Annotated in this window: 54 protein-coding genes and 10 pseudogenes (1 of these 64 only partly in view); 38 read left to right on the plus strand and 26 right to left on the minus strand. The window is 58.8% G+C overall.

Going from position 1 to position 56850, the window contains the following annotated elements:
• The 4 genes from E7T06_RS11095 to E7T06_RS11110 all read left to right on the plus strand — a co-directional run.
• A partial coding sequence (locus tag E7T06_RS11095) for a transposase (RefSeq protein ID WP_205750893.1) occupies positions 1-297 on the plus strand: 297 nt, incomplete at its 5' end.
• Positions 298-356: 59 nt separating this feature from the next.
• Positions 357-656, plus strand: a complete 300-nt coding sequence (locus E7T06_RS11100; RefSeq protein ID WP_240741004.1) for a hypothetical protein — start codon at positions 357-359, stop codon at positions 654-656.
• 408 nt (positions 657-1064) lie between these two features.
• Complete coding sequence (locus tag E7T06_RS11105) at positions 1065-1424, plus strand: HU family DNA-binding protein (protein WP_136365863.1); 360 nt, start codon at positions 1065-1067, stop codon at positions 1422-1424.
• Between the two features lie 358 nt (positions 1425-1782).
• A complete protein-coding gene (locus E7T06_RS11110; protein WP_205750895.1) occupies positions 1783-2484 on the plus strand; it encodes an SDR family NAD(P)-dependent oxidoreductase in 702 nt (233 codons plus the stop codon).
• Between the two features lie 808 nt (positions 2485-3292).
• Here E7T06_RS11110 and E7T06_RS11115 read toward each other — a convergent pair.
• Positions 3293-3709 (minus strand): helix-turn-helix domain-containing protein, encoded by a 417-nt coding sequence (locus E7T06_RS11115; RefSeq protein ID WP_205750897.1) that lies wholly within the window; start codon positions 3707-3709, stop codon positions 3293-3295.
• Positions 3710-3787: 78 nt separating this feature from the next.
• Here E7T06_RS11115 and E7T06_RS11120 point away from each other — a divergent pair, with 78 nt between their 5' ends.
• The gene (locus E7T06_RS11120; protein ID WP_136365865.1) at positions 3788-4408 is read left to right on the plus strand and encodes an NAD(P)H-dependent oxidoreductase; all 621 of its coding nucleotides are present in this window, start codon (positions 3788-3790) and stop codon (positions 4406-4408) included.
• 99 nt (positions 4409-4507) lie between these two features.
• Positions 4508-5300, plus strand: a pseudogene (locus E7T06_RS11125) (IS982 family transposase).
• A 93-nt stretch (positions 5301-5393) separates the two neighbouring features.
• Here the strand turns inward: E7T06_RS11125 and E7T06_RS11130 are convergent.
• Both E7T06_RS11130 and E7T06_RS11135 read right to left on the minus strand, forming a co-directional pair.
• Positions 5394-5594, minus strand: coding sequence for a hypothetical protein (locus E7T06_RS11130; RefSeq protein ID WP_136365866.1), 201 nt, complete (start codon positions 5592-5594; stop codon positions 5394-5396).
• A gap of 174 nt (positions 5595-5768) precedes the next feature.
• Positions 5769-5874, minus strand: a pseudogene (locus E7T06_RS11135) (IS6 family transposase); the annotation flags it as partial.
• 396 nt (positions 5875-6270) lie between these two features.
• Here E7T06_RS11135 and E7T06_RS11140 point away from each other — a divergent pair.
• The 7 genes and pseudogenes from E7T06_RS11140 (at position 6271) to E7T06_RS11165 (ending at position 11852) form a co-directional block, all read left to right on the plus strand.
• On the plus strand, positions 6271-7149 hold the full coding sequence (locus tag E7T06_RS11140) for an AraC family transcriptional regulator (protein ID WP_136365867.1): 879 nt from the start codon (positions 6271-6273) through the stop codon (positions 7147-7149).
• 209 nt (positions 7150-7358) lie between these two features.
• Positions 7359-7778: pseudogene (locus E7T06_RS22070) on the plus strand (SDR family NAD(P)-dependent oxidoreductase); the annotation flags it as partial.
• Between the two features lie 70 nt (positions 7779-7848).
• Positions 7849-8101: pseudogene (locus E7T06_RS22075) on the plus strand (SDR family oxidoreductase).
• A gap of 149 nt (positions 8102-8250) precedes the next feature.
• Positions 8251-8988: an SDR family NAD(P)-dependent oxidoreductase gene (locus E7T06_RS11150; protein WP_136365868.1), complete on the plus strand. Its 738-nt coding sequence runs from the start codon at positions 8251-8253 to the stop codon at positions 8986-8988.
• Between the two features lie 355 nt (positions 8989-9343).
• Positions 9344-10447 carry an XdhC/CoxI family protein gene (locus E7T06_RS11155; RefSeq protein WP_136365869.1) on the plus strand — a complete coding sequence of 368 codons (1104 nt, stop codon included), beginning with the start codon at positions 9344-9346 and terminating at the stop codon, positions 10445-10447.
• On the plus strand, positions 10434-11027 hold the full coding sequence (locus E7T06_RS11160) for a nucleotidyltransferase family protein (protein WP_136365870.1): 594 nt from the start codon (positions 10434-10436) through the stop codon (positions 11025-11027). The genes E7T06_RS11155 and E7T06_RS11160 overlap by 14 nt, the downstream gene beginning before the upstream one ends.
• A 133-nt stretch (positions 11028-11160) precedes the next feature.
• Positions 11161-11852, plus strand: a pseudogene (locus tag E7T06_RS11165) (IS6 family transposase).
• A 273-nt stretch (positions 11853-12125) separates the two neighbouring features.
• Here E7T06_RS11165 and E7T06_RS11170 read toward each other — a convergent pair.
• From E7T06_RS11170 to E7T06_RS11215, 11 genes are all read right to left on the minus strand, one after another.
• Positions 12126-12956, minus strand: a complete 831-nt coding sequence (locus tag E7T06_RS11170; RefSeq protein WP_136365871.1) for an SDR family oxidoreductase — start codon at positions 12954-12956, stop codon at positions 12126-12128.
• An 84-nt stretch (positions 12957-13040) separates the two neighbouring features.
• Positions 13041-13586, minus strand: a complete 546-nt coding sequence (locus E7T06_RS11175) for an ester cyclase (RefSeq protein ID WP_136365872.1) — start codon at positions 13584-13586, stop codon at positions 13041-13043.
• Positions 13587-14673: 1087 nt separating this feature from the next.
• On the minus strand, positions 14674-14847 hold the full coding sequence (locus E7T06_RS21230; protein ID WP_168733489.1) for a hypothetical protein: 174 nt from the start codon (positions 14845-14847) through the stop codon (positions 14674-14676).
• Between the two features lie 107 nt (positions 14848-14954).
• Entirely contained in the window at positions 14955-15383 is a 429-nt protein-coding gene (locus E7T06_RS11180; RefSeq protein WP_168733490.1) for an ester cyclase, read from the minus strand.
• Between the two features lie 292 nt (positions 15384-15675).
• On the minus strand, positions 15676-17883 hold the full coding sequence (locus E7T06_RS11185; protein WP_136365874.1) for a xanthine dehydrogenase family protein molybdopterin-binding subunit: 2208 nt from the start codon (positions 17881-17883) through the stop codon (positions 15676-15678).
• Positions 17880-18869: a xanthine dehydrogenase family protein subunit M gene (locus E7T06_RS11190; RefSeq protein WP_136365875.1), complete on the minus strand. Its 990-nt coding sequence runs from the start codon at positions 18867-18869 to the stop codon at positions 17880-17882. The genes E7T06_RS11185 and E7T06_RS11190 overlap by 4 nt, the downstream gene beginning before the upstream one ends.
• Positions 18856-19548: a 2Fe-2S iron-sulfur cluster-binding protein gene (locus tag E7T06_RS11195; protein ID WP_136365876.1), complete on the minus strand. Its 693-nt coding sequence runs from the start codon at positions 19546-19548 to the stop codon at positions 18856-18858. Before E7T06_RS11195 ends, E7T06_RS11190 begins: the two co-directional genes overlap by 14 nt.
• Before the next feature lie 97 nt (positions 19549-19645).
• Positions 19646-20578: an SDR family oxidoreductase gene (locus E7T06_RS11200; protein ID WP_136365877.1), complete on the minus strand. Its 933-nt coding sequence runs from the start codon at positions 20576-20578 to the stop codon at positions 19646-19648.
• A gap of 162 nt (positions 20579-20740) precedes the next feature.
• Positions 20741-21481, minus strand: a complete 741-nt coding sequence (locus tag E7T06_RS11205) for an SDR family oxidoreductase (RefSeq protein ID WP_136365878.1) — start codon at positions 21479-21481, stop codon at positions 20741-20743.
• A 522-nt stretch (positions 21482-22003) separates the two neighbouring features.
• Positions 22004-22690, minus strand: coding sequence for a TetR/AcrR family transcriptional regulator (locus E7T06_RS11210; protein WP_136365879.1), 687 nt, complete (start codon positions 22688-22690; stop codon positions 22004-22006).
• A gap of 73 nt (positions 22691-22763) precedes the next feature.
• Positions 22764-22991 (minus strand): hypothetical protein, encoded by a 228-nt coding sequence (locus tag E7T06_RS11215; RefSeq protein WP_136365880.1) that lies wholly within the window; start codon positions 22989-22991, stop codon positions 22764-22766.
• A 159-nt stretch (positions 22992-23150) separates the two neighbouring features.
• Here E7T06_RS11215 and E7T06_RS11220 point away from each other — a divergent pair, with 159 nt between their 5' ends.
• The 5 genes and pseudogenes from E7T06_RS11220 (at position 23151) to E7T06_RS11240 (ending at position 28446) form a co-directional block, all read left to right on the plus strand.
• Positions 23151-23885, plus strand: coding sequence for a pirin family protein (locus E7T06_RS11220; protein ID WP_136365881.1), 735 nt, complete (start codon positions 23151-23153; stop codon positions 23883-23885).
• A 6-nt stretch (positions 23886-23891) separates the two neighbouring features.
• On the plus strand, positions 23892-24803 hold the full coding sequence (locus E7T06_RS11225) for an alpha/beta hydrolase (protein ID WP_136365882.1): 912 nt from the start codon (positions 23892-23894) through the stop codon (positions 24801-24803).
• Between the two features lie 58 nt (positions 24804-24861).
• Positions 24862-25392 carry a cupin domain-containing protein gene (locus E7T06_RS11230; RefSeq protein WP_136365883.1) on the plus strand — a complete coding sequence of 177 codons (531 nt, stop codon included), beginning with the start codon at positions 24862-24864 and terminating at the stop codon, positions 25390-25392.
• A gap of 13 nt (positions 25393-25405) precedes the next feature.
• On the plus strand, positions 25406-26251 hold the full coding sequence (locus E7T06_RS11235) for an NmrA family NAD(P)-binding protein (protein ID WP_136365884.1): 846 nt from the start codon (positions 25406-25408) through the stop codon (positions 26249-26251).
• A 539-nt stretch (positions 26252-26790) separates the two neighbouring features.
• Positions 26791-28446, plus strand: a pseudogene (locus E7T06_RS11240) (IS1182 family transposase).
• A 440-nt stretch (positions 28447-28886) separates the two neighbouring features.
• On the opposite strand, the pseudogene E7T06_RS21770 reads toward E7T06_RS11240, so the two are convergent.
• Positions 28887-29527 (minus strand): annotated as a pseudogene (locus E7T06_RS21770) (IS630 family transposase); the annotation flags it as partial.
• Positions 29528-29869: 342 nt separating this feature from the next.
• A complete protein-coding gene (locus tag E7T06_RS11255; RefSeq protein ID WP_168733491.1) occupies positions 29870-30736 on the minus strand; it encodes an AraC family transcriptional regulator in 867 nt (288 codons plus the stop codon).
• Positions 30737-30972: 236 nt separating this feature from the next.
• On the opposite strand from E7T06_RS11255, the gene E7T06_RS11260 reads away from it, so the two are divergent.
• Both E7T06_RS11260 and E7T06_RS11265 read left to right on the plus strand, forming a co-directional pair.
• A complete protein-coding gene (locus E7T06_RS11260) occupies positions 30973-31506 on the plus strand; it encodes an SDR family oxidoreductase (RefSeq protein ID WP_136365888.1) in 534 nt (177 codons plus the stop codon).
• Between the two features lie 112 nt (positions 31507-31618).
• Positions 31619-31903, plus strand: a complete 285-nt coding sequence (locus E7T06_RS11265) for an Atu4866 domain-containing protein (RefSeq protein ID WP_136365889.1) — start codon at positions 31619-31621, stop codon at positions 31901-31903.
• 37 nt (positions 31904-31940) lie between these two features.
• Here the strand turns inward: E7T06_RS11265 and E7T06_RS11270 are convergent.
• A pseudogene (locus tag E7T06_RS11270) lies at positions 31941-33139 on the minus strand (IS3 family transposase).
• 141 nt (positions 33140-33280) lie between these two features.
• On the opposite strand from E7T06_RS11270, the gene E7T06_RS11275 reads away from it, so the two are divergent.
• The 9 genes from E7T06_RS11275 (at position 33281) to E7T06_RS11315 (ending at position 42478) form a co-directional block, all read left to right on the plus strand.
• The gene (locus tag E7T06_RS11275) at positions 33281-33865 is read left to right on the plus strand and encodes a PadR family transcriptional regulator (RefSeq protein ID WP_136365890.1); all 585 of its coding nucleotides are present in this window, start codon (positions 33281-33283) and stop codon (positions 33863-33865) included.
• Positions 33866-33988: 123 nt separating this feature from the next.
• Complete coding sequence (locus tag E7T06_RS11280) at positions 33989-34876, plus strand: 3-methyladenine DNA glycosylase (protein ID WP_168733493.1); 888 nt, start codon at positions 33989-33991, stop codon at positions 34874-34876.
• Positions 34877-35131: 255 nt separating this feature from the next.
• A complete protein-coding gene (locus E7T06_RS11285; RefSeq protein ID WP_136365892.1) occupies positions 35132-35461 on the plus strand; it encodes a hypothetical protein in 330 nt (109 codons plus the stop codon).
• 167 nt (positions 35462-35628) lie between these two features.
• Positions 35629-36381 carry a phage Gp37/Gp68 family protein gene (locus tag E7T06_RS11290; RefSeq protein WP_136365893.1) on the plus strand — a complete coding sequence of 251 codons (753 nt, stop codon included), beginning with the start codon at positions 35629-35631 and terminating at the stop codon, positions 36379-36381.
• Between the two features lie 215 nt (positions 36382-36596).
• The gene (locus E7T06_RS11295) at positions 36597-37985 is read left to right on the plus strand and encodes a hypothetical protein (protein ID WP_168733494.1); all 1389 of its coding nucleotides are present in this window, start codon (positions 36597-36599) and stop codon (positions 37983-37985) included.
• 295 nt (positions 37986-38280) lie between these two features.
• Positions 38281-39573: an ABC transporter substrate-binding protein gene (locus tag E7T06_RS11300; protein WP_240741005.1), complete on the plus strand. Its 1293-nt coding sequence runs from the start codon at positions 38281-38283 to the stop codon at positions 39571-39573.
• A 311-nt stretch (positions 39574-39884) separates the two neighbouring features.
• Positions 39885-40853 (plus strand): sugar ABC transporter permease, encoded by a 969-nt coding sequence (locus E7T06_RS11305; RefSeq protein ID WP_205750905.1) that lies wholly within the window; start codon positions 39885-39887, stop codon positions 40851-40853.
• Complete coding sequence (locus tag E7T06_RS11310; protein WP_136365895.1) at positions 40843-41676, plus strand: carbohydrate ABC transporter permease; 834 nt, start codon at positions 40843-40845, stop codon at positions 41674-41676. Before E7T06_RS11305 ends, E7T06_RS11310 begins: the two co-directional genes overlap by 11 nt.
• Positions 41677-42196: 520 nt before the next feature.
• Positions 42197-42478, plus strand: a complete 282-nt coding sequence (locus E7T06_RS11315; RefSeq protein WP_136365896.1) for a hypothetical protein — start codon at positions 42197-42199, stop codon at positions 42476-42478.
• Positions 42479-43053: 575 nt separating this feature from the next.
• Here E7T06_RS11315 and E7T06_RS11320 read toward each other — a convergent pair.
• The 4 genes from E7T06_RS11320 to E7T06_RS11335 form a co-directional block, all read right to left on the minus strand.
• Positions 43054-43305, minus strand: a complete 252-nt coding sequence (locus tag E7T06_RS11320; protein WP_136365897.1) for a hypothetical protein — start codon at positions 43303-43305, stop codon at positions 43054-43056.
• A 21-nt stretch (positions 43306-43326) separates the two neighbouring features.
• Positions 43327-43575, minus strand: a complete 249-nt coding sequence (locus tag E7T06_RS11325; protein ID WP_136365898.1) for a terminase small subunit — start codon at positions 43573-43575, stop codon at positions 43327-43329.
• A 575-nt stretch (positions 43576-44150) separates the two neighbouring features.
• The gene (locus E7T06_RS11330; RefSeq protein ID WP_136365899.1) at positions 44151-44462 is read right to left on the minus strand and encodes a hypothetical protein; all 312 of its coding nucleotides are present in this window, start codon (positions 44460-44462) and stop codon (positions 44151-44153) included.
• A 381-nt stretch (positions 44463-44843) separates the two neighbouring features.
• Positions 44844-45050, minus strand: a complete 207-nt coding sequence (locus E7T06_RS11335) for a hypothetical protein (RefSeq protein WP_136365900.1) — start codon at positions 45048-45050, stop codon at positions 44844-44846.
• Positions 45051-45178: 128 nt separating this feature from the next.
• Here E7T06_RS11335 and E7T06_RS11340 point away from each other — a divergent pair, with 128 nt between their 5' ends.
• The gene (locus E7T06_RS11340; RefSeq protein ID WP_136365901.1) at positions 45179-45505 is read left to right on the plus strand and encodes a hypothetical protein; all 327 of its coding nucleotides are present in this window, start codon (positions 45179-45181) and stop codon (positions 45503-45505) included.
• Between the two features lie 109 nt (positions 45506-45614).
• Here the strand turns inward: E7T06_RS11340 and E7T06_RS21775 are convergent.
• A pseudogene (locus E7T06_RS21775) lies at positions 45615-46025 on the minus strand (DDE-type integrase/transposase/recombinase); the annotation flags it as partial.
• An 844-nt stretch (positions 46026-46869) separates the two neighbouring features.
• Here E7T06_RS21775 and E7T06_RS11345 point away from each other — a divergent pair.
• The 5 genes and pseudogenes from E7T06_RS11345 to E7T06_RS11365 all read left to right on the plus strand — a co-directional run bounded on the left by E7T06_RS11345 (position 46870) and on the right by E7T06_RS11365 (position 50296).
• Complete coding sequence (locus E7T06_RS11345; protein WP_136365902.1) at positions 46870-47418, plus strand: replication initiator protein A; 549 nt, start codon at positions 46870-46872, stop codon at positions 47416-47418.
• Complete coding sequence (locus E7T06_RS11350; RefSeq protein ID WP_136365903.1) at positions 47412-48224, plus strand: hypothetical protein; 813 nt, start codon at positions 47412-47414, stop codon at positions 48222-48224. Before E7T06_RS11345 ends, E7T06_RS11350 begins: the two co-directional genes overlap by 7 nt.
• A 235-nt stretch (positions 48225-48459) precedes the next feature.
• Positions 48460-49104, plus strand: a pseudogene (locus E7T06_RS11355) (IS6 family transposase).
• Entirely contained in the window at positions 49101-49364 is a 264-nt protein-coding gene (locus E7T06_RS11360) for a helix-turn-helix transcriptional regulator (RefSeq protein ID WP_136365904.1), read from the plus strand. The pseudogene E7T06_RS11355 and the gene E7T06_RS11360 overlap by 4 nt, the downstream one beginning before the upstream one ends.
• 440 nt (positions 49365-49804) lie before the next feature.
• Complete coding sequence (locus E7T06_RS11365; RefSeq protein ID WP_136365905.1) at positions 49805-50296, plus strand: hypothetical protein; 492 nt, start codon at positions 49805-49807, stop codon at positions 50294-50296.
• 456 nt (positions 50297-50752) lie between these two features.
• On the opposite strand, the gene E7T06_RS11370 is transcribed toward E7T06_RS11365, so the two are convergent.
• The gene (locus E7T06_RS11370; RefSeq protein WP_136365906.1) at positions 50753-51568 is read right to left on the minus strand and encodes a tyrosine-type recombinase/integrase; all 816 of its coding nucleotides are present in this window, start codon (positions 51566-51568) and stop codon (positions 50753-50755) included.
• Positions 51569-51679: 111 nt separating this feature from the next.
• On the opposite strand from E7T06_RS11370, the gene E7T06_RS11375 reads away from it, so the two are divergent.
• The 3 genes from E7T06_RS11375 (at position 51680) to E7T06_RS11380 (ending at position 54431) form a co-directional block, all read left to right on the plus strand.
• Positions 51680-53506, plus strand: coding sequence for a recombinase family protein (locus E7T06_RS11375; protein WP_136365907.1), 1827 nt, complete (start codon positions 51680-51682; stop codon positions 53504-53506).
• A 242-nt stretch (positions 53507-53748) separates the two neighbouring features.
• Positions 53749-53880 carry a hypothetical protein gene (locus E7T06_RS22080; RefSeq protein ID WP_276605569.1) on the plus strand — a complete coding sequence of 44 codons (132 nt, stop codon included), beginning with the start codon at positions 53749-53751 and terminating at the stop codon, positions 53878-53880.
• A 371-nt stretch (positions 53881-54251) separates the two neighbouring features.
• The gene (locus E7T06_RS11380; RefSeq protein WP_136365908.1) at positions 54252-54431 is read left to right on the plus strand and encodes a hypothetical protein; all 180 of its coding nucleotides are present in this window, start codon (positions 54252-54254) and stop codon (positions 54429-54431) included.
• 69 nt (positions 54432-54500) lie between these two features.
• On the opposite strand, the gene E7T06_RS11385 is transcribed toward E7T06_RS11380, so the two are convergent.
• The 3 genes from E7T06_RS11385 to E7T06_RS11395 form a co-directional block, all read right to left on the minus strand.
• Positions 54501-55073, minus strand: coding sequence for a cysteine hydrolase family protein (locus tag E7T06_RS11385; protein WP_136365909.1), 573 nt, complete (start codon positions 55071-55073; stop codon positions 54501-54503).
• Between the two features lie 722 nt (positions 55074-55795).
• A complete protein-coding gene (locus tag E7T06_RS11390; RefSeq protein ID WP_240741006.1) occupies positions 55796-56074 on the minus strand; it encodes a hypothetical protein in 279 nt (92 codons plus the stop codon).
• Between the two features lie 199 nt (positions 56075-56273).
• Positions 56274-56850: the 3' end of a hypothetical protein gene (locus E7T06_RS11395; protein ID WP_240741007.1), read on the minus strand. It continues 671 nt past the right edge of the window; only the last 577 of its 1248 coding nucleotides appear in the window; its start codon lies off the right edge, out of view; it ends in the stop codon at positions 56274-56276.

Here is a 56850-nt window from a genome sequence, read left to right on the forward strand (position 1 = left end):
AGCATTGAGGATCGCTTGTACCTCACCAGCCTCAACGGTGAGGCGAGTGAAGCGTGCAACGCTTCACGACTGCACTGGGGCATCGAAAATGGCTTGCACTGGCTGCTGGACGTCGTGTTCCGTGATGATGCCTCCAAGGTCAAACTCAGAACGGCACGGCAAAACTGGCTCACCATTCGACAACTGGCCTTGACACTCCTCCGACGGCAGGGCACGGGATCAGGCAGTATCGCCTCCAAACGCTTCCGTGCCGCCCTCGACACCACCTATCTCATGAGCCTCCTGACTTTGCGGTAGCCCTGACCTGTATCGCAACGACGTTGCAGGTGTTGGCGGCGGTGGAATATGCTCCAGCGTTGCATCACACCCAACCGACCCGTGAAACCCTCTTGGCGTTTAGCACGGAACTCGACCGGCATGCGGCAGATGTGGCAGCGCTGGCCGGGGAACGGCAGTTAGACTTACCTGCTTTGGGGCAGGGGTGGTACGAGCGCTTGGCGGCGGAACGGGATGAACCGCTGCACGCGGCGTATCAAGCGCTGCATTCGGCGGCGTATTTGGGCCTGGCCGGTGGGTCGACGACTGCCTTGTTGCTCTCCGCTGTGGCCTATGCACTGCGGGTGCTGGCGCAGCGGGAAGGCCACCTCTGCCACTGAACAATCTTTCTTGTCTTGTGCCGGGTGAGTACGGGCAGCCCAGGCAAAGTCCACCGCCGAGCTGAACTCGGTAGCACCGCCGCAACCTGTCCACTTGCTGGCTTGACCCGTTCCGTGTGCCCCGGCTACACGTTCAATTCGTCCAGGTTAGCGCCGGACGCCTTGTGGACAGCAGTGAAAATACCGCCAGCAGTGGGGTGGGTGAGGCAGTCTAATGACTCCCTGAGCGCCACCTTTTGGCGACCTACCACCCGTCGGGCCTCTGCTCGCTTCAGTGCGTCGCACCCCAACGGCGGTTCTGAACAGCTGACCCCCTTGGGCAACAAGCACCGAATCCCCGGCCCGAGAGGGTCACCTCCTCATCTGGGACATCTTGCATGTTGGCGGCCCAGCCGTCACACTCGCGCCATGACCAAGAAAACGGCCAAAGCCCCAGCGAAAAAAACCACTCCCAAAGCGGCTCCTGCACCTCAGGCGGCGCCTGCCGAGAGCAACAAGATCGGCAAAGCCCAACTGGTCGACCTCATGGCCGATCAAACCACGCTGACGAAGAAGCAGAGTGATGAAGTGTTCAACAGCATGCTGGATCTTTTGGTGGAAGCCCTCAAGAGCGGCAAGAGCGTGGGCCTCCCTGGTCTGGGCACCCTGAGCGTTAAGGACACTGCCGCCCGGACTGGGGTGCGCCCCGGCACCAGTGACAAAATTCAGATCCCCGCCGGTAAGAAAGTGGCCTTCAAAGTCGCCACCACCCTCAAAAGTAGCCTTTAAACCAAGGGTGAAGGATCAAGGCTGTGCTTCGGCACAGCCTTTTTCATAAACCCCGACCGGAAAGCCGTGCTGTGGGCGCAACCTCGCCTCTGCTTTACGAGCCTTGGCTTTGGCTAGGGCTAGGTTGATCTGATTTCTGTATGGGGCGAAGAAACCACCTCTCCCCTCCCCCACGACTTCGCTCCGGTGTTCTTGATCGGGACACAACGATTCGTTCAACAAAGGTCAGAGGTTTCTGGATTGCCCTTTGCGAACGGATGTCAGCTGGAGTCTCTGCACCGCGCCTGGATCCGGGCCTGCAATGTGGGATCGGCCTGCAACTCCAGCACCAAGGATTCCAGCAGTTCCTCAATTCTGGTTGGCTGAGGCAGGCCTGAACCTGGTACTGGTGGCCCGCCGGGGGGACGTGCTGAACGCGCTGGCCGCTCAATTGCAGACACACGGCATACAAACGTTAGTGGTGGCCGCCGACCTAACACACCCAGAGGGTGTGAAGCAGGTCACTCAAGTTGCGCACGACCTGGATCTCGGCCTGCTGGTCGCGGCGGCGGGCTTCGGCAGCTCCGGCCCGTTTCTCCAGACCGACTTGATGCAGGAACTGGAGATGCTGGACGTCAACTGTAAGGCGGTGTTGTCCCTGACGCACCACTTCGCTCACAGCTTCGCAGCCCAGCAGCGCGGCGGCCTGGTGCTGATGAGTTCATTGGTGGGCTTTCAGGGCGTGCCCGGTACCGCCAACTACGCGGCCACCAAGGGGTACATCCAGACGCTGGCCGAGGGCCTGCACGCTGAGCTGGCCCCATACGGGGTAGACGTGCTGGCCTCCGCACCAGGGCCGGTTCACAGCGGGTTTGCCGAGCGCGCCAACATGCGGATGGGCTTTGCGTTGACTTCGCAGGAAGTCGCCCGCACCACCCTCTTGGCCCTGGGCCGCCGGGGCACGGTGCGGCCCGGACGGCTTTCGGTGCTGCTCGAAGCCTCTCTCGCCCTGCTGCCGCGCTGGGCGCGCACCCGCATCATGGCCTGGGTGATGGGCAACATGACCCGTCATCAAACCTAACGTTGATCTCGCTCCTCGCGCTCGCCCTGGCACTCAGCTGAAATTGCAACACTTCGGTAGTTTTTGCCCGCTGTTGATGCACCAGCTCACGGATGTTTCAGGCGTTCAGTGCCGTTTGTCCACACGCCAATCACAAGCGGCTAAAACACCTTCCCTCAATCAATTGGGGGAGGAAATGGAGGCCTAGATCACGGCAGGCCATCTCCAGATCAGAGGGTGCCCAAACGCAAGTATGAACCACTACACCGCGGCGACTTGGCCGCCCACGAGGCCGGGTACTGTTTAGCAAGCCACTACCTGATCTGGGGGTTCTCTCGCCCTGATCTCAGCCCTTACTTCGACACTCCGTTTAAGGGTTTTGCTCAAACCTATGCGCTGGCTTGCGAGGAGTCGCTGGCCTCACTCGGCTGGGTGAACCCCCGGCCTGCCCAGTGCACCTCCGCGCACGGTGCTCGCTCTAGAGCGGGGAGAGAACTAGCTGTCTGCGGCCAGAGTTTTACTCACCTCTGAGTAGAAGCTCAATCCAACTCGCCGGGAATGCCCACCGCAGCCAGCTGTAGGCGCGGCGTGGCGTCCAGCTCGGCTAGTTGCTGCACCAGCTGTGGGCGTCCCTCGCCCGCTGGGTCAGGGAAAGAAGGTCAGTGTTGAGCCCGACGGCTTCGGTGAGCGCTGTAAACGCGCTCAGGGCTTCGGCCTGTGGTGGTGGTTCGAATTCAGATTGATCTGGCGGGTCAGCCGACCATACCCTGGTCAGAACCACACTGCCCCCCACCAGACTTGCTGGTGACATGATGCGCGGAAGAATGATTTACTCGCCTTCTGGCTCAACCCGCGCCCGGTGGTCTGCCATGGTTTTCTTGTTCCGCGCCGCCCAGAGGTGGAGGGGAACCAAGGCAGCGCGAAGCGTCTGCCCTAATTCCGTCAGTTCGTAATCCACGCGCGGCGGAACGCTTGGAAACAGTGTTCGTGTAACAATGCCGTCCGCTTCAAGCCGCTTCAATGTCAGCGTCAGCATTCGCTGCGAGATCCCGCTGACGCGCCGCTGAACCTCGTTGTAGCGCAATGGGCCATTGGAGAGCGCACCAACCACCAAGATAGTCCATTTGTCACCAACGCTGCTCAGAACGTCAGCCAGTCCCTTGCAGTCCGCAGCCGACAGGGCATTCTCCGGAACAGAAATGTGCGTTTCGACCATAAAAGTGCCTTCTTGCGAACGGTGTTTCATACGCTCCATACTAGCGCTACGAACAGATTGTTCGCAACTCTACAAAAATTCGTTGTGAACGAAGTTCAAAGGAGCACTATGCCAAAGCTATTGATGGTCGAAGCAGGGACACGTGGCCAATACTCGATTTCCCGCAACCTCGCTGTGAAGTTCGCCGAGGAGTGGAAAGCCGCACATCCAGACGGCGAAGTCGTTGTCCGCGACCTCGCCAAGACGGAGCTGCCCTATCTGCATCTTCCCTGGCTCAACGCCAGCCTGACGCCACTGGAGGCGCACACGCCCGAGATGAAGGAGGTGCTGCAGGTGTCCGACGAACTGGTGGATGAACTGCTGGCAGCGGATCATATCGCGGTCAGCACGCCAGTTCATAACTTCAACATCCCCGCAAACCTGAAGTCGTACATAGATCATGTCGTGCGCAAGGGCCGAACCATCGGCACGACAGGAGAGGGGCTGCTCCAGGGTAAAAGGGCCACCATACTCTTAGCTTCCGGTGGGGTGTACACCGAGGGTTCCCCGATACGTGACCGGGACATCGCCACCCAGTATCTGCGCCTGATCCTCGAGAAAGTCCTGGGCATCCAAGAAGTGACGGTTGTCGCGGCAGGCGGCACCAAGGTCGTTGATCTGGGACAGCAGACAATGGCGGCGTTTCTGCACCCCTTCGAGCCTGCCGTTGCCGCCGCTGCAGGCGAGTAAAGTTCATTTGCCGCAAGCCGTGCGACATCTGAAGGTGTAATGAATCACCGCGAATAGAGGTTGACTTGCGGGGCAACACATGAAAAAGGGACGGTGCTTATGTGCCGTCCCGATCTCACTGTACTGCCGCTCCCTGACGCTGTCACCGCACTCAGTCAATGGATCACGCCCCACCTCCCTCGCAAGCTTGTTCACTCACATGAAAAGGTCTCTGATGCAGACCTCTTGGCCGCCCGCGCTGCTTCAGAAGTTGCGCAAGATGCCGTATTTCAGCCGCTGGTGGCGCCTTGTGAAGCTCAATCATTTCCCAGACTTCCCCTCTGAGCCCCAGGCCCGCATCCGGCTCGCCCGATTGACCCCGGTGGTCGAGCAGCTAGCCACCGAAGTCCAGTGCCTGGACTTCGTCGCCGTCGATTCGGAGCCCTTGCCTGTCTCGACATTCAAGCGCGCCCCACGGTGCAAATTTCGTGGCGCCCGTCATGGCCTCAGTACCGCTGGGCCGGTCTACGGCTTCAAACTGCATGCCTGGTGCGCCTTGAACGGCAAGATTGCAAAATACGAGATTCGTCCAGCGAATCAGCACGATTTCACCGTGCTGTGCGAGATGAACAAAGATTGGCCCTCTTACGGCGGGCCAAAGCAGATTGGGGATAAGGGGTATCAGTCAGGGACGTGCTTGACGCCACCGAAGGTCAATGCAAAGCAGTGCGATCCGCGCTGGAAGCCTGAATACGGAGCAGCCAGGAAATGCATTGAATCGGCATTTTCAGTCTTGTCAGGAGCCGGGATACGCTGGGGACAAGTGAAGACCTATCTCAGCCTACGGCTCAAAGTCGCATTGGGCGTTCTGGCACACAACCTGAAATACATTGATCTTGAGAAAGGCAGATAGGCGCCACGACGTCTCACTGCACCTGGTGACCCCATCCATTAAAGAGGCTTGTTCGCTCGAAGGGTGATAAATCCGCTTGGTTCAACAATTCCATCACGCGTAGGGAGCCGCCTCGCCGTCCAGCCCAGAACCATCAGCGATCGACACATAGCCACCACGTCCACGATGACCTGCCCTAAATTTGATCAGCAGGGCATACCCCCTTGGCGTTGCCGCCAGGGTTCCTAACCACCGTTGAGAAAGATGGGCCAGCATGAGTGGCAGCTCTTCACTCAATGGCAGCGGCAGATCCATGACCTCTCGGTAAAAGGAGGATCCGCGATCGCGATAGATCATTTCAGCGTGGACCGCATCATGTGAAGGCTGACTGATTGGGTGGGCCAGAATGCCAGCCACTGAGGGGGAGTGGCGTCCTCATGGACGTCCGTTCACGACGATGCTGATCTCGATACCGCGCTGGTGGAGTCATTCTTGGACTTCTCGGTCACTCAGGGGGAAGCGGTGGTACAGCCAAACCGCATGCTGGATGGGTTGTTATGGGGAACCGGTGGCGGTAGGGCTTGAGATCAGTCACAGCGGATCAGCCTACCCCAACCCGGTTAAGGCAACACAACCCTTTGAATCAGTGGGCACGCTGCCTACCTCTGGACAGCATTGATCCGGCTGCCCGGTTTTACTCTCTAGCCCGAAAGGAATTGCAAATATCAGCTCGCCTCAACTAGGCAAAACACGGGCAACTCCACCCGCCAGATGGTCTGCTTTGTGATAGTCATCAGAAGTGAAGGAGGGTAGAGTCTTTGCCTAGTTGAGGCGGAGCAACCGACACCAATCACAACGCCGTGACCCAACCGATCCTCCTGCTCAATATTGACGGAGCGCAGGACGGAAATTTTAGATACTTCTGCAGGGAACCGTATCCATCAGTCTTCAGCTGTCGGGCCACTTGGTGGCCCAACACGAGGAGAGTTCCATGGAACTTGTTTCACAGGACAGCCGCGCCGCCCAGAGCTCACATCCCGGAACGCTGCAGCAGTGCAGCACCCAAGCCAACTGGCAGTCCCTACTTTTGCAGAGCTACACCAATCCCTCCAAGGTGGAGCAGCTCATTGTCCCAGCGGTTCCGGACTATCAGATTGTGCTGGTCACTGCCGGCAATTGTAGGATAGAAACACAACGCCGGGGTTCCTGGGCATGGGCCGAGTACCGGCCAGGCGATTTAGGCATGACCGCCCCACACACAGAAAATTGCCTTCGGTGGAAATCTGAACGCGTCCATGAGACTCTTCATCTTACGTTGCCCTTCAAGCTTCTCAGCACGGTTCATCAAGAGATCGGCAGGTGTGCGATTCCGTTGGCTGATCTGCCCAACCTACTCCGTCAAACTGATCCACTCATTGCCGCCGTTATGGCCGCGCTGCAACGCGGTCTACGTCACGGTGCCCCTGAACTGTATGCTCAGTCAGCCGCTTACTTCTTAGTCACCCATCTCTTGAGTGCCTCCCGCCCAGACTGCCAGCCTCCTCATCTCACTGCGGCTGGCGGATTACAGCGGATTGACGAGTATATGCAGGCCCACCTTTCCCAGGCTCTGACCCTAGATCAGCTGGCTCAAGTTGCCGGTCTAAGCCCATTCCAAATGCTGCGAATGGCCAATGCAGTCTGGAAAGAAACACCGATGCGCCGCCTGACCCGTCTGCGAATGGAACTCGCTCAACGTTTGCTCAAGCAGCGAGACATCCCGGTTGGTGAAATTGCGCTGACCTGCGGTTACAGCAATCCCTCACATTTCGCAACTGCCTTCCGGCGTGTGACTGGCGTCTCCCCAACGGTCTTTCAGCGGCTGCATTGACAGACAGTCTTTGTTGATCTTTCATCTTTCGTCGCCTGCGCAATTTCGCGAAGGGGGCGCAAGATCACGAGCGCCGTTGCTTCCCCCATCTGAAACACTAAATGAACCACTGAAACCTGACTCGGTTTCGGTGGTCCACGTTTCCTTGTATTCAAACCGAACTCACCGAAAAACCGGAGGCTTGGTTGCGCCAACGATGAGGTGTAGATATGAGCGAGCAATACATCAAAACAGCCATTGTTATAGGGGCGTCGCGGGGCATCGGCGCAGCTATCGCTCAGCGCCCAGGGCGCAACGGATTCGCCGTGATTGTGAATTATTCCAGTGACCTGGTTCCAGCCCAAGACGTCGTGAGTAAGATCACTGGGGCGGGCGGCCGGGCCACCGCTTTCAAAGCCAATATCAGTGATCCAGCAGCCATGAAGGGCATGTTTGACCAAGTCGAAACCCGGTATGGTGACGTCAATGTTCTGATCAACAACGGCGGCGTCATGTTGCTGAGTTCTGTGGCCGAGACGGACAATGAATCGTTCGACAAACAGATCGCCGTCAACTTGAAGGGGACGTTCAATGGGTTATGCGAAGCGGCCAGACGGCTGCGGAACGGCGGACGGATTGTCAGCTTCTCGTCTAGTGTGGGTGGGACTCTACCAACCGACTTACGCCGTTTACGCGGCAACCAAAGCGGCCACAGAAGCGATGACTCACATTCTGGCCAAGGAGCTGCGTGGGCGCGAGATCACCATCAATGCCCTGTCCCCCGGCCCTGTAGAAACCCAACTGTTCACAGAGGGCAAATCGCCCGAACAAATTTGCTCAGGCGGCCAGCATGACTCCGCTGGGGCGGCTCGGCCAGCCCGCAGACATCGCCAGTGCTGTGGCTTTTTCGGTCGGCCCGGACGGAGGCTGGATCAACGGTCAAGCCATCCGGGCCAACGGCGGGGTGATTTAAAAACCTCGCCTGTAGCATGGCGAGTTTTCGGAAGGGCGCCAAAAGCTCTCCATTCCCGGCGTGATGGTCTTTCTTTCGATCCTGGCTTTACTCCGTTGATCTGAAAGATAAAAGCGACCTAATCAACCACAATCACGATAGGAGTTGCCATGCCCACCCACCCACACACCATCCTAGTCACGGGCGCGTCTAGCGGTTTTGACAGGATGTGGAGTAATGCGCTGGCGGGTCACACTGTCTACGCCTCTATGCGTGACACCACTGGGCGCAACGCGCCGCAGGTCGCTGACGTGGTTCAATTTGCTCAAGAACATGGGGTCAATCTGCACGGCACCGAACTAGACGTGAATTCTGAGGAGTCGATTCACCACGCCGTTGAGCAGGTCATCGCTGAGCAGGGCCGGATCGACGTGCCGCCCAACAATGCCGGTCATAGGGTGTTTGATCCCTCCGAAGCCTTTACGCCCGAGCAAATCGCTGAACTGTACGACGTGAACGTGGTCAGCACCCAGCGGGTTAACCGCGCAGTTCCCCCCCATATACGTCAGCAGCGCCGCGGGCTCATGCTATGGATGTCGAGCAACAACGTTGCGGGCGGTACCCCTCCTTATCTGGGGCTTTGTTTCACAGCCAAAGCTGGAATGGACGCGCTGGCAGTGTCGTACGCTCGTGAGCTGACCCGCTGGGGTATCGAGACCTCAGTTATCGTTCCCGGCGCCTTCACCAAAGGCACCAACCAGTTTGCTCATGCAGGATCGCCGGCCGATATCGACCACGCCGCCAAGTATGAGAATGGGCTGTACCAGGGCTTCAGTGCCCAGGTTCAGCAGGCCTTTGCCGAGATCGTATCGGAGGACGCTGACCCCACTTGGCCACCGCTGCGTTAAAACGCAGGAGTCAAAAACTGTCAACCTAGATTCTTTCATGTAACTTGAACCACTGTCAAAACTCTTGAGGGCTATTCGCCTCTCCTCTTCGCTGCTGAGGCTGCCCAGGCGCCTCGCTCTACAAGGAGAACCTGATGCGTCATCTCCTCCCGCTTAAAGCGCTGACCCACGGCGCGCCCCCGGGCCAAGGCACCGCTCAAATCTCCGGGATTAACCAGATTTTCAGCGCCTGTCAGCAGGCTGCCGATCACCTGAACAACGAAGACATCTTGTGCGGTGGTCAAAAGCTTTCTAGCCGCTTTGCTGGGGGGGTTAACCTGGAGTGGCACCTTTGGCGCGCGGCTGGCAGGCTGCCATGGACGCGGGTGCCGTGAAAGGTGAACACCGCTGGCTGTCCCCTGCCCGCAGCTCGCGGGCCCGCGGGGAAGCAGGTGCCCTTGCCACCGTCGTGCGAGTTCAGGGAAGTGCCTACCGGCGTCAGGGTGCTCGCCTCTTTGCCGACGCAGATGGCACACATTTCGGCGCCATCAGCGGCGGATGCCTTGAAGCTGAAGTGCTATACAGCGTGCCTGAAGTGGTGGCGTCCGGTCAGCCTCGGCTGTTACGGTTCGACACCACTGACGCTGAAGACGCCGTATTTGGATATGGCAGCGGGTGCTCCGGCATCGTCGACATTTTAGTTGAGTCGGTGGGCAGTATCTCTGCAGGGCTGTACTTGGACACGCTGGAGGCCGTAATTGCCGACCGCCAGCCAGCGGTGATGATCACGGTCACGTCAGGTCTGCACCTGGGACAGCGGGCGGCTTGGCGGGGCGGCATCTGGCACGGCCCGCTGGTGCCCGACCTTCCACCGCTGGTTCGGCAACAAGCCGAAGGGGGTTTCGACGGCGAACTGCCAGGTCAGTTCACTTTTAGCACGATATCCGGCGAGATTCAGGCGTTTGCCGAGATCCTGCATCCGCCGCTCCACCTCTGCATCGTCGGTGCCGATGAGGGCGCCGCTGTGCTGGCCCGCTTCGCCCAAGAACTCGACTGGTCAGTCAGCGTCGTTGATTTTCGTCCACTGCTGTTAGAAGCCGCCCGCTTTCCCCCCGGCACCCGCTTGATCGAGAGTGGGGGGGGCGAACTTGAAGCCCACCTGCCCTCTGACGCTTTCAGTGCCGTTTTGGTGGCCAGTCGGCATTACTTGTATGACGTGGCCGCCCTCCGCACCCTTCTGAGGGCACCGCCCCCCTATCTCGGTATTCTGGGCTCGGCTCACCGCTTGAACCGCTTGCTGACTGAGGTTCAGCTTTCAGCCTGCCATCTGAAAGTGCTGCACGCTCCGGTTGGTCTGGATTTAGGGGCACACACGCCTGCACAGATTGCGCTTTCTATCGTGAGTGAGGTGCTGGCCACTTTCAATAGTCGTTCTGGCCTCCCGATGGGACGGGTGCCTCATCTTCATGTCACGACTTGAGCCGTTGACTGTTGGGGCTGTGGTACTGGCAGCTGGCGCGTCTCGGCGGCTAGGTCAACCCAAACAGCTGCTGCGGCTCCGTGGACTGCCAGTTCACCAGACGCTACTTGAACAAACCGTTGGCGCCGCGCAGGGTGGAGGCTGCTCGCCGGTGATCGTGGTTCTTCCCCCCACGCTCTCCGTGTCGCCCCTCCCTGGCGCTTGGCAACTCGTCAATGCCCAGCCGAACGAGGGACTGGCTTCTTCAGTGCGGCTAGGCATTGGCGCACTCGCCCGCACGGCGGTAGACGCCGCTTTGCTGTTGGTGTGTGATCAGCCTGCTGTCGATGCCGACTTAGTCAAGATGATGTGTAAAACGGCGCAGAACCACTTAGGGCGGGTGATCGCCTGCCGCTACGGGGCCGTCCAGGGGGTTCCCGCCATCTTCGGGCGTTCACTGTTTGCACAGCTGCTGGAACTCCAAGGTGAGCAGGGGGCCAAGCATCTCTTCGCCGCGCACCCGCCTGTCACTGTCGAGTTTCCTGATGGCATTTGGGATATAGATACGCCAGATGATTTGGAACGGTGGCAGGGAAATTAAGGCTGTCTGGCAGGGGTGGGGCAGATTGCTGATGCCTGCCGCTATCTGGCAGCTGTTGCTTGCAGGGTAATGGAGTGCTCAGAAGGATTTCTGGTTGTGTTGCCTTAACCGGGTCGGAGTAGGCTGATCCGCTGTGACTGATCTCAAGCCCTACCGCCACCGGTTCCCCATAACAACCCATCCAGCATGCGGTTTGGCTGTACTACCGCTTCCCCCTGAGTGACCGAGACGTCCAAGAATGACTCCTCCACGAGATTCTCCGCGAATGGTGCATCAAATTCGCTCCTCTTTTCGTGGAAGAACTGCGCTACCGGGAACCCCGACGGGGTTCCCGGTAGCATCTGATTGATGTGTGTCCGAGCGTCGATGGCGTCCGACATTGGTTATGGCGTGCAGTGGACGAGCACGGATTCGTGCAGGGCATCTTTCTCCAGCGTCACCGCGACGCCAACGCCGCAAAGATTTTCCCGACCTGCCTCTTGGGTGAATACGATGTCCCAGAAGTCATCTATACCGGGGCAGCTCCGCAGCTCCGGAGCCGTGATCTGAGAGATCCCGAGCCTGGCTGACGTCGACCACCAGCAGGTGATCTCCACAGCCCGCTGTAATAACGTGATTGAACAATCACACCGACCTACACGACGTCAGGAACGCCAACAGCAAGGATTCAGGCGGAGGAAACGTGCACAGGAATTTCTGAGCCTGCTTGCACGAATAGAGAACCTCCATCATCATTCCCGCACCAGCGTGTTCGCCCCGACCAGACGAAGCAACCAGAAGCATGCGTTCCAGACGTGGTCAATGGTTGCAGCAGGGGTGGCCTGAATCTCAGGCCACCCCTGCCCTCAACCTGCCATGACGCCAGTTAAGGCAACACAGCCAACTAAACAACCCTGCACTGAAAGTACAGGGGTTTGGGAGCGACTAAAGTCGCCTTGACGCCATGACACTTACGCCACTCTCTCTTGGACGAATCGCCTGTCATCCGATATCAGTTGCAGAGTAGTTTTTACCTTCTCTCTGCCGAAATGCCTGATCTCACAGCCGCTTGCACTAAAGTACATGGCTTCAGACCAGCGCGTTGGAACAGTGAACACCTCAACTTGTCAGGTCGGTGGAAAACGCGATATCCCGCTGGTTCTCCAGTGCAGCAAGGCGGGCTGTAAGCGCCGCATGGATCTGGGTATAGGCATTTGCCCCGAGGGTAACTCGCCGGGGAGCGGGCATTTGGTCTGCGCTGGCAATCATCGCCTGAACCACCTTCACGGGGTCGCCCAGCGTCCCGAAAGAGCCGCTGTTCAAGCCCCGGCGAACCTCGCCTGCCGGAGTCTGGTCATACACAGCCATCGGCGCGGAACTGACCATGCCACCCACGAAGTTGGTCTGGGTTGGACCCGGTTCAATGAGCGTGAACTCAATGTTGAAGGGGGCGACTTCCTGGGCCACCGACTCGACGAAGCCTTCCAGCGCCCACTTGCTGGCGTGGTAGAGGCTAAAATTGGGGTAGGCGATCTGGCCCCCCTCAGATGAAATCTGGAGGATGCGGCCCCCCCCTTGGTCCCGGAGATGCGGAAGCGCGGCCCGAATCACCGCCACTGAGCCAAGAATGTTGGTGTCGGTCTGCTGGCGAATCTGCACGTCGCTCACCTCCTCCGCCGCCCCGAACAGGGCGTATCCCGCGTTGTTGACCACAACATTGATGCGGCCCAGTTCGGTAAAGGCCGCGTCGACCACCCGGCGCACCGCGTCCGGGTCACTGATGTCCAGCGCCGCGACCCACAGCTGGTCGCCGTACTGGGCCTTGAGGTCGTCAAGAGCGCCCGTGGTGCGGAGCGTGGCCGCCACCCGGTCACCCCGTGCCAGCAGCTGTTCTGTCATCTCCCGGCCCAGGCCGGAAGAGGTGCCGGTGATAAACCAAGTTGTTGTCATGTCGAAGCTCCTTTGAGGGGAAGAGGCAAGATCAGTAGCTGTCGGTGGGGTCGCCCGTCAGATCTTCGGCGTCTGATCACCCGGCTATTTCCCCTCAGCACCAAGTTGACGTAAGTAGTCGCGAACGTCATACTGTACCCACTCTTCAGCCAATCGCCCGTCTTTGTCATATCGGAAGATATTGATGATGTTTTGCGTGAATCTTTTGCCGGTCGGCGGAAGCGCCCCGACCGGCGACTGGGTGAACTCGCGCTCAAATACGCCAGAGAAAGTGGTCTGGCTGGCGACAAAGTCCCCCTCCACAACTATCCGTCCACGAGTAATCGTGTACTCGGAGAAGGCCGCCCGCGACGCTGCCCAAAACTTTTTGAGGGCCGGGAGATTCAAGTCACCGAGCGGACCATGGAAGACAAAGTCTTTTGAGAAGTAAGCGTCAAGCGCCGCGTCGTCTTGCCGAACGATGGCCTGTTCTCCTATACGAATAAGGCCCTGAACGATCTCGGCTCTAGTCCTCTGCTTGAGAGGAGCGTTTTGCTGCGTGGGGAGAGCTGGCGTAGGCGTTGCCGTCTGTGCCAGCGAGGAAGGCAAGGCAATCAACGCCAGCGCCGTAATGAGCATTTTTCTGTTCATAACAATCAACTCCTGTATTTGCTCAAACTGATTAATCAGTTTATGAGCGCCAAAGCATTACAATCGTTACTTTAGTCTCAACGAAGTACAATTGACATCTGCTCAATTGACAATATGGATTAATCAGTACCTAAATTGTTGATATGACTTCTAATTAAAATTTGTCGCAAGATTTTTGTGTAGTAATATCACTCTACTTATTATTGAATATTTGTCAATATTACCTGTCAGCATTTTGTAAATGAATAAAGCTTGCTCTAAGCTCATGTGACTAAGTTAAGCGACTTCAGCCTAATTTCTAAATTTTGTAAGTATTAAATGCCCGAGCGTGAAGTAGCGGTGCTGACGGCTGTAAACAGTCAAGTGTCGCCTGGTTAAGCTTTACCGAGTAGGGCGGGTAGACGTGTTTAGGCAGGGGGAGTGGTGCCCTCGTGGGAAGAAACGGTGTTCTCATGGGCGTACGTTTATGACGCAGAAGCGAGTCTGACCAGAACACAGCTCTGCTCAAGGCAGTGCCTCTGTGCCCAAGACGCAGCAGCCTAAAACAGTGGACAGGATGTACTTAAAAAATTTCGAAGCGCACATGTGCGGAGCACGGTGCGCTCCAGTCCAGCCGCTGATTCCGCTGATACAGAGGAAGCGCGGAGCCGCTCCCAGCTGGCGTGCGCGCCGTTGACCATGTCAGTCCAGCGTCCTGTAAGAAAGCGTGTGCGCCGCTTCCCGGCGCGAATCACGGGAAAACACCACCTCGCTCCAATGGCCGACAATGACTTACAAGTCGGTGAAGCGGTCAAACACGCCGGACAGGCTCATGCAGAGCAATTGGATGACTGTCTCATGATGCCAGCCGATCATGCTGGGCATTAAACCAAGGTCAACCCGGTTGCCCAGGTCCGAAGAGTAAGTGTCCTAAACGACGCTAGGCGGGGTCTACGGATGCAGGTGGATCGGCACGCGTAGCGCTGCGAAGGTGGACTCTACCGGGACGCGACACCACGGTTTCCGTCACAGCGTCGTTTGGCCGGCGGGCGGCATAGGCCCTACCTGGCTCCAGGCTCTGCGTGCCCGGCGTTGTTAGCGAGATCATTTACAAGTCGACGCCGCTATCCATCAGGCAAACCCATTCGTCCGACTGGCCCAGAAGACGCGTGGCAATGTAGCCGTGCCTGAGGCTGGGGTCTCGGTCGCTTGAACTGAGGACGCGCCATTCGCGAAGAATCTCGTTGGTAGAAAAATGCCCTTCGGTTGCGAAGATTTTCATGATGGCTTCTCTTTCCGCGTGACACGGTGCCTTGTTCACAGGTGAGGGGCAAAGCCGGTGGCTGTCGGTAAGGCCGCCTGCCCGCTGTCTGGCGTCTGATCGTCCGGTTATTTCCCTTCAGCACCAAGTTGACGTAGGAAATCGCGAACGTCGTACTGTACCCATTCCTCAGCCAGTCGCCCGTCCTCGTCGTACCGGAAAATATTCATGATGTTTTGCGTGAAGCTCTGGCCGGTTGGCGGGAGCGTCCCGACTGGCGACTGGGTGAACTCGCGCTCGAATACGCCAGAAAATGTGGTCTGGGTGGCGATGAAGTTGCCCTCCACCACCATGAAGCTGCGCGTGATCGTGAAGTTCGAGAAGGCCGCCCGCTCGGCGGCAAAATAACTCCTCAGGCCGGGGTAGTCCAAGTCGCCGGTGGGACCGTGGAACGTGTAGTCCGGCGAAAAGTAAGCGTCGAGCACCGCGTTGTTTTCACGGACGATGGCCTGCTCGCCAATCTGGACGAGGTTTTGGATGATCTCGTTTCTGGTCAAAGGCAATCCCTCCTGTTAAGGGGAGCGTTCTGCTGCGTGAGTGTCCTTGGCGTGGGCTGTGTCGCCACTGGTGACGTTGGCGTTGCCGCCTGCGCCAGCGCGGGAGGCAGCCGACGTCACCCCTGTGATGAGCATTGATTTCTTCATGACAGTCAGCTCCTGATCCTGCTCGCGCTGATAGGGCTTCCGTCCAGTTGTGCAGGGCGATGCGAACAGTTTGGAACGGTGCTCTGGGCGGCGGAGGTCACCTGGCCGTCCGACGGGCAGGTCATCGTTGTTCAGCTGGTTTTCGTCACAGCAACTTTTCAATGGTGATCGGCAGGTCGCGGACGCGCTTGCCGGTAGCGTGATACACGGCATTGGAAATGGCGGCGGCCACACCGACGATCGGCAGTTCGCCCAGCCCCTTGGCCCCCAACGGGCCGATGGCGTAATCCACCTCGTCAAGGTAGACCGCCTCAATGGGCGGGACATCGGCGTGGACCGGAATCAGGTACTCCGAAAGGTTGGCGTTCATGATTCTGCCGTAGCGCGGATCGGTATGGGTCTGCTCATGCAGGGCCATGCCGATACCGCCGATGATGCCGCCCACCGCCTGACTGTGGGCGGTGCGCGGATTGACCACCCGGCCTACCCCGAACGCCGATACCACCCTGCGAACCCGCACCTCCAGCACGTCAGGATCCACGCTCACCTCGACGAAGTGCGAGCCGAAGCAGTGCGTCGACTGTTTAGGCGCGCTCATCGGGGGCGCGCTGGTGAGGTGAACCTCTAGTGGCGCGTCCGAGCGGGCCATGAGCGCCGCGTAAGATTCGCGCTTGCCTGCGCCGCTCAGCCCTCCGTTCACCGCTGTCAGGGTCTCGGCCTTCAGGCCGTAGAGCGGCGAGCGCTGGTCGGCCACCGCCCGCGCCGCCAGTTGCCGCGCCAGTTGCCGTCCGGCCTCGCGCACCGCCGGGCTGAGACTGGCGAACAGTGCCGAGGCACCCTGAGCGTGGGCGTACGGCAGTTTCGAGTCGGCCAGCTCGACGTTCACCAGAGCCACGTCCAGGCCCACCGCGTCCGCCGCGACCTGGGCCATCGAGGTGTAGGTGCCGGGGCCGATGTCGGTGGCCGCGCTCAACACCGTCACGCTGCCGCTCAGGTTCATTCTGATCCTGGCACTGGTCGGAAAGCGCAGGGCCGGATAGGTCGCCCCAGCCATGCCCATGCCGATGAGCAGCCCCCCGTCCTTCATCGAACCCACAGCAGGCGTGCGGCGCGCCCAGCCGAAGCGCTCAGCTCCGAGCTGCATGGTCTGCACATAAGAGCGCAGCGACCAAGGCAGCTTGCTCTCCGGGTCGGCGAGCGGCTCATTCTTGATCCGCAGTGCCACCGGGTCCATCCTAAGGGCCACGGCTAGCTCGTCCAGGGCGGTTTCCAGCGCGAACATGCCGGTGGCCTCGCCGGGACCGCGCATATACTGGGGGGTTGAGACGTGCATCGGCACCAGCCGGGGCACGGTCGAGAGGTTGGGCACGGCGTACATCAGGCGGGTGGCGTCGAGGGTGTTCTCGGTGTACTCCTCGTAGGTGGAGGTCTGGCCCCAGGCCTCGTGCATCACTGCCGTCAGCGTGCCGCTGGCGTTGGCCCCCAGGCGCACCCGCATCCGTGTTTCGGGCCGGAAACCGGTGGTGCCGTACATCGCCTCGCGGGTCAGCGACAGTTTGACGGGCCGCTTCACCACCTGCGCCGCCATCGCTGCCAGATCGATGTGCGCCCAGGGCCGCAGGGCCGAGCCGAAGGCCCCGCCGACGAAGGGCGAGAGCACCCGCACCTGGTCGTAGGGAATACCGAAGGCCAGCGCGGCGTGCTGCTGGACACCCTTGACCCACTGGCTCTTGTCGTAGAGGGTCAGTTGGTTACCGTTCCAGACGGCGATGGTGGCGTGCGTCTCCAGTGGGTTGTGGTGCTCGGTGGGGATGGTGTAGCGCTGATCGACCCTGACCGCCGCCGCCGCAAAGGCCAACTCCGGGTCGCCGCGCTGGTAAGGCAACCCCCTGGACCCCTTCTCGCGCGGCTGATGGGCGGCACTCAGCCCCTCTTCAAAGCTGCTGATGGCCCTGAGCGGCGCGTAGCTCACCCTCACCAGCGCCGCCGCCGCCTCGGCCTGCTCCAGTGTGGTGGCCACCACCACCGCCACATACTGGCGGTTAAAGCGGATCACGTCGTCGCGCAGCGGTTTGAAGAACACGCCCACCCTGGTCGAAGTTTCCAGGGGCCGCTCGAACGGGCGGTAAGGCAGTTTCGGGGCGTTCAGGTGAGTCAGCACCGCCAGTACGCCGGGCGCGGCCTGAGCCGCCGCCGTGTCAATGGAGCTGATCCGCCCCCGGCTGATGGTGCTGAGCACCGGAATGGCGTGCACCACCCCGCGAATCGGGTACTCGGCGGCGAAGCGGGCGCGGCCTGTGACCTTGGCCCGACCCTCCTTGCGGGGGATGGGCTGGCCGACTGCCGGGCTCATGACCCCCCTCCAGCGAGCGTACGAAGCGCTTTAACCAGCGTGCGCTGGGCCAGCGGAATCTTGAAAGCGTTCTGGCTGCGCGGCTTGGCACCGCTGAGGGCAATCTGTGCCGCCGCCACGAAGGTCGCCTCGGTGGCGGGTCTGCCGACCAGGGCGGCTTCGGCTTCTTTCGATCTCCAGGGCTTAGTGCCCACCCCACCCAGGGCAACGCGCGCTGAGCGAATGGTGCTGCCCTGCACGTCCAGGCCCACCGCCGCCGAGGTAACGGCGAACTCATAGCTGGCCCGGTCGCGCACCTTCAGGTAGTGTGACCGGGCAGCGTGCGGCGCAGCAGGCAGATCGATGGCCAGGATCAGCTCACCGTGCTGAAGGACGGTCTCGATATTGGGAGTGCTGCCGGGCACCACATAAAAGTCCACCAGATTCACCGTGCGGTCGCCTTTCGGCCCACGTATCCGCACCACAGCGTCAAGCGCCGACATAGACACCGCCATGTCTCCGGCGTTGGTGGCGATGCAATTCTCGCTGGTGCCCAAGATCGCCAGCATCCGGTTCTCGCCGCCAATGGCTGAACAGCCTGACCCCGGCTCGCGCTTGTTACAGGGAAGCGCGGTGTCGCGGAAGTAGGGACAGCGGGTGCGCTGCATCAGGTTGCCGCCAATCGAAGCCTTGTTACGCAGTTGCGGCGAGGCACTGAGCAGCAGGGCCTGCGAAACTGCTGGAAATCCCTGCACGATCAGCGGGTGCTCGGCCACCTCACTCATGCGCGCCAGCGCGCCGATCCGCACGCCCCCGCCCGGCAGCGCCTGAATTGTTTTAAGTGGCAGCGCATTGATGTCCACCACCTGCGCCGGGGTTTCGACGTTGATCCGCATCAAATCCACCAGGGTGGTGCCACCGGCGATGAACTTGGCCTCTGGCTGACCCGACACGGTCATCACCGCGTCGCCCGCCGCCCTCGTTTTGGAGTAGTTAAACGCCCGCATCTCTGACCTCCTTGACCGCCGCCAGAATGCCGACGTAGCAGCCGCAGCGGCAGAGATTCCCACTCATCCACTCGCGGATTTCGGCGTCGGACCCAGCGTGGCCTTCCTTGATCACAGACACGCCCGACATGATCTGGCCGGAGGTACAGTACCCGCACTGGAAGCCGTCGTGGACGATGAACGAGGCCTGCATGGGATGCAGCGCATCCCCCTGTGCCAGCCCCTCAATGGTGGTGACGCTCTGGCCGTCGTGCATGACGGTCAGAGCCAGGCAGGCATTGATGCGAACGCCGTCCACATAGACCGTGCAGGCTCCACAGGCACCCTGATTGCATGTTTTCTTGGTGCCGGTCAGGCCCAGATGCTCGCGCAGGGTGTCGAGCAGGCTGGTGCGCGGGTCGAGCTTGAGAGCATGGGTTTTGCCATTGACCTTGAGTGCCACGCTGACCAGTTCGGGCGGGGCGTCGGTGGTGACTTGGGCCGGGGCGGCGGGTAGCAGCATGGCTGCACCGAGAGCGGTACTGACAGCCACAAAGGTGCGCCGGGAAAGGTCTGGCGAACCGGGCCGTACAACCGGTTCAGGTTCAGATTTTTCCGTCACCACGGGCTGTTCCCATTCGGGAAGCTGGCCGTCTGGGAGCTGGATTTCAGGGAGTCGGGACAGAACATTCTTGGCCATTGGGAAGTTCTCCATTGAGCTGGAATGTGGGGCTGCAACTGGTGGCCTGTCCTGGGAAACCGACGGCCAACACCCTCAACCGGTTTGGAAACAGAACCTAGGCGTGCTGCTTGATTAGCGCGGCAGGCGTGAGCAGGTCGCCCAGTCCCACCCGGTTGAGCATCTCTGTCTTTAAACGGTCCAATACCGGGAAGGCCACGCTGGCCCCGTCCTCGCTGGGATCGATGTACACCCGGAAGGGCCGCTTGCCAAACGGCGCGTCCACGATGTCCACGACCGCTCTCGCCACCAGGCCTGGATCGGCGTCCTCGGGCACGACCTCGTCGAAAGCCTTTTGTACCTGCGGGCCGAAGCCCTGGTACGGCCCGGCCTCATACTCGGCGGCGCGGGCGGTGTCTTCAGGTGCTCCGGCGTGGGCGAAGTGGTTGGTGCCCTTGGTAAAGGCCCCCGGCACGATGATCGAGGTCTCGATGCCCCAGCGGCTCAGCTCCCGGGCGTAGGAGACGGCCAGCGCGTCCATGCCCGCCTTGGCGGCAAAGTAGGGCCCCAGGTACGGCGGCGTACCGCCCGCCACGCTGCTGCTCGACATCCACAGCAGCAGGCCCTGGCGTGCCCGGCGCATGTGAGGCAGCACCGCCCGGTTGACGCGCTGGGTGCTGACCACGTTCACGTCGTAGAGTTCGGCGACCTGTTCGGGGGTAAACGCCTCGGTGGGGCCGAAGACCATATGACCGGCGTTGTTGAGCAGCACGTCGATGCGGCCGTGCTCATTTACGATCTGATTGACAGCCGCCTCGATTGACACTTCAGAATTCACGTCGAGTTCGATGGCGCGCAGGTCAGCGTGATGCTCCCCGGCGAATTTCGCCACGTCTTCGACCTGTGGCTTGTTGCGTCCAGCGGTCTCGCGCATCGAGGCGTAGACGGTGTGGCCCGCCTGGGCCAGGGCGTCGGCGCACATCCGGCCAAAGCCGCTCGACGCTCCGGTGATCAGGATGATGTTCTGATCCTTGTTCTTGTCGGTGGTCATAGGTCCTCCTGATAAAACGGTTTGTGTGCTCAGACGCAGTTGGTCAACGCGGATGCAGAACCCCTATGGCCTCCGGCATCGGGGCACTGCTGATCCTGATTGCGCGGTGCTGACGGGACTGACGCTGGCAACAGTGGAAGAGTAGTGATGAGCTCGACGGCGCTAAACCACGCCGCCGTTAGCCCGGATGACCTGGCCGTTGATCCAGCCACCGTCCAGCCCGACCAGGAAGGCCACCGCACCGGCGATGTCGTCCGGCTGGCCGAGCCGCCCCAGCGGGTTCATGCTGGCCGTCTGCTGGATCTGCTCCGGCGATTTGCCGTCGGTGAACAGGTGGGTCTCGACGGGGCCGGGCGCAACCGCGTTCACGGTGATGTTACGCTGCCCCAGCTCTTTGGCGAGAATGTGTGTCATCGCCTCGGTGGCCGCCTTGGTGGCGGCGTACACCGCGTAGGTCGGCGGGTACAGCCCCACCACGCTGGACGAGAAGTTGACGATGCGTCCTCCGTCGCGCAGCCGCCGGGCCGCCTCGCGCATGCCGTTGAAGGCCCCTTTGAGGTTGATGGCCACCTGCCGGTCAAAGAGGTCGTCGTCAGCCTCAGCGAGTGGTTTGAGCATCATCACACCGCCGTTGTTGATCAGGATGTCTACGCCACCGAACGCGGCCTCGGCCTGGTCGAACATGGCCTTCATGGCGGCGGAGTCACTCACGTCGGCCTTGAAGATCATGGCCTGGCCCCCGGCTCCCGTGATCTTGTCCGCTACGGCCTGAGCGGGAGCCGGATCATTAGAGTAATTCACCACAACAGCGATCCCGTCACGCCCCAGGCGCTGCGCGATGGCCGCGCCGATGCCGCGCGACGCGCCCGTGACGATGGCTGTCCTCGTTTGCCGATCAGTCATACGTTCCACCTCATCTCTGGTTCAATCGGAGTCCTTGTCATCCACCCTTACGCGAAGTCACACGCATGACTGAAACCACTGACCGGCCTTGTGGCTCAGTGGTCTCTCAAGTGTGCCAAGTGTCGGTAGGCTTGTCGCTCGTGATTTTGCATGAATCTTCGCCAGATTGCGCTCTGCCCCAGTTATAAACGGTCTGCCAACCCTTCTTCAACACTCGATGAAGATGTTGAAAGACAGTTGGAGCCACGCCGACGATCCGCCGGAAGGCCGCGGCCTTCCGGCGGATCGCTGTAACCGCAGCTCAAGGCGACCTAGCTGACCTAGTGGTCGTTCCGATCAAACGGGCGCTGGGCAAGTTCCATCCAGAGCCGGGTCAACTGGCGTATTAGAGTTTCATGCCAGATTGCCTTCGCGACCCTTGAAAATTGAACAGGACTGAGCCCGGCGACAAGTGCCAGTTGATCGGGCATGAGTGGCGCAGCGAGATGCGGGCGCAAGTTCCGGTTGCTTAAGTTGTCAAGATCATTGATTGGTTTTAAACCTGTCTTCCAGCTCAGCGCGACTTATAAGCTGCCCCGGCAATGATGAGGTGGTGACCCGGAGACCATCAATGAAGACGTGGGCCGCACGCTCCATCGCCAACGTAGGCTCGGGAAGATTGGGTAGACCTTGGGCCAGCAGGGCCCCGAACACGATGATATCGGTGGCGTTGACATCCTGGCGCAGCGTGCCCGCCCGTTGACCCACCTGAAGAATCTGGTCGAGTTCCGAACTGATGGCCAGTCGGAGCCCGAGATCAATCTTGCTCGCTGTCACCGGCGCGCCATGCAGGGGAAGCACCAGGGACTGGCGGTGAGCAATGGTGCCGACCAAAAAATGACGCAGCGCCAAGAAGGGATCCACCTCAGCGGCGCGGGACGCTTGAGCCAGCCGCAAAACCGCCTGATAGGCGCGGTGACTGAGTGCCGAAAGCAGCGCTGTACGGTCTGGAAAATGGCGGTACAGGGTGCCTATGCCCACACCAGCGTTCTGGGCAATGCGCTGCATAGTAACGCGGGGCCCCTCTTCAATAAAGGTTGCGGCCGCAGAGGTCAGCAGATGATCCCTGTTGCGCTGAGCGTCAGCACGCTGCTTGGGGGAAAGATCTGTCAGAAGCGCTTCAACGGGCTCTGTATTCATCATTCCATTATGAAGTCTTGCCAGCACCACAAACGGATGTTATCATCCGTTTGTAAGAGCCCATCTGTTCAGCGTGGTTTGCTCCTGCTGCGTCGCCTGCACTTTAGAAGCTCCGCCAGAGGTTCAGGTCGACCTCGCTCCCTCTCTGTAAAAGACGTTGAAGACTAAGAATCTTGGGATTCCGCGCCTTGAAATCACGACCACCACGGAGCTTCACAGCCTTCAACCGCATGACCTGAGGAAGGGAACGTTGACCCTGCCTCTGCGTGCCGACACGTTCTGCGCCTTCATCGACTTGTTTCAGGCGTGGAGGCAAAAGCACTTCAGTCATGGGCCTCTCAATTCAGCCGGGCGAGATCAGCTGTTTCCAGTGATTGTTGGTTGACCCAGGCGCTTGCAGTCTGACCGTCACGCTGGCTGTGCTGCTCACTCGAGCTGCTTCCTGGTGGAAATTCAGCAACCACTGACTTCGAGTTTGGAGAGGAGAAGTATGTTGTCCAAAATCACAGACCGCAGCAAGCGGGGCAACGGCCCTATTCGGGTGCTCTATCCCGGATTGAGCCTTGGGGATCAGGACACGGGACTGGCCACGCTGGGACGCATTGACCACGCCACCATTCCTGCAGGTGCAGTTGTCCCCATGCACCCGCACGTCAACGATGAAATCCTGACCTATCTCAAGCGTGGCCGAGTCCGGCACACCGACTCGGCCGGCGACAGCGGAGAGATCAATGCTCAGCGCCTGATGCTGATGAAAGCCGGGCAGCGGTTGTCCCATGAGGAGCATGTGTTGGCCGAAGGCGGCCAGTTGCAGGGCCTTCAGATCTTTATCCGCCCGGAGGCCAAAGATCTGCTGGCGCAGGTCGATTTTTATGATCTGCCCGAGGTGCACAGCCACAATGCCTGGCGCCTCTTGGCCGGACACGGGGGCAGCGGCGCCCCACTCGTCCTGAGCAGCCGCACATGGATCTACGACGTTCACCTCGGGAGTGCTGAACCTCTCCGTCTACCTCCACTGCCCCAAACGGGCCTGACCTTCCTGCTGTACGTCTTTGACGGTTATGTTCAGGTGGCTGACCTGAACCTGGCCAAGGGTGACAGCCTCATCATCCGGGATGAGCCGGACATCCAGATCCACTCGGACAGCGCGGATCTGGTGCTGTTCGTCACCGATGAGCACAGTCCCCATTACGACGGTGGCATGTTCAGTGGAAACCAGGCGTAGGGCAAGATGAACAGCGGAACCCTATCCATTTCAGGCTTTAGCAGCCAAACAGCAATTGTGGACGGCGTGCAGCTGCATTACCGCCTCGGTGGAGACCCCGCAGGCCCGCCGGTGCTGTTGTGGCACGGCTTCTTGGGCACCTCCTACACTTGGCGCAAGGTGATGCCGCAGCTGATTGAAGCAGGACTTGCTGTGCTGGTGCCGGATATGCGCGGCTACGGGGACTCCGACAAACCAGGCGGCACGGACGGCTACGATGGCCGTGCGCTCGCCAAAGAGTTCCGCTCACTGGTCCGCCAGATCGGTTTTGGACAGGGTCGACCCATCACTCTGGTGGCCCACGACATGGGCGCGCCACCTGCCCTGCTCTGGGCCGCCGCCCACCCAGACGAGGTCGCGGGCCTGATGTATCTCGACGAGCCAGTCATGTTGACCGACCTGTTGACGGCCCTGATCTCTTATACGCCACGCATCGCCGGTTCCGGGGGAATGTGGTGGTGGCCGCTGGCGTTGGCCCCCGACATTCCCGAACGGCTGATTGTGGACAATGAGCGGGCCTTCCTGACCTGGTTCTTTGACCGAGCAAGCGTCACGCCTGGGGCCATTGAATCCGGGGCTATTGACGAATACTTACGCACGTTCCGTGGGCCGGAGGGCGTCTTGGGGGCGTTGGGCGTTTACCGGGCCTCTTTCGTGACCCAAACGCAAACCGCGCTGCTCAGCAGCGCCAAGGTTCAGATTCCGGTGGTGGCGTTGGGGGCCGAACGCGGCTTGAGCGGCCAGGTTCTTGACATGATCAACCTGGTGGCCGATCACGCCACAGGCGGAATCATTCGCAACTGTGGGCATTTCATCCCGGAGGAACAGCCCGATGAAGTGGTGAGGCAGGTGATTGGCATGATCAGGCCACCGCACTGAGGCGCAGGAAGGCAGCGGAGTTTCGATTTTAACCCAGGTGCTCTCCAGGAGGTCCACCATGATCAAGCCAGCCACCCCGCTTCCCGCCGACGACCTGAGCCGACAGCTCACCGTCGCCCGTCCAGAGACAAACCAAGACTTGGAGCACCTCGCTGTGGTCGGTGACACCTACACCATTGTGGTGGACGGTGAGCAGACCAACGGCCGCTACACCCTGATGGATATGCTGATTCCGCCAGGCGGCGGGCCGCCTCCACACCGCCACGATTTTGAAGAAATGTTCACCATTGTGGAAGGTGAGGTGACGCTCACCTTCCGCGGTGAGACCGTCGTCGCTGGGCCAGGAACAACGGTAAATATTCCGGCTAATGCCCCTCACCAATTTCAAAACAAGGGTAAAGGCATGCTTCGGATGCTGTGTCTCTGCTCTCCAGCTGGCCAAGAAAAGATGTTTAGAGAGGTCGGGGTGCCAGTCGCCACTCGCACGACACCCGCTCCCAAATTGAGTGAGGCTGACCAACAAGCGTTTAAAGAGAAATCCATGGCCCTGGCCACTCAGTACCACACAGAGCTGCTCCAACACGCCTGAAGAACGGAGACTTATGATCCTTATTACCTCGGCCAGTGGTCATGTCGGCAGCGCCATCCTCCGTAGTCTGGTGCAGGCTCAGCTGCCTGTTCGCGCCTTTGTACACAGTGAACAGGGCAAAGAACAGCTCAGCAGAGCAGGCGTTCATGACATCGTTGTGGGCGACCTGCTTGATCCCGCCTCACTCCGTGCCGCTTTCCGGGACGTGAACCAGGTGTTCCATATTGGCCCGCCGGAGCATCCCCGTGAACTGGCCATTGGTCAGGCCATGGTTGACCTCGCTCAGGAGCATGAAGTCTCGCAATTTGTGTACTTCTCCGTACTTCAGCCGTTCATCTCTTCACTACGCCACCACTGGAACAAGCTCCTGACTCAGGAATACCTGGTCGATTCAGGAGTTCCGTACACTGTCTTGCATCCGACCATGTTTATGCAAAGCCCGCAACGGGCCATCCAGAGTGGCGTGATGGCCGCGCCCTATTCGCCGGATCAACCCATGTCGGTGGTCGATCTGGACGATGTGGCCGAGGTCGCGGTGAAAGTGCTCAGCGAGCAGAATCATTTGCGGGCCGCCTACGACTTGATCGGAGATGAGCCCCTCACGCTTCGGCAGCGGGCTGAGATCGTCAGCAGAGTGGCAGGCAGATCCATTGAGGTGCAGCAGATCCCCCTGGAGACGGTCACTGCCCAACTGCCGCGCAGCACCCTGATTGAAGCCTACGGGTCAGATTCATTGGGGCGGATGTTTACCTATTACTCGCGCCATGGCTTGACCGGCAGTTCCAATGTGCTGGGCTGGGTATTGGGCCGCCGACCAACAAGTTATGAGGCGTTTGTCCGCAAGAGCCTGGGGCACTGAGCAACGGCTCTGACGACCAGGTGATTAGCCTGAACCAAAGCCGCCTCGCCCCCGGTTCCACGAGACGAGATAGACAACTGCGATCAAGAGGAGACTGTGCCGGACTGGCAGCGGCAGTTGGAACACCCACCTGCTGGTTAGGCACACTCCGCTCCGTGTGAACGCGCAGAGTTCAGCGGGTTCAGCCTCGGTGAGCTTGAGCAGTTGGTTTCTTCTTTCGTCATTGCGCTTTACCGCGCCTTCCAACGATGACGAGTAGTCACGGCGATCTCCCCCCTTCGCGCGACCTCGCCCATCGGCTGACCATCCTCAACCTGGCCCAGGATCCCGAACCCCTGCTGTTCCGTGTCCTGCTTCCTTGTCAGCGCGCCTCCAGCTTGCCACTGAATTCGCAATTGAGTTGGACTGAGATTTGGGGGCCACGTCAAAGTGGAGTGAACCCAAAGTACCGGTTCTCCATCATTTTTGATACCGCTGGTTTACTCGCCCGCTGTGATGAAGCGGGCGTAGCATGACCTCAGACGCAAGGAGGTCAGCCTATGAGCCTAAAGGACAGTCATCCCCGCTCCGTGCCAGAAGACACCGCCCGCATTGCCAAGGCGATCTTCAACAAAGGGCATCGTTACCTTTTGCTGCGCGACACTTTCGGTGATTTCTTCGACAGCGACGATTTCCGCACTTTGTTTCATGTTGAAGGCCGGCCGGCGGTTGATCCGGCGCAACTGGCGCTGATCACCTTAGTGCAGTTCGCTGAGAACCTCAGCGATGAACGTGCTGCGGATGCGGTTCGGGCACGCATAGACCTCAAATACTTACTGGCGCTGCCCCTTGATCATCCTGGCTTCGACGCCAGCGTTTTGTCCGAGTTCCGTACTCGTCTGATGAACGGGCATGGCGAGCAGTTACTGTTCGAGCGACTTCTAGAACGGTTTCGCGCGCAGCAGTTGCTGCGCGCTCGTGGTCGGCAGCGCACTGATTCAACCCATGTGCTGGCCGCTGTCCGGGCGCTGAACCGTGTGAGCTTAGTCAGCGAAACATTTCGACACGCCCTGAACGTGCTTGCGATCGCGGCACCCGACTGGCTTGTGGAGCACACCCAGAAAGAGTGGGTGCAGAGATATGCCAGCCACTTCGACCTGCAGGTCGAAGTGGCCGAAGGCTGGCAAACGAGACGCGAAGCCTTGCTCGTTCAGGTGGGTGCAGATGGACACCAGCTCCTGACAGACGTTCTGGCACAGGATGCGCCCCCCTGGCTAAGAGAGGTGCCCGCCATAAGTGTCCTGTGGAAAGTCTGGCTCCAGAATTTCACACCGACTGAGGCGGGAAGACTGCGGTGGCGGACGGGAGATGAAATTCCGCCGAGCGCCGACTTCGTGAGCTCGCCCTATGATGTTGACGCTCGATACAGCAAAAAGCGATCAACGTCGTGGGTCGGCTACAAAGTGCATCTCACAGAAATGTGTGATGACGACCTGCCGCTGCTGATCACCAATGTAGAGACGTCTCCTGCCACCACCCAAGATGTTGATGTGTTGGAAGACGTACACGATCACTTGGCGGCAAGAGTGCTGTTGCCTGAGTCGCATCTGGTGAATCTGGGCTATCTCAGCACAGGGTTGCTGGTGAGCGAGCAAAAGGCTCACCAGTTGAAGCTGATCGGGCCGGCCCGATCAGACGAGCGGTGGCAAGCGAGGGCTGGAAAGGGATGTGCAGCAGAGCATTTCAAGATCGACTGGGAGGCACAGACGCTGACCTGCCCTGCGGGGCAAGTCAGTGCGAGTTGGACGGACGCACTGGATGCCCGCCAACGAGCCGTAGTCAAAATCAAGTTCTCAAGCACGCAGTGCAAGAACTGTGCCCTCAAAGTGGACTGCACCACAGCGGCACGGCGTACCGTCACGATCCAAGAAAAGGAGCGGCACCTGGCAGTGTTGGCGTGGCGATCTTGGGCGCAGACCCAGGAGTTTGCGGCGCTGTAGGCCAAACGCGCCGGAGTTGAAGGAACCATATCTGTCGGCGTGCGGGTGACCGGCATGCGCCGGTCACGCTATTGCGGCTTGGCCAAAACGCGTCTGCAACACCTCTGCACTGCCTCAGCGCTGAATTTGCTTCGCGTCGCAGATCATCTGGCTGGATGTCCCCGCGCTAGAACTCGCGTTTCCGCATTCACACGCCTTCTGGCACAGGTTGCCTGAGTAAACCAGCGGCATCATTTTTGATGATGGCCTCAGGCAGGTGGGTTCCAATGGCGTATGGAACATGACAACCAAGCACTGGCCGCCCTCTTTCTGACACCGTTTCCTGGGTTTCGGCTGGATCAAGTGTTGGTCGGCGACAGGGTCACTGTCATGGCGACCAGCATTCAACCCACTTCGGCTTGTCCGAAGTGTGGCACGTGCAGCGCTCACATTCACAGTCGATATTGCCGTCATCTGACCGACCTTCCCGCCTGTGGAACGGCAGTCACCCTAAACCTCGCTGTTCGCCGTTTCGTCTGCCGAGAATTGCGGTGTGATCGGCAGATCTTCTGTGAGCGATTCGTCGATGGACTCCCCGCCTACAGACGTCGGAGTCAACGGGCATTGGCGACCATTCAACACCTCTCCGTGATTCTGGGGGGCAATGCGGGTGCTGCACTGCTGGTGATCGCACCCAAGGTGGACACCTTGTCCCAACTGGCTGTGCCGAAGACCACGGGGGTCTTCCCCCGGGGAGCCCACGTGTGCTTCACGGTGCCTTTCATACTGAACCCCACTTCGCCCGGAAACACCAGTGTCGCGCCCGCAGCTACTTTTTTTTCAACTCGGGCACCGTGGTTTGGATCCAAGTCGCCACGGCGTCTGGATTCTGTTCCAGAGCGCGTTTGTCAGGCTTCTGACGCGAGAAACCCATCTGGTGCAGGATGCGACGGACATGATCCCGGTGATGCCAGATGTTGAATTGATGACCGATGACGTCCCTGACCCGGAGCGTCGTCCAACTCACGTCCGGGAAGCCGTGAACCTGTGCCCCCTCGTTGAGGAGCCGCTTGAGGCTCTCCCGCTGCTCCGGGGAGAGCGCCGGCGCTCTCCCCGGAGTGACGGTGGCCTGCAGGGCGTCTGCCCCCTGCTGCCGCAGGCGTTGTCTCCAGGTGCGGAGGGTGCTCATCGAGACCCCCAGGAACTCAGCCAGCTCCTTGGAACTGTGCTGCTGGGCCTCGAGCAGCTGGAGGAAGTGCAGTCGACGTTCTTCAACTTGAGCTCGCGTGAGGTGCGAGGGCCGCCAATGGTCGGTCACCCGCACACTGTACCGTCCCTCATTTCAGCCGAGATCAATAATGGACGACCACAGGCGTGTCTATATTTATTGTCGTGCCGGATTGTGGCGTCCGAGCTTGTCTTGAGCAGCAGTCGTCCAGAATGGTCACGTCACGCGTACGACCGCGCGTTGCGGTCGGTTTCTTAAGCGTGTATCTCACGCATGACGACCTCTTTGCTGGCGAGGGGTTGTTCAGGACACTGACGTTGGCGTGCCGACCACTCGGGTTCGGTCATCTTGAGCCAAGACGCATGTTTCGGCGTGTACATCCACTCAAATCGGCGGATCAGTTGCTGAGCTTCCTCTGCGGGGAGATGCGGATCAAGGGGAAGTCGCCTGCTGTGCTGCGTCTTGGCGGGGGGAAGCCCCGAAGAGCCGGCGGTATTCGCGGCTGAACTGCGACGCGCTCTCGTAACCCACCGCGTGGCCCGCCGCCTCGGCAGTATGGGTCTGGCCCTGCATCAGCCGCCGCGCCTCTTGCAAGCGGAGCTGCTTGTGGTATTGCAGCGGCGTCAGGCCGGTCATGGTTTTGAAGTGCTGGTGCAGGGCGGTGCGGCTCATGTGCACTTCTTGCGTCAGCGCCTCCAGGCGGTAGGGCGCGGTGAAGGTGTCTTTGAGGCGGTTCATGACTTGGGTGATCTGAAGCGCCTTGCCCGTTCCGGCGATCACCTGATGCATCGGGGTCGCCGCCCCCCCTTGCAGCGCCCGGTACAGAACTTCGCGTTCAAACAGTGGGGCAAGAACCGAGATCTCCTCGGGATGATCCAGCAGCCCCACCAAGCGGGTGAAGGCGTCCAACAGGTTCGGCGTAACAGCTTGCAAGGTTAGGCCAGCACTGGGGGCTGCCCCGGGCGCTGGACAGGCACCGGCGGCCGCCAACAGCTCCCGCAGCAGGTCGCGGTCAAGGTCGAGGCGCAGGCACAGGTACGGCTCCCCCGGCGACCCCTGGAGAATCTCGCCCACCACGGGCAGCGACGCCGAAACGATCAAGCAGTGGGCGGCGTCGTAGTGAAACAGCTGATTGCCCAGGAGCACTTTCTTGGCCCCCTGCACGATCAGGCACAGGGCAGGTTCGTGAAGCACGTGCAGCGGCGCGCTGGGCTGGGAATAGCGGATCAGGTGCAGGCGGGGAAGAGGGGTGGCCTGGACCCCCTCCTGCGTGGCACATCGGGTGACCAGGGCGGTCAAGATGTCGAGGCTGTCTTTGAAAACGCTTGGGGACACCCCACTGGGAGAGCTGGCCTGGACGGGAGCGCACATACGGATCAGCGTATCCCGATCAGCGGCTTCCCTGCACCAGACTGCCCTCGGGGTGGAAGATCAGGCAAGAAGTTGGGCCTTTTGGTGTAGGGCAGAGCGGCGTGCGGCCTCTAGCGTAGACCCTGCCCCGCTGAAGCCGTCACCCGGCGGAGCCAAGGAGCACCATGACTCAACAGCTTCCTCCTTTGTCCGGCAAAGTCGTCGTCATCACCGGGGCCAGCAGCGGCATCGGTGAAGCCACCGCCCGGCTACTGGCCCGTCAGGGCATGCACGTGATCTTGGGGGCCAGGCGCACCGACCGCCTCGAACAGGTGGTGACTGAACTGCGTACCCGGGGGGGGCGTGCCGATGCGCTCGCCACCGATGTCACCCGCCTCGAAGATCTTCAGGCGCTGGTGGCCCTGGCGGAACAGGTGGCCGGACGAGTGGACGTCATGATCAATAATGCCGGGGTCATGCCCCTGTCGGCCCTGGAGGCCCTCAAGATTGACGAGTGGAACCGAATGATCGACGTCAACATTCGGGGCGTGCTGCACGGGATCGCGGCGAGCTTGCCGATCATGAAGCGGCAGGGCCACGGTCACTTCGTCAACGTGTCGTCCATCGGGGCGTACCACGTGAGTCCCACGGCGGCGGTGTACTGCGCGACCAAATTCGCTGTGAATGCCATCTCAGAGGGCCTCAGGCAGGAACAATGAAATTGTCATCCGGCCTGCGAAAATCGGTTAAGTCCGCACCACGTCCTCTCCCGCTCCCCGGCACGCCGCTCTTCCGCGACCTGCTCAGGAGCGTCCTGCTCGGAGACCTGCCATGACCAATGATCCGCACTCTGCTGTTGCTACGCACCCCTATGTGGGACTCTGGGTGACCGCTGACGGCCAAGTTCGCCACCAATTGTTACCAAACAACCGCTATATCGAAGCCCGTGGAACGCGCGAGGCCGCGTATCAGGGCCGCTACGAGGTGACGGGCGACCATATCGAGTATTGGGACGACACCGGCTTCACCGCAGACGGCGACTTCCGTGGCGACGTGTTGTACCACGGCGGGATGGTGCTGACCCGCCACGCGATGATGCCTGGAGCCAACGCATGACGAAGACTGGGCTTGAGTCGGTCTTGCGCACGTTTGGTTAAGCCACCCCTGCTTGGCGCTCGAACTCGTGTGGTGTCAAGTCGTCCAAAGTCGAATGACGGCGCCGTCGAGTGTAGAAGACTTCAATGTATTCAAAGATGGCTTGCCGAGCTACCGTTCGGCTTTCAACAGGAGCCGTGTCCAGCAGCTCCCGTTTCAGGGAGCTGAACAAGCTTTCTAAGACGCTGTTCTCCCAACAATTGCCCTTCCGGCTCATGCTCCCTTGCGCACCGATGCGCGTCAATTCGGCCTGAAAAATTTTACTAGCGTATTGACTGCCTTAGGTCGCTGTGGTGGATCAAGCCAAGCGGAGGTTTCCTTGTGCCTACCGCCATTGCAAGGCTGTCAAGGGCAAGGTCGCCGGCATCTGGGCCTGCATGGCATACCCCACGACGGCTCGCGAATGCAGGTCAAGCGTGACGGCCACATACAGCCACCCCTCTGTGGTAGGGATACACGTCAGATCAGAAGCCCACACCGTAGTGGCGTGCTGAACGGCACATTTTCGGTTCAACACGTTGGGGCAGACCGCACAGGGGTGTTCGCTGTCCGTTGTGCGGACGAATCGTCGCTTTCCCTTGGCCCGCAGGCCAGCCGCCCGCAAGGGGCGCGAAATCCGCTTTCGGGAAACAGGTTGTCCTTCAGCACGCAGGTCAGCCTGAAGACGAGGTGCACCGGAGCGCCCTGTGCTGGCCGGGTGAAGCTCATGAATGCGCTGCTCCAGCAGCGCATCCTGCTCAGCGTGTGGTGAGGTCGGCCTTCTTTGCTAGCTGTAAAACGCACTGCTGGACACGTTCAGCACCCGATACAACACGTTCAGCGGATACTGACTGCGCCACTGTTGGATCAACACGTGTCTCAACGCGTGGTCTCTCTGGCACAGAAGCGGGCAGGCCCCATACGGGTGGCGTCCTGCCCAAGACAGGCCGCGGCTTTTTTCAGTATCTCGCGTTCCTGACGCAGAATTTCGTTTTCTTTCCGCAGGCGTTTGAGTTCCTCTTGCTCGGGTGTCAAGAGCTGACGGCCCTGACCAGGGAAGGCCAAGTTTCCGTGGTGCTGGTCGGCGTTGATCCACGTTCTCAAGGCGGAAAGTCCAATGCCAAGGTCGCGGGCGGTGCCCGCGATATGTTCGGTGGACTGCGCGAGCCCGGCAGCGTCTCGCTTGAACTCGGCGGTGTACGTTGTGCGCTGGGTCATGGGGTGCCTCCGCGTGAATCGGGGCTTCACTCCAGGGGTGCAAAATCGACTTACCCTCACAACGTCTTGTTGACGGTTACCTTCACGTGGGGAATAGACTCACACCAAACTTATCTTAAAGAGAGTAATCTCGTAAGAGTAATGTCTTCTATCCGATTATTCATCCTGTCATCGTTTGACAAACTCGGGCCTATGCATGGCCACCGCCTTCGTCTTGAGGCAGAACACGACCGTGTGCATTTGTGGACAGATATCTCTGTTGGTGCAGTGTACGGGGCGATGAACCGGCTTGCATCGGAGGGCCTGCTGCGGGAGGCAGGCCAAGAACGTGAAGGCAACCGCCCCACCCGTCAACTGTATGAGATTACTCAGGAAGGACGCACCAAGCTGGCTGCCCTGCGCCAGGAAGGCCTCGGTGAAGTGTGGTTCAAATACGATCCGTTCGATCTTGCGCTGACCCGGACAGACCCGGACGCCCTGAGCACCTTGCCGTCCGTCTTGGCACACAGATTGGAGGCTATGCAGGCGCTGTTGGAAAAAACCAGAGTCATAAATGTGGACGCCCGCGATTACCTTAGCTTGGCTGAGGAGTGGGCGCTGCGACACTCCGAGTACCGGCTTGAAGCCGAGATCGCGTACCTGACTGATCTGTTGATGGTGGCCGACGACATCGTGGCCGACGAACGCCACCCACGTCCCCGTAAGCTGATGCCCAACCGTGTCTAAATCCACATACTGATCTTTAGATCCGTAGCGAAAAACGGCAAATTATTCGCTGCTTCAGGTGTTCCCGGCCGCGCGTCGGTGACTGTTGCACGCTCCCGTTTCCCCGGAGGTTCCATGTACAGAATGCAGCTGAGCGTCACACCCCCCGCCGCCTTCAATTTTGCTTCAACCGTCAGCAGCCACGGATGGGAACGGCTTCGTCCCTTCACTTTGAACAAAGAAACCCAGGTCTTGACCAGAATTCAGCAGCTTCCATCGCAACTGGCGCGTCTAGACATCGCCTATAGCGGCAAAATCACAGTTGCGGTGGAGACTGAGACCAAACTTGATACACAAGACGAACGCGCCGTGACTGATTTGATTGCAACCTACTTTGCCTTCGAGTGGGACTTAAGCCCTTGTTACGCAGAAGTGGCGAATGACCCGACCTACGCATTTATTGGGGAACGGGGACTAGGGCGCCTGCTCCTGGCGCCCACCATGTGGGAAAATCTTGTCAAAACGCTGTTCCTGACCAATACCCATGCCCGGCACACGACAGCGATGGCCGCAAAATTCTGTACTTTGGGAGACTTGTTTGATGAGGGGCACGCTTTCCCAACGCCAGAACAGGTGTTGACCTACACGCTGGACGAACTCGAACAGCAGACGGGCGCAGGCTACCGGGCCAAGTACATTCGCGCTTTGGCGGCGGCCACTGCGTCCGGCTTTGATCCAGAATCGTTGCGGAACCGTTCTCTTGGGTACGACGACATCTACGAACAGATCCGGGGATTTCAAGGCTTTGGCCCCTACAGCGCGAGTTACGTACTCAAACTCTTGGGACGCTTCGAGCGGGTCAGCATCGATACCGTGATGCGGCGCTATTTCAAGGAGATTACTGGACAGCATAACGCCACAGATCATGATATTCACGCCCACTATGAGCGGTTTGGAGCCTATCAAGGGTTGGTCGCTTGGTGGGAAGTCTCTCAGCGCGCTGACGAGAAGGGTGAGCTGGCGTTCGAGTAGAGGTCAAGCACTGGCCGCTGAAGATCAGGTTGTCCAGCTGCCTGTACAGGTTTTTTGCGCTTCGTGAGCTGGAGACGGTGCGAGGCGAGGCACTCCAGTGCAGAACAGTCCATCTGTTTCATTCGTATTGCTTTCGCAAGAGTAATCGTGTAAGATATATGTGTGGCTGCGCCGTCTGCTGTGTGCCACAGGAGCAGCGTTAGGGGACGTCTCACTCTCATTCGGGGCCACGCCCCAACTTCAGGAGGACTCATCATGCCCACCAAAATTGATTCGACCATTGGCACTTTAACTGGCCCGTTGACCAGCGCTGCTAAGAAAAAGGGGGCTCAGACCATTGCCAAATGGGAAGCTGATCTTGAAAAAGCCGAATGGACAGGTGCCAAGACGATCCATGCCGATCTGGGCAAACTGCGCCGCCACTTGGAAGACGGCCAAACGGACGGCGCGGCTCTCGCTGATTTGCTGGTCAAGCTCGGCGAATCTACAGAACGGGCCGCCAAGCAGGCCAAGGGCAGCGCCAGTGGCAAGTTGGAAGGCTTGGGACAGGCGTTGGTAAAAGCAGGCGAGGGTCTGCGCGGCTAAAAAGGCCTAGGACAGAACTGCGGAGCGTGTACCGGCAGAGCGTCTGAGGCAGATTTGGGGCGCTCTGCTTAACCACCGGAATGAGGCCAGCATGGGCGGTTTGGACAGAAAGCGGGTTCGCGTTGCCGCCGTTCAAATGGCGGCTCAGGTTTGGATCAAGGAGCACTATGGCACCGAGACTGACAGAAGAACTCAAGACCACCACTTGGAATCCGGTCACGGGCTGTGACCGCGTATCGGCGGGCTGTGACCACTGTTACGCACTGGCTTTTGCCAGCCGCCTGAAGGCCATGGGATCACAGAAGTACCAAACCGACGGCGACCCGCACACCTCCGGGCCGGGCTTTGGGGTGGCCCTCCACCCCGAAACGCTTCAACTGCCGCGGCGCTGGCGCAGTCCCCGCCTGATCTTCGTAACGTCTATGGGCGACCTGTTCCATCCTGGCGTGCCTGTAGAATTTATCCAAGCCGTGTTCACCGTCATGGCCCAGACGCCCCAGCACACGTACCAACTCCTGACCAAGCGCCCCGGACGCGCCCGTAAATTGTCGAATGAGCTGATCTGGCCAGGCAATCTGTGGTTCGGCACCTCTGTCGAGGATGAGCGCGTGGCCTTCCGGATCGACCACTTGCGGGCCACCCCCGCGCCACTGAAGTTTGTGTCATGCGAGCCGCTGCTGGGCCCACTGGATCACCTGAACTTGGACGGCATTAGTTGGGTCATCGTCGCCGGGGAATCTGGTCAAGAATCCCGCCCGATGCAGGCGCAGTGGGCCACCAGCATTAGGGATCAGTGCACTGCAGCGGGGGTACCGTTCTATTTCAAGCAGTGGGGCGGAAACCACAGGGGCGCGGCGGGACGGGAACTGGAAGGCACACTTTGGAACGAAACCCCCACGACCGGAGTGCAAGCCGTCTAGTCCCTGTGTTCGAGCAGACGGAACAACGACCGCATTGGGCTGCGCCCGCTGATTGTTTTGGGTGGGCGTGTTCTCTCTAGGCTCCCGTTGAGCCTGGTTGCCTTCTGCTTCACCATGATTTGCCAGAGGTACGCATGATCGTCTTGACTCCACCCACCGATCTTATTGGCTCTCAAGTGCTCGACCAGCTTCTCACCCAAGGCAGACAGGTTCGTGTGCTCGAACCCGAGCCCTGGTTTCTTGATTCGGCCAGCGCTGAGCGCGCCGAGGCAGACTCAGGGCCGAGTGACCACGGTTTTGTTTTTGCCCAAGCGTTTGCCGGAGCCGAGAGCGTGTTCTGGCCTCTGCCCCTCGAGCCCGATCCCTCTGCCGTGCAGTTGACCCGTCTGGCGGGCGGGGCCATGACCGCCCAAAGCGTCAGGCGAGTGGTGATGCTCGGCTACACAAGGAGCACCCACGTTGGTCTGGGGGACGAGCTGTTCAGGAACACGGACGTCGGCTGCCGAACGCTTCAACTCCCGTTTTTGTGGGACAGCTTACTTCAGCAAATTGAGACCATCACCCATCACGGCACATTTTCCCTGATACATGCCGCAACCCACCCGCTGCTGGCCGTGGCCGCCGCCGACGTTGCCCAGGCAGCGGTCAAGCTCCTGCTTGATCCCGATTGGCGGGGTCAGAGCCTCGTCGAACTGGTTAACCCCAACGTGTTGTCGCCCCAGCAGATGGCACACACGATGTCGGAGGTCCTGGGACGTCCGGTGTATTTTCAGCAGATAGACGGTGAGGCCTGCCCATCTGCGAGCGTAAAGCCGGAGGCAGCCGAAGAACCGCAGAGGATCGCCCGAGATCAGTCCACCTGTCCTGCCGATCCGGCTCTGTCACGGCTTTCTGTGTCCACCAGCTTCCGGCAGTGGTGTCAGAACGTGCTTCATCCCGCGGTGGTCGCGAGCCGGGCAGGGGAAGTCCGCAGGGGATTCGCGCATCTGCACGCGGTTGACCCAGTATTGGCCGCCCTGATCGACAAACGCCCAGATTACGACGCTGACGCTTGGCGAAGCGAATTGCCCAGTATGGACTTATTCGGCTGCCTGTTGGCCCAAATTATCGGTCAGCAGATTTCATTGAAGGCGGCGCGGGCCATTCTTGAGCGGCTTTCGGCTCAGTTCGGCGGGCGAGTGCCCAGTGCCTGGGACGTGACCACGCTTGATCCGCAGGCCCTGCGCGACGTTGGCCTGACCTGGAGAAAAGCCAACACGGTACTTGACCTCGCCGCACGTTTTGCCGATGGACGGCTGTCCGAACATGGGTTGCGTACCCTGTCAGACGACCAAATTATGGCCGAACTGACCCAGATTTCTGGCATCGGGCCGTGGACCGTTCACGGCGCACTCCTGATTTCCCTGCACCGGGGGGACGTGGTGCCTGTAGGCGACATCCTCCTCAAGAACACCATCAAAACCTGTTACCACCTTGATCATGTGCCCACCGAACAAGAAGTGACAGACATTGCCGCTGCTTGGCGCCCCTACGGCAGTTTGGGGGTCAATCTGCTGTTCGCGTCTGCCGAACTCGACAGCGCCGCTGGATCAGGCAAGAGCTGAGAAACAAGTTCTGGAAAGCCCAACAAGACATGTGTTGCTGCACGGCGTCTTAGGACTTCCAGATTCACAGCAGACGTTTTGAAAGTTAAGCTGAGCTGACTCAACCTCAAACAACTTAAGCGCGATGGAAGCTACTGTTCCGAGAGCGTGTTCAGCTCTAAGTTAACGCGTTCAGGAAAAGACTTGATTTCAGGTGATTCTTAGGAGAAAGCTTTTCATCAAGTCTTTTTGCGCCTCAGGATGGAGTCAGAGCAACAAACGCGCCTCATTGCACAACTCGTCATCAGGAGCATTCGTGAGAAAATACTGGATTGTTACCGCGCTGGCCTTCTCTTCTGCTGCTGCAGCGCAAACTGTGACCGTGGAGTTCTGGCATACCTTCGGCGACGCCAAACGGAGCGATTGGATTCAGGCCCGCGCCGAGGACTACACCACAGCCCACCCCGGCGTCAAAGTGGTGTCGGTGTTTAAAGGAGACTCGAACCAAACGTTACAGTCCACCATTTTAGGTGCGCGGCAAGGACAAGTTCCCGCCTTGGTTCAGGTTGAGGGCGTCAGCACCCAATTGGCCCTCGACAGCGGCGTGTTTCAACCGGTCAGCGCCATTCGAAATGTCGATTTCAGCGATTATCTTCAGCCTGTTATTAACTACTACACGGTTGCGGGTAAGGTCAACAGCGTTCCTTTCAACTCGTCGAGTCCGGTGCTGTACTTCAACAAAGACCTGATGAAAAAAGTCGGACTTGATCCCAAGACGCCGCCGACAACTTTTGGCGGCATATTGAAGACCTGTGCCAAGTTTGACGCTGCCAAACTGGGGATCAAGTGCGTGGCCCTCACGCCGTACAGCTGGTTGTTCGAGCAGTGGATGAGCGAACAGAATACGGCCCTGGTGAACAACGGGAACGGCAGATCAGGCCGCGCGACAGAAACCAACATCAATAGCGTGGCGGGCCGCAAAGTGTTTCAATTTTACAAAGACCTAAACGACAAAGGCTACCTCACCAATACCGGTAAACTGGCCGATACGGTGGGCACCAATGCCATCTTTACCGGTCAGAAAGCTTTGATGACCATCAACAGCACTGCTGGACTCGGTAACATTTTAGACGGCGCCAAGCAGAGCGGTTTTCAACTGGGTGTGGGTGTGCTGCCCATTCCTGACGGCAGCAAGCGCAACGGCGTGCAGATTGGCGGCGCGAGCCTGTGGGTGGCCAAAGGGGTCAGCAAGCCTACCGCTGAAGCCGCCCTCGACTTTGCCCTCTTTATGACCAACACCAAGAATATGGCCGACTGGCACAAGCTGACCGGGTATTACCCAGTTCGAAACAGCAGTGTCAAACTCCTGCGCTCTCAGGGGTGGTTCAATGCGAGCCCGCTGCAGATCGTGGCCTTCAATCAGCTGCTCAAGACCGTGCCCAACGTGGCCAATGCAGGCGCCCTCAGTGGAGCCACCATCGAAACGCGCAGCGCCATAGAGCAGGGCATTCAGAAGGTGCTCAGCGGCCAGAGCGTGGCGAGTGTGGCCGCCACGGCAGCGCAGCAAGCGGACGCTGCTATTGCGGAGTACAACAAAAACTTCAAGTGAGCAAAACGCTGACCTGTGCTGCGATGACGGAAGCTTAAGCTGCTGAACTGACGCCCTCCGAGATGAGCTGGAGGGCGTGTTTAGTGGGCGTCTCATCTGGGGTCCGTATCAGAGGTCTCAAGGTCAGACAGAGGAGTTGGTGGACAATTCTGGGTAACTGTGCCCGCTTCACCCTCAATTCAGCGCTGCTGGTGAACTTCACTTCCGCTGACTGATTCTGTCTCACCCGGTTTTCCAATGCCGTGTGCGCTTGACCGAAAAGCGCTTGAGCCACACCTCTCCAGCCCGTTTCTAGCGAGGAGGAACCGCTTTTGAGTCTCGTTCAACCTACCCGAAAACCTGCTAAAAATGCCGCCACAGATTCACCTCAGCACGCTGGGGCCAGTCACGCTGTGTTTCGGGGCCGCTGGCTGCCCTGGTTGCTGCTGTTGCCCAGCCTGATCGTGCTGGCCGTCTTTTCGTATTACCCCGCCCTGAGTACCCTGCGCCTGAGCGTGTTCCGGGCAAACATTGTGATTGGCAACGAGCAGTTCGTGGGAGTAGAGAATTTCGTCACCCTGCTGAGGAGTCCGGTCTACCACCAAGTCATCCTACAAACGCTGGTGTTTATGGCGCTGGTGGTCTCCTTGGGGTTGATTATCGCCTTGGGACTGGCGTGGTTGGCCAGCAAACCCATTGCGGGAGCCAAGTTTTACCGCCTGATGCTGATCTATCCGTATGCCTTGTCGCCTGCTATCGCCGGGACGCTGTGGCTGTTTTTGTTCAATCCGGAGGTCGGGGCCGTCAACGCGCTGCTCGGCAACCTCTTCGATCTCAAACCTAGGTGGCTGGACAATCCTGTTCTGGCCTTCGGGTTAGTGGTGGCAGCCACCGTCTGGAAGGGGCTGGGGTACAACATCGTGTTCTATCTGGCGGCCATTCAGACCGTGCCCAAAGAACTGACCGAAGCGGCCGAGATTGACGGTGCGAACGGCTGGCAAAGCTTCTGGCGGGTGGTGTTTCCGCTTCTCTCGCCCATGACCTTCTTTCTGGTGTTTACCAACATCGTTTCGGCGCTGTTCGACAGCTTCGGGTTGGTGGACATCTTGACTCGTGGCGGCCCCGTGTACGGCCAAACAGGGATCACCACCTTCCTGATGTATCAGCTCTACCAAGACGGCTTCCGTAACTTTAGGAGTGGGGCCGCCGCTTCGCAGGCGGTGCTGATGCTGATGCTGGTCGTCTGCATCGTGGTCTTGCAGTTCCGGTACGGCAACCGCAAGGTTCACTATGGCGCTTAAGTTCTCCAAACGCCGCCGAGGAGCGCTGCTCACGCACCTGATCCTGAGTGTGGCGGTGTTGCTGATCGCCTCGCCGCTGTTGTTTGCCCTGATCAAAGCCACTCAGGCCGGAGCGCAGGTGGTTGGGCCAAGCTTGGCCGTAGGCCGGCATTTTCTGGACAATGCCCGTGTCGCGTGGGAGGGAGCGGGGCTGGGCCAATACATGGTCAACAGCGCCATCGTTGCGGTGTGTGTCACCTTTGGTAAAACGGTGCTGTCGCTGCTGGCCGCCCTCGCCTTCGTCTATTTCCGCTTCCCCCTCAAAAGCCTGCTGTTCGCCGCCGTACTGTTTACATTGGCACTGCCCACCGAATTGCTGGTGGTGGCGCTGTTTGATTTAGTGTCAGGTGGGCTGCACTGGGGCAACTCTTACGCTGCCATCATCGTGCCCTTTCTGGCCTCAGCCACTGGAACGCTACTGTTTCGCCAGCATTTTATGAATATCCCGGCCAGCTTGTCAGACGCGGCCCGAATCGACGGCGCCGGGCCACTGACCTTTTTAAGCCGGATCCTCATTCCCATGAGTTGGAACACGATCGGCGCGCTCGCCGTGATTCAGTTTGTCTCGGCTTGGGATCAATATCTCTGGCCCCTGATCATCATGCAGTCCGAGGGCAAACAGGTGATTCAAGTGGGCCTCAGCAAACTGATTGACACTGAAGGTCAAAGCAGTTGGGGCGTGGTGATGGCTGGGGCCATTCTGGCGATTGTTCCCCCAATGGTGGTGTTTACGGCGCTTCAAGAGCAGTTTTCCAAGGGCTTTGCGCTGGGCCAAGACAAATAAGCGGCCAAGTGTATAACAGAGGTTGTGGTGCCTTACCCGGGATGGGGATAGGCTGAACCCCCGTGACCACATCACAGTCCGATCGCCACCGATTCAAGGTGACAATCATCCAGTAAGCTGTCTCGCTCTACCCCCGCTTTCCTCTCAGCCACCGGGATGTTTAGGAATTGATGCACCAGCGCGGTGTGGAGATCAGCCACGAACCGTCCGCAAGTAGTGCATCAAGTACAGCCCTCTATAGGCAGAAGAGCTGTACCATCGGGAACCCCGGGAGGGTTCCCGATGATATCTGGACGAAGTTTCTACGACTGTCGATGGAGTTCGGCACTGGTACTGGTTATGGATGGCGCTGGACGAGTACGGCTTCGTGCTCGACTGGACTTGATCACTGAAGGTGGCCAAGTCCTCTTCAGTCAACATCAGGTCAGAGATGTTGTCGTCCACGACACAGAGGTGCAAGAGGCGGATCACTGGTTTCTCGGTGCGAGCACCCGCTGACTGGTGGTGTCGCCTCTTGGCTTTGGCGATCGATGAGGTCAGGCAACAGCCCACGCCCGAACGTCAAGCGGAGGTGATTCAGCTCCGCCGAATCTTCATCGACGTGTGGGTGGCCCTCCGGATCGGACGGCGCTCGGCGGCTCAGGCCGCGTCCCACCTCGCCGCCCTAGCGCGGGACATCCAGCGCGGGCGGGCACCCCACCTGCCGCTCGTGCGAGAGGGCGGTGTCTGCGAATGGCGCACTCGCATCGACATCACCGGCGTCCCCGAAGGCTCGCCTGGTTCCTTCAGCCTCATTTTTTGAGCTTGCCTCTTGCCCTGGCTGGTCAACTGTGGGCGGAAGCGCTCGGCTGGAGGACACCGGGACTCTTCACAGCTGTGCGTCCTGTCCGGGTACTGCAGTGTGACCAAGGCGGAGGGGGAAAGCACTGGTTTTCGGCGTCGCCATTCCACGTCCACACCCCTACACCCGTGGTCGTCACGGAGTGAGCGCCGCCGCCCTCGCAGCGAGACGAAATTTCCTGTCGCCTATCGGTGTAGGTCCAAGTTCGAACCTTCCCGTCCTCCTTCAGCCAGATCGGCACCGGTGTGGGCCCTCGACTCGCCCGGTACCCGAGGGCCGCTGCGTCTTGCACGGTGCCCCCCAACCAAGCCACGCGCAGTTGAGTGCCAGCCGCGATGTTCGGCAGGGTGCAGCTCGACTTCCAGCCCAAATTTCGTTTCCTTGAGCTTTTTGATCAAGTGCAGTTTGCCGGCGCGACTGGCTTTCTCCAGGTCAATCCGAACGACGACGCGCTCTTCGTGCTCGACATCGACTCCGACTTCCGGGGTCTCACCCTCATCCCCGGCTTTTTCGATAGCGCGGTGGCATTTGCGCTCTCACCGTTTAAAGCGCTTGATTTCTTTGGCGATCCACTCGGAACGCTCCTCGGTCGCGCGGTCGAGTTCTTCGCTGAGGTCGGCCACGATGTCGGTCAGCAGCTCGACGGCCGCTTCGGCGTCCATCACCACAGTTTCGGTGTAGGGCACGCGCTCGATGGTCAGGAGGTCTTCGTAACTGGCTGCGGCGACCTTGGCAGTTCGGGAGCGCACCCCGTGCTTGCCCATGATTTGTTCGAAGCCCAGTTCCACGGCAAGGGCAATCTGAGGTTGTCAGAGGTTCTCGGCACCGATGGCGTAGGCGGTCGGCTCGCTGTAGACTGCGTCTTTGGCCGCTTTGGTGGCGTTCGGTTCCTGCACGTAGAAGCGGACAAACTTGGCCTGCTTGGGGATCAGGTCAGAGAGGGCGTGCTGGTAAGCCGTTTTAACCTTGGGCACGGCGGATGCTGCGGGGGTGACCTTGCCCGGCTTGCGCTTCGGCTTGGATGTGGTCTTGGCGACCTGGGATGGTTGCTTCGGCATCGGGCAATTCACCTCCTGGGGGTGTGGGTCGGGCTGGTGGCAATGCTCAGGGCAAACGTTGCAATGTCTCGGGCGGGAAACGAGCAGGCTAAGGAATGACGTCCTCACAAGTTCCGAGGGACCAAGCCCTGGCGCTGTTGCCTGCGCCGGCCCGCCCCACCATTACGGCGCTCGAAGCCAACGGCATCCACGTCACGTGCTGGACCGAGGAGGGCCGCTGGATCCTACGGGGAAGCTTCGAAGGCTACGCACGCCAGATCAGGCCCACAGCGCTGTTATCGATGAGCACGGTCGAGGAGTTGTGGCATCTCATGCAGCTTTTCGTCAATGAGCGCCGCTCACCCGCGTCATCGAGGCGCTCAGGGGAGTAACTGCGCCGAACACGAGAACGGTCTGTGTAGAAGCATTGCAGCGGTGCCGTACACCGTGGCGCGGCGCACGCACCAGCCCCAGAGAGTGGTCGCGGACACATGCTCGGAGCAGGGGCATGTCGAGCTCGTCCCGCTCCCTGAGGCCGGATCAGCAGCCGGGCGACCTCTGCGGGCCAAACCTTCCGGATTGGAATGCTCATGGATTCAGGCGGCCAGATCATTCCAGCCCTCTTCGCCCACGTCCATGCCCGTCAGGATCTCCAGCTCCCTCGTGTTGGCGACGATCAGCCGCGTGCCATCCCCACGCCAGACCAGAATCAGCCGGAAGGACCTCTGCCGGAATGAGCCCCGCTCTGCCGCATTATCCAGGGACTCGCACACACTGAAAATCTCACTCCGGAAGTCTCGGCCGACGTTCTGGCGGGCCTGCTGGTCGAGTTGACGACTGGCCACCCGGTGGCCGAGCGCGTGGGCGGCCATCACCTGGGCTTTGGCCACCCGTCCGGCGTGCAGCAACCGGCAGGCTTCGGGCGCATCTCCCTAGGCCTGACGGCCGTGCTTGATCTCTTCTCCAGCAGCGTCACGCCGCCGCTGGCCAGACCTACTATGCGCCCGGCCTCAGTGATCCGGCAATTCGCTTCCGTCTTCTTTTGTCGGTCTCCCCTTTCAGGCGATCCGGGATGACCTCCCGCTCATGGATGGCCTGCGCGACCAGGTTGATCTCGCGGCGCTCGCGGGCCGTGAGACGGGCCAGAGAGAGCTGGCTCAAAGCGTGTCCTAGGCTTCCTGCTCAGCCAGCTTGCGCCGCCGGGCATGTGCCGGACCGTACCTCAGGTGGTAGGCGTCTAGGGCGAGATTGCCACTCTCCGTCAAGATGTAACCCTGCCCGTCTGGGCCCTACTCCACCCACCGGATCCGGCCTTCGTTGGATAAGCGGCGGAGTAGGGCGCGGTGAGCATCACTGATCTCCAGCGAGTCGCCTGCCTGGCGCAGCTCGGCGAATTCTAATGCGATCAGGCTCTTGAGTGGAATCAGATTGAACACCGCCAGCAGGCGGTAAGTGTCGGGAATGAAAGGCGGCTCGGCAGGGATGGGTTCGGTCATGGACTCTCCTGAGTGGACTGTTGGGCAATTCGCCCAGCGAAGCCGTCAGCGGGCGCGTATCTTGCCTGATGCCCTGGCCTGACCCATCCCCGCCTCCTCGCCCACTGGGAATGCCCCTGTGGTTGCGTGTGTTGGGAACGGTGGTCTGCCTCCTGCCTGGGGTGTGGTTCTTCTCAAGCCTGCTCTTCAGCGGCAAGACCCTGATGGACGGGCTGGGGGCCGTGGTCTTCATCCTGGCTCTGGGCGGCCTGGTGATCTTGCCCTTGCTCCTGCTCCCCATCTTTTGGTTGGTGGGGTGGCGACCCGGTGCCCTCTTCGTCTCGCTGCTGCTGCTGTTCTGGAGCTGGGGCTTCAACGCTTCGGCCTCCGACGTCATCGTGGCCAACCTGCTGCGCCTGCATGTCATTCCGATCGCTGTTCTGATCTGGGAGTGGCGCGCGTCCCGCAAACGGTAGAGATCGGGAGGGACGGCTAGGCAGGGGTGGATTGCGTCATGGGGTCTCCTGGGGGTTGTGGTGCCTTAATTCGGGGCTGGGTATGGGGAGGGTGGGTGTAGCGTGAGATTCAGGCTACACCCATTACGACGGCTGACCATGTCTGGAATGCTCGTTGCTGATTGCTTCTTCTGGTCGAGGCGGAAACGCTCGTTCGGGAATGATGGTGGAGATTCGTGATGCGGGCGTGCAAATTTAGGAACTCTTGAGCGCGTTTTCGCTGCCCCAACCCCTGATGACTTCGCTCATGTCGTCGAGTGGATCGGTGTTCTTGCAAGGCAAGGTTGTTGCACCGGGCCGTGGAGATCACTTGCTGGTGATCGACGCCTCGCAAGCTCGGGAGCTCCCGGATGGCTGCTCCGTAACTCCGGAGTTAATCAGTGTGCATGACCTCTGGGACGTCGTATTCACCCAGCAGTCTGGTTGAAAAGGTCTTCGCGGCCTCGGTCTCTCGGTGCCGGTGAAGCAGGATGTCGAGCACGAGTCGGGATTTGCCCACATTCTGTGCCACGTGATCTCGGCGCCTGGTACCGGGCGGACCGCCAAGCTCACGTGGAGCGCGTCAGCGCTTATAAGCTGCCCAACAATGCCTAGCAACGTGCCGAAGGTCTCGAGGGGCAGCGTCGCCAGAACCACGGAGAAATCAGCTCGGAGGGGTGGAGCGGTCATAGCACACCGGCGAAACCATCAAAAAACCAGTGCGATCAACGGCTGCAGGGCGGACAACAGAGCATCCTCCTAGTTAACTCGATTCGGTGTCATCAGCTTTGCCAGAACTCGTACGTTGCCCCCGCTGCCTTAAGGTTATCTGGTGAAATCCCGGCACCGAGAACCAGACACAGGTGGGTGGCCTCAAGTTGCTGTTCGGTGCCCCGCCTCCCACTCGTCCTCGACCCCTTGAATCTATGGGATACCTTTGGGCCGTTGCACCCCCCATTCTTCTGCGTCTGACCCCCGTTTCTTGCTTTTAACCTTGGGATACTTTTGGGCCGTTGACTTAAAAGGCTGTGCCACACGGACATTTAAAACGGGATACTTTTGGGCCGTTGCGGGGATACTTTTGGGCCGTTCGTGATGGGATACTTTTGGGCCGATTGGGCCTGTACGCTGTCTCCAACGCCTTTAAGAGGATTGTTGATCCCGGCCACCTCCAGTTGGGATAGCTTTGGGCCGTTTAGGAAGCAACCGTGGGATACTTTTGGGCCGTTTGCCCCTGAATGTGGGATACCTTTGGGCCATTTTGACCGAAAAACCCGCACCAGCACGCACAACCCCCTTGCCCTTGTTGTTGTTCTTTTATATCTTTTAACAAAAGAACAAACATCATGCAGCGAAAACGCCCCCTCCCACCCCCCCAACTGCTGACCGAACGGAATCTGGACCGCCTCGGGTTCTTCTCGGTACAGACCCGTTTGCCGGTGGAAACAGCGTGGGAAAGCCAGTTTCAGGTCGGGGGCCGGTCGGTGCATGTGCACGGCGAAGGCACGCGGGGCCGTCCCCACGGGGCCGACACGGATTTGATGCTGGGCGTCGAGCAGCTCTTCATTGCCCAGGGCTCTCCGGAAGACAACTGGCTGCATACCACCCCCAATGCGCTGCGGGAAGCGTCGCTGATGACCAAAAACGGACGGGCCTTTCACCGCATGCGTGAGGGGCTGCTGCGCATTTGGGCCACCGGGTTCATCGTCCGGGAGGGCTGGGTCGATCCCCTCGGGCGGCCCATCCGCTTTAACGCCGCCTTCCGGCTGTTTGAGGAGCTCCGCTACTGGGATCAGGAAACGCCAGAATTGCCCGAACTGCTGCCGGACGCCCGGCTCACCTGGCGTCCAGCATCCGGGCGGGGTATACGCACGCCCTGCGCCGTGAAGTGCTGACTCACCTCGAGCAGCCGCATGCCCGGGCCCTCTACAGGCTGGCTGAGGCCCACCGCTACGCCGACGACGGCACCCGGCTGAGAAGCCTGAGCGTGCCCCTGATGGAGTGGCGGGAAGCCTGCGGCATCCGCGAGGAGCGGCCTAGTAAAGTAATGCGTGCGCTGGACGCCGCCCATGAGGAGTTGCGGGCCGTGGGTTACCTGACCGACATCACCGTCACGGGCCGGGGGCAAAACCAGCACCTGACTTACCTGTTCCGGCAAGAGTCTGAACCTGATCCCGCCCTGGTGCAGCTCCTGCGGGAGCAGCGCATCAGTGCGCCGCGGGCGGTGCAGCTCGCCAGCGCGTACCCGCAGCGGGTTGAGCAGGCCATTGCGTACGCTGAGTTGCTGCGCCGTCAGGGCAAAGCGCCCCGGAATCCACCGGGTTTTATCGCCGACGTGATCTCGAATCCCGACAAGTACGTGTTGCCGGAAGGGGGGGAGAAACCGGCTCCCCAGCAGCAGGAGCAGCGCGCCCGGCAGGAGTTGGCCCACAGCGAGGCCGAGGCCCAGCAGGAACCTGACGCCCGGCTGGCCGTTCAAGTGGCGCTTCCCCCTGAAGCGCAGTGGCGGGCGGCCCAGCAGACCTTACGGCTGCTGCTGCATAAGGTGCTGACCCCAGCCGAGCGGGCGGCCCTCGAAACCCAGTGTCAGAGTGGGGCTTTACAGGCCGCCCAATTGGCGCATGACGCGGCGCGGGCTGCCGCCACCCTCACCCTGCAGGCGTTCGTCGATGACCTCAAAGGGCGGTTGCAAAAAGCCTGATGCGCACGGATTGAACCGGGAAAGATTGATGTGATGGATGCTGCGCTTGCGCCCGGTCTGCACGATGGGGCTGCTTTCACTGCTTGCAGGCGTTGCATGAAGGTAGGCCGGAAAGCAGCAAGCCGCAGGCTGACAAAACCGAACACGCCTCGATCAGGCAGCCCAGAAAGCTGAACTGATAGACGAATGGAGCCGATTGTGTTGCCTTAACCGGATCAGGGTAGGCTGCTCGTCCGTGACCGATGCCAAGCCGTACCGCCACCGTTTCCCTATGAGCATCATCCAGCACGCCGTCTGGCTCTACCACCGCTTCCCCCTGAGCTACCGGGACGTCCAGGAAGTGCTGCACCGGCGCGGCATCGTGGTCAGTCACGACACCCTGCGCGAATGGTGCATCAAGTTCGGACCCCTCTTCACTGAAGACTTGCGCCACCGGGAACCCCGACGGGGTTCCCGGTGGCATCTCGACGAGGTGTGTACGAGCGTGGACGGCGTCCGGCATTGGTTATGGTGGGCTGTAGACGAGTACGGGTTCGTGCTCGACATCCTCCTCCAGCGGCATCGGAAGACTGAGGCGGCGAAGACTTTCTTGACTCGCCTGCTGGTTGAATACGATGTCCCAGAGGTCATCCATACTGACCAGCTTCGTAGCTACGGAGCCGCGATCCAGGAGATCGCGAGCTTGGCACATGTCGACCACCAAGAGGTGATCTCTACAGCCCGCTGTAACAACATCACCTTGCAGGAACATCGATCCACACGGCGACAGGAATGACAACAACAGGGGTTCAAACGGCGGAAACGCGCTCAAGAGTTCCTGAGTCTGCACGCCCGAATCACCAACCTTCACCATCATTCCCGCACCAGCGTCACCTCATGACGTCCGTGTCTGACAAACCTCCCCGTATCCGACTGCATCTGGCAGAGAACATGCGCCGACTGCGGCAGGAACGGGGGTGGTCTCAGGAAGATCTGGCCGCTCAGGCCCACCTGCACCGCAACCAGATCGGTGTGATCGAGCAAGCGCGCCAGAGCACGGGCATCGACATCATTGAGAAGCTCGCCAAAGCGTTCAAAGTTCGTCCAGGCGAACTGCTCGACCCGAAACCCCGGTCACCTGCCAAGACCCCCTCAGAGTGAAGGTTCACGGCTGCTCAAAGGGAGAATTGGACTACCCCTGCCTTGCTGAAGCAACCTCAAGGTGCTGACCGGAGCGCTGGAGTCGCAGACGAACGTGACGGCTCAACGCAGAGCACGGGGGTCTTCAACCCAGGATGCAGGAAGTGCTTCCTTATCCCTCAGGCGACGGAACCAGTGCCAATTTATAACTTGAAGCCTTATCAATTGAAGTCGTGTTACTCTGAGTCAGGGCCGCCAGGAGGGCCTTGGCATGAGAGACACTTCCAGCTTGCCTCTGAAAACAGCCTTTCGGAACCCTTCTTGGCGTCTTTTCGTCAGCCACTGGTGGAGAAGCAAGAGTGTTTCAATCGACCGGCGAGAGCAACGGCAGGGACTCCAGTTCTCTGGACGCGAGTGTCCCAGCGCATAGAACGATGTCCTTTAACAAGATGCTCCCCCCCTTGAATACGGAACAAATTCTGTTCTCGGAGGAGGCCACGCGCAAGATCCGCGACATCAGTGACGGATCGACACCTCATAGAACCCATCTGATGCTCATTGGAATCCGTTCTGGCAGCTCGGTGTGGATTCAGGAAATCCTGTCCAGCAATCCTCTTGGCCGATATATCCCAAAGGAAGATTCTTTGGCCAATGAGCTGGACTTAAGAGGACGCGTTCGGGGCTATAGCTACGCCCTCGAACGCTATACCCCGTACCGTCACCTGGGCTGGGTGTGGTTTTCCCACTCAGACAAGCTGCTCACCGCTCCAACAGAGGGGAGTGTGGAAGCCTTGATCAAGCACGCACACTGGCGGGTCAATTCCTCTACGCGGATCTGGCCTTTGGTGGTGTTGACCGCCCGAGAACGCCGCAAAGCCGTTCAGCTCAAGGCGTTCGAAATCCGTGAAGGTCAAGCTGTGGAGGTTCCCGTGCATCTACCTTTTGCACCTTAGAGCATCCGCCTGAATTGCAGCCTCTAAACAACCACTTCTGACGCATCCATTCTTTCGACTGCGCCCTCAAATTAGCTTACTCCGTTCAATTAGAACTATATTATTTTGACAAGTACTCTAAATTTAATTAAGGATCTTTTCTAGTGAATAATGGGTCAACGATAGATAGCTCTATTCTTTTACTAGATTCGTACACCACTGAGCATATCGGTTCGATTTGTGGAGGGGCAGTGACTAAAGAAAAGCAGCTCGTAAGATATGAAGAAAGGACGATACAAAATCAATTGTCTCCAGAGAATCAGCAACGCGCACTTCATCTTTGGAGAAACATGGTGCTCAAGGTTTTTCGAGCACGTTTTCGTGAGTTTGAAAGAGTAGATTCTAAAAATGACTCTCAAAAAATACACTTGAAGTTGTAAGTAGCGACCCAAATCGGTAGATGTGAATAAATATCGTCTATTCAATAACCTTGGCAGTTTGATTTAGAGAGCTTGAATAGTAGCGCTGAACAGAATGTACTCTTGTGTAGCCAAGTATTTGGCAGAGCCTATCGGGGGGGTAGAGGCCAGCCTGTTCTTGAGGATAGAAGTGTCGCAATTGCTCTAATGAGCATACTGTGCCTGCTTTACGTGTGTAGGTGATCCAGCGCTCGTGCATGCTCTGTTGACGTAGCGGTGAAATGCGACCGTTCTTGCGCGCTTGGAACAAGAACTGGTCACGAGTGTCGAGTTGGGCCAGACGCGCTCTTAACCGTCTGACAACCTCCTCGTCAGTGAGGATCACTATCCTTTGACGACCATCCAAACGTAAAACGTATTCATCCTGTTGTTGTGTCAAGTGGTGGCCACGCAGAGCAAGGGCCTCTCCGATGCGCAGGCCGGCAGCGTAGATTAGGCGAAACAGCAAAGCGTCCCTCTCCTGCTCAGGAGGGATAAGCGAGAATATTCCTTGGATAACTGCTGGATCAGGCAGATGACTGGTGACTTGAAGATGGGGAACCGTTGGGATGTCGTTCGCCCAACTTAATTGAGAGGGCGTCCAACGAAAAAACTGGACGAGCACAATCGAATGCAGCCGCCGAGTAGAAGCCTTCCAGTGAGGATGAGTTTCAAGATAGAGCGCAACACCCTTGGAATTTGGTTCATGACCTGAGCTTCCAACCCAAACGAAAAATTGGCGCAAGACCGACCGGTACACGTTAAGCGTGTTGCTGTGGAGAGGAGGTTTGTGCGTCTTGAGAAACTCTGCAATGAGGTCTGGCCAGTGGGACATTGAAATCCTGTGTATACAGACAAGAAAAAGCTACTGGGCGGAGAACACGGTGAGCGACATAGTGGCGTTACGGGCGATACGCGTTCAAGCAGGCGCCCAAGGAAGGTACAGATGACAATACAAGATCAGCATCTGCGACGAGCCGCCGTAGTGTATGTTCGTCAATCCAGCCCCATTCAGGTGAGAGACAATATTGGGAGCACCATGCATCAGAGGAGTCTCTATGACACAGCCCGCCAACTTGGCTGGCGGGAAGATCAAATCATCGTTATTGAAGACGATTTAGGAGTATCAGCGTCGTTTGGTAGTGTGAGACCAGGCCTAGAAAAAATTTTGCGAATGATTGAGGCAGACGAGGTGGGAATCATATTCTCGTCTCAAATCACACGCCTTTTTCGCAACGGAGTTGATGGGGAGCGTGTCATTGAGTATTCAGAAGTGATGAATGTGCTTTTGGGCGACCATAATAGAATATATGATCCAAATAATATAAGCGACAGAATGCTGCTGGGCATTAATAAGATTTTTGCTAAGCAGGACTCTTCTATGCTTCATGAGCGATCCTTTAGCGCGAAAAAAGCATTAGCTTCGATTGGTGAATTTAAAATAAAATGCCCAACGGGATATGTAAGAATCGGCGCTTTAATAGTTAAAGACCCTGACAAATCTGTTCGTGATGCTATAGATAAAATCTTTCGCTTATTTAGGGAAGAGGGCTCTGCAACTGGTGTAACACGCCGATTGGCAATTGAGGTAGCTGAGAGCGGAGGGGTAACTGGATATATACCAACCAGACTCCCAACAGGAGTCGAGTGGGTTATACCCTATAGGTCACGAGTCTTCAATATTTTAAAGAACCCAACTTACGCGGGGGCAAATTCTTTTGGAAGGCTAACAATCAAGAAAAGAATAAAAGATGGAAGAGTATATAAATCAGTCAAAAAAAATGTTCGTCAGGACTGGTTTAGTCTTCATATGAAGAAGCATGAAGGATATATAACTTGGGAAGAGTTCCTGACTAACCAAGAGAAGATTTTAGGAAACACATACAATTTTGGCGGATATTCGGCAGGGTCTCCCAGAACAGGAAATAATCTATTGCAAGGTTTGGTCATATGCGGGGGATGTGGAAAACATCTTTATACCAGAAAACTTTCTGTATCAAGAAGTCTTTACCAATGCCGCCATAGTGAAACTTCGCGCTATACAAACTGTAAAGATTTATATGTTAATGGGTTAAATGATATAATTTTCAACGAAATAAGACAACAATTAACCATCCTAAATGTGGAAGCCGTAGAAAATTTTGAAGATGTACTGTTGTTAGAGAAATCGAAAGCTCGTATCACCCGTGACGATTCTATAAAAGGTGCTAAAAATAGGGTCACCAAGGCTGAAAAAGCCTACAGATATGCGGTAGAAAATATTGAAGACGGAGAAGTTTCGAGCGAAATTGTAAAAAATCTACTAAAAGAATGGGAGGCAAGCATAAAAACATTGAGGAGTGTTGAGAACAGTGAAGACTTTGAGACAGCGAAAGATCCTGAGAATTTTACGCAAGAGGAGAGGAGCTACCTGAAAAATATTCTGAACGATTTAGATTTTATACGGACGAGCGATTTTATTAGTAATAAAGATCGTAAGGAATTAATCAGATGCTTTATTTCAAGAGTGACAATCACTAAATCGGATGATCATAAAATAGAAATTGTTTGGAGTTCAGGACGCAATACAGTTATACACATGCCCCTCACTCAATTAAAATATGAAAAAAGTTTTATAGATTCACTGAGAAAGCTTTCATTAACCATGACCAATAAAGAGATTATTGAGAAATTTAATTCTGAAGGAGTTAAGCCGCTAAGAGGCAGAACATTCACTAGATTATTATTAAAAAGCATTAAAAGAAGATATAAAATACCAAGTCTACCAAGATAAACTATCAAAAAGGTCAAGGTGTAAGATTTAACCTAATCGCGCCTATTCAGACCGTGTCCTCGAGCAATATTTTGGCGACCTAAGAAGTGAATTGAGTACCGTAACGTACGGCATTCAACCGCCGTTGGAAGAGCGCCGGCTTGTCTCGGCACCTATGTCAGCATAATGTCCAAGACTTCACCAAGTTCTGTACATTATACCCTCCCCTAATGTGTATAAATTACATTTATAAGGATCAGACCATGAAGACGCCTGTGCCCAAGCCGTTGGCTGAGCCGAAAATGACTGTTGCTGGAATTAAGCGTGTGATCGCCCTGATAAAAAAGCTAAAAGCTGATTCTCTTCCAGCCAACCCTGATGAGCAGCGAAAGTAGCACGGCCTCTGCGTAATTCCGCCACAGTCGGAACAGCACCGCCTGCGGCTCCATATCGCGCAACCCGTGCTCTTTCCTACCCATTCCGCTCGGATCGAAAGCGCCATATTTGGGCGCTTTCGATCCGAATCCGTGTCAGGAGCAAGTGGAAATCCATTCCAAGTATGCCCATCCACCCTGTTTATTTTGGGTCGCATTCGATACTGCCACGCCCAGACAGTAGGAAGCGTGGCCAAAAGCGGATGCCGTATTCAAGCCACAATCTCACCCGGCCTCAAGCAGGTTCACGCTTAAAACAGGTGCACTCATTTTTAGAGAAGGATGTTCATAATCCAACTCAGTATGTCTTTAATTGACATAGCTTTAATTGCATGGCTACTCATCCTGCTGCTGCCCAGGCTCAAGCATGGCTAAAACAATCCCCCACCGAATCCAGACTCACCTTCGGACGACGCCTCCGAGAAGAACGCCACCACGACATGACCCTCGAAGACATCGCCGCTAGCGTCGGCGTGCCGCTTTGGAACTTGCTTCAAGACACGCCTTCTTGATCATGGTCAGAATTCAGGATGCTGGATCATCACCGCGGGAGCTTCTCTGCCCTCCACCGCTCTGAGTCGTCACCCCTCCATCCTTATTGCCCCCAGAATCAGCTCCGTCTCGGTGACCGTGGCAAATTCCCCGTTCAGGCTGGCGAGATGCACGTCATGAATCTCCTGCGCTCCGTAGTGGCGGCCATCCGGCCCCATGCGGTCAAACGTGGCCGTGGCGTCTGCAGGCAGCAGCACCTGGAAGCCGAGGTTGCCCGCCATCCGGGTGGTAGTCGACACGCAGTGGTCGGTGGTCAGTCCGATGATGACCAAACTGGAAATGCCTGCTGCTCGCAGCTGCCCTTCCAGGTTCGTCCCGATGAACGCGCTGTTGACGTGTTTTTGAACCACAGGCTCACTGGGATGAGGTTCGGCCATGGCCTTGAAGTTCACGCCATCTTGCCCTGGTCTCAACGGCGAGTCGGGTGACTCAGAGACGTGCTGCACATGGTAGATGGGCCAGCTCTGATGACGCCACGCCGCCAGCAACGCAGCGATATGCGTTTCCGCGTGAGGATTGTTGCGCTCTCCCCAAATGGGGTCGTCGAACCCTTGCTGAACGTCAATGAGGAGGAGAGCACTCTGGGCATCAAGGGTCAGCATGGAACTTCATTCTGAACCCGCAAGGACTGCCTGACCAGAGTAAAAGGAATTCAACCTCCGTTATCGTGCCCACCGGTCTTAGGACTATGGCTTTTCCGTCAGTGTTGACTGGGAGGCTCGTGACGTCAGCAAGTGGTGCACTCAATACGGCCTGCTACCGGTGTCCAGCAAGTCTGACCGTCGTTCTGCACGCTCAGAACGACGGCTGACAGGCACCGTAGAGTGAGAAGGCAACGGACTCCTAAACAAGGCTTCAATCCGGTACGAGGGCATCTCGATGGTCTGGCCGATGGGAAAGTTCGCGTGGGGGACAGCATGCCGGGACTCCACGTGACTGCCGCCTGCCCAGAGAGAAACGCAGGGCTGCCTACACAGTGGGGCGCAGATCTAGCGGTACAGGCCCACCACCACGTACTCGCCAAGATGGGGGGTGAACTGCCGGGTCGTTCGGAGCCTGTCGATGCACTTCGCCAAAATCACGCTCGACGAGGCCGTGGGCGTCCTGCGGGCTCAGGGTGAATATGACGTTCCAAAGGTCATTCACCTGAGGGGCGTCGCCGCCCCGGGACGGCCACTCGGGAGCTCCCGGGCTTGAGAAGCGCCCATCACCAGCAGGTACTCTCCACGGCCCGCTGCAACATCACACAGCAAGAACACCGATCCACTTGCCGACAAGACCGAGGTCCGCAAGAGTTCGAGCGGCCCAGGGCTGCCGCCCGCCATCAGGTGGGCTTTTTGACCTGCAGGGGCACCGCGTCTCCTCGTCGGTACAGGCCACAGAGGTGTTCGCGGTCGCCGTTCCGGAGCTTGAACAGTGCGGCGACGGTTTGACCCTCCGCCGGCTGTAATCCTTCTAATTTCAGCGCTTCAATACTGGCCAGATCTGGGGGGTGGGTTTGGTGGTAACTGGGGATCTTGTCTTTGGGCATGCGGGAGGTTCTCCGTCCGCTGGGGCGCGGGCTGGGATGGACACAGCGTAGCGCTTCGCTGGGTTCAGGCATGCCAACCCTCCGCTGAATTTACCCCCCGTCACGCTAAAGCATCCGCTGCTGGGCCGCCTTGCCCATCGCCTGTGGCGGCCTGGGACAGCAGATGATTTTGCTCGTGCCGCTCTAGAAAGAAGTCTTGCCACTGCAGGTGCCCGTCCGGTGTCATTCAGCACGTCCAACCCACAGCTGGAACCGACATCTCTTCTGGCCATCACCCGTCCGGCATCCGCTTGCTGGCAATGATCCAGGTCAACAGAGCTAGGGCGCGCGTCAGGTCAGACTGCGCCAGTACGGCCTCCGCATCCTGAATGCGTCCCGGAAGACTGCTGGCCTCGGTTTCAATCTGCGCAGCGTAGAGCCCGAACCGCTTCAGCGGGAGATGAAAGCCGCGCGGCCCCACTGGGGTTTCACCGACCACCAGGAGGGCGCCACGGTCCAGCCGGGCGGGCCGGAGCACCTCCTGATCCAACATCACCCGCGCGGCGCGGGCCTTGACTTCGTACAGGTAGGCCTGCTCCCGGCGAAGTGCTGGAGCGTTCCTGTGCTGGGGGTCATGCTGAAGCTGAGCGCCGATCCCTTTGGCTTGACTGTTCACCACCTGCAGAGCCAAAACGGGATGGAGCTGACGCAGCAGACCGACGGGCAACCGCCCCGACGAACGGGCCTGTCCAAGCGCTTGCCAGTCGGTCTGGTTGATCCACGGCCCAAACGTCTGCAGGAGTTTGGGGAGAGACGCTGCTGGAAAGAGGTCGAGGAGACCCACCGTCAGCAAGGTCGAATGGGGCACA

Source organism: Deinococcus sp. Arct2-2, assembly GCF_004801315.1.
In the GTDB taxonomy this organism is placed as follows: domain Bacteria; phylum Deinococcota; class Deinococci; order Deinococcales; family Deinococcaceae; genus Deinococcus.

Coding starts and splice junctions, on each gene's coding strand:
- E7T06_RS11105 (WP_136365863.1), top strand. CDS start 1,065: ATGACCAAGAAAACGGCCAAAGCCCCAGCGAAAAAAACCACTCCCAAA.
- E7T06_RS11115 (WP_205750897.1), bottom strand. CDS start 3,709: ATGAAACACCGTTCGCAAGAAGGCACTTTTATGGTCGAAACGCACATT.
- E7T06_RS11120 (WP_136365865.1), top strand. CDS start 3,788: ATGCCAAAGCTATTGATGGTCGAAGCAGGGACACGTGGCCAATACTCG.
- E7T06_RS11130 (WP_136365866.1), bottom strand. CDS start 5,594: ATGGATCTGCCGCTGCCATTGAGTGAAGAGCTGCCACTCATGCTGGCC.
- E7T06_RS11140 (WP_136365867.1), top strand. CDS start 6,271: ATGGAACTTGTTTCACAGGACAGCCGCGCCGCCCAGAGCTCACATCCC.
- E7T06_RS11150 (WP_136365868.1), top strand. CDS start 8,251: ATGCCCACCCACCCACACACCATCCTAGTCACGGGCGCGTCTAGCGGT.
- E7T06_RS11155 (WP_136365869.1), top strand. CDS start 9,344: ATGGACGCGGGTGCCGTGAAAGGTGAACACCGCTGGCTGTCCCCTGCC.
- E7T06_RS11160 (WP_136365870.1), top strand. CDS start 10,434: ATGTCACGACTTGAGCCGTTGACTGTTGGGGCTGTGGTACTGGCAGCT.
- E7T06_RS11170 (WP_136365871.1), bottom strand. CDS start 12,956: ATGACAACAACTTGGTTTATCACCGGCACCTCTTCCGGCCTGGGCCGG.
- E7T06_RS11175 (WP_136365872.1), bottom strand. CDS start 13,586: ATGAACAGAAAAATGCTCATTACGGCGCTGGCGTTGATTGCCTTGCCT.
- E7T06_RS21230 (WP_168733489.1), bottom strand. CDS start 14,847: ATGAAAATCTTCGCAACCGAAGGGCATTTTTCTACCAACGAGATTCTT.
- E7T06_RS11185 (WP_136365874.1), bottom strand. CDS start 17,883: ATGAGCCCGGCAGTCGGCCAGCCCATCCCCCGCAAGGAGGGTCGGGCC.
- E7T06_RS11190 (WP_136365875.1), bottom strand. CDS start 18,869: ATGCGGGCGTTTAACTACTCCAAAACGAGGGCGGCGGGCGACGCGGTG.
- E7T06_RS11195 (WP_136365876.1), bottom strand. CDS start 19,548: ATGGCCAAGAATGTTCTGTCCCGACTCCCTGAAATCCAGCTCCCAGAC.
- E7T06_RS11200 (WP_136365877.1), bottom strand. CDS start 20,578: ATGACCACCGACAAGAACAAGGATCAGAACATCATCCTGATCACCGGA.
- E7T06_RS11205 (WP_136365878.1), bottom strand. CDS start 21,481: ATGACTGATCGGCAAACGAGGACAGCCATCGTCACGGGCGCGTCGCGC.
- E7T06_RS11215 (WP_136365880.1), bottom strand. CDS start 22,991: ATGACTGAAGTGCTTTTGCCTCCACGCCTGAAACAAGTCGATGAAGGC.
- E7T06_RS11220 (WP_136365881.1), top strand. CDS start 23,151: ATGTTGTCCAAAATCACAGACCGCAGCAAGCGGGGCAACGGCCCTATT.
- E7T06_RS11225 (WP_136365882.1), top strand. CDS start 23,892: ATGAACAGCGGAACCCTATCCATTTCAGGCTTTAGCAGCCAAACAGCA.
- E7T06_RS11230 (WP_136365883.1), top strand. CDS start 24,862: ATGATCAAGCCAGCCACCCCGCTTCCCGCCGACGACCTGAGCCGACAG.
- E7T06_RS11235 (WP_136365884.1), top strand. CDS start 25,406: ATGATCCTTATTACCTCGGCCAGTGGTCATGTCGGCAGCGCCATCCTC.
- E7T06_RS11260 (WP_136365888.1), top strand. CDS start 30,973: ATGACTCAACAGCTTCCTCCTTTGTCCGGCAAAGTCGTCGTCATCACC.
- E7T06_RS11265 (WP_136365889.1), top strand. CDS start 31,619: ATGACCAATGATCCGCACTCTGCTGTTGCTACGCACCCCTATGTGGGA.
- E7T06_RS11275 (WP_136365890.1), top strand. CDS start 33,281: ATGTCTTCTATCCGATTATTCATCCTGTCATCGTTTGACAAACTCGGG.
- E7T06_RS11280 (WP_168733493.1), top strand. CDS start 33,989: ATGCAGCTGAGCGTCACACCCCCCGCCGCCTTCAATTTTGCTTCAACC.
- E7T06_RS11285 (WP_136365892.1), top strand. CDS start 35,132: ATGCCCACCAAAATTGATTCGACCATTGGCACTTTAACTGGCCCGTTG.
- E7T06_RS11290 (WP_136365893.1), top strand. CDS start 35,629: ATGGCACCGAGACTGACAGAAGAACTCAAGACCACCACTTGGAATCCG.
- E7T06_RS11310 (WP_136365895.1), top strand. CDS start 40,843: ATGGCGCTTAAGTTCTCCAAACGCCGCCGAGGAGCGCTGCTCACGCAC.
- E7T06_RS11325 (WP_136365898.1), bottom strand. CDS start 43,575: ATGCCGAAGCAACCATCCCAGGTCGCCAAGACCACATCCAAGCCGAAG.
- E7T06_RS11335 (WP_136365900.1), bottom strand. CDS start 45,050: ATGACCGAACCCATCCCTGCCGAGCCGCCTTTCATTCCCGACACTTAC.
- E7T06_RS11345 (WP_136365902.1), top strand. CDS start 46,870: ATGCAGCGAAAACGCCCCCTCCCACCCCCCCAACTGCTGACCGAACGG.
- E7T06_RS11360 (WP_136365904.1), top strand. CDS start 49,101: ATGACGTCCGTGTCTGACAAACCTCCCCGTATCCGACTGCATCTGGCA.
- E7T06_RS11370 (WP_136365906.1), bottom strand. CDS start 51,568: ATGTCCCACTGGCCAGACCTCATTGCAGAGTTTCTCAAGACGCACAAA.
- E7T06_RS11375 (WP_136365907.1), top strand. CDS start 51,680: ATGACAATACAAGATCAGCATCTGCGACGAGCCGCCGTAGTGTATGTT.
- E7T06_RS22080 (WP_276605569.1), top strand. CDS start 53,749: ATGAAGACGCCTGTGCCCAAGCCGTTGGCTGAGCCGAAAATGACTGTT.
- E7T06_RS11380 (WP_136365908.1), top strand. CDS start 54,252: ATGGCTACTCATCCTGCTGCTGCCCAGGCTCAAGCATGGCTAAAACAA.
- E7T06_RS11385 (WP_136365909.1), bottom strand. CDS start 55,073: ATGCTGACCCTTGATGCCCAGAGTGCTCTCCTCCTCATTGACGTTCAG.
- E7T06_RS11390 (WP_240741006.1), bottom strand. CDS start 56,074: ATGCCTGAACCCAGCGAAGCGCTACGCTGTGTCCATCCCAGCCCGCGC.